This is a genomic window from Bradyrhizobium sp. AUGA SZCCT0160 (genome assembly GCF_018130105.1).
Lineage (GTDB): Bacteria > Pseudomonadota > Alphaproteobacteria > Rhizobiales > Xanthobacteraceae > Bradyrhizobium.
On sequence record NZ_JAFCMD010000011.1, the window covers coordinates 1 to 57,032 of the forward strand.

The 57,032-nt window shown below is 62.7% G+C and carries 50 protein-coding genes (1 of these 50 running past the window's edge); 26 read left to right on the forward strand and 24 right to left on the reverse strand.

Annotated features, from left to right (window positions below; translation table 11 throughout):
- Positions 1–830: 830 nt before the first annotated feature.
- Complete coding sequence (locus JQ558_RS18560) at positions 831–1,364, forward strand: isoprenylcysteine carboxylmethyltransferase family protein (protein ID WP_212294490.1); 534 nt, start codon at positions 831–833, stop codon at positions 1,362–1,364.
- Positions 1,365–1,535: 171 nt separating this feature from the next.
- Complete coding sequence (locus tag JQ558_RS18565) at positions 1,536–1,736, forward strand: hypothetical protein (RefSeq protein WP_212214082.1); 201 nt, start codon at positions 1,536–1,538, stop codon at positions 1,734–1,736.
- Between the two features lie 112 nt (positions 1,737–1,848).
- Here the strand turns inward: JQ558_RS18565 and aroC are convergent, their stop codons facing one another.
- Positions 1,849–2,934: a chorismate synthase gene (gene aroC, locus JQ558_RS18570; RefSeq protein ID WP_212294491.1), complete on the reverse strand. Its 1,086-nt coding sequence runs from the start codon at positions 2,932–2,934 to the stop codon at positions 1,849–1,851.
- Between the two features lie 217 nt (positions 2,935–3,151).
- Positions 3,152–3,751 carry a histidine phosphatase family protein gene (locus tag JQ558_RS18575; RefSeq protein ID WP_212276296.1) on the reverse strand — a complete coding sequence of 200 codons (600 nt, stop codon included), beginning with the start codon at positions 3,749–3,751 and terminating at the stop codon, positions 3,152–3,154.
- Positions 3,752–4,004: 253 nt separating this feature from the next.
- Between JQ558_RS18575 and JQ558_RS18580 the strand changes: the two genes are divergently transcribed.
- Complete coding sequence (locus tag JQ558_RS18580; RefSeq protein WP_209846728.1) at positions 4,005–4,493, forward strand: RNA polymerase sigma factor; 489 nt, start codon at positions 4,005–4,007, stop codon at positions 4,491–4,493.
- Positions 4,494–4,575: 82 nt separating this feature from the next.
- Positions 4,576–5,352: an anti-sigma factor gene (locus JQ558_RS18585; protein ID WP_212214091.1), complete on the forward strand. Its 777-nt coding sequence runs from the start codon at positions 4,576–4,578 to the stop codon at positions 5,350–5,352.
- 372 nt (positions 5,353–5,724) lie between these two features.
- Here the strand turns inward: JQ558_RS18585 and JQ558_RS18590 are convergent, their stop codons facing one another.
- A complete protein-coding gene (locus JQ558_RS18590) occupies positions 5,725–6,675 on the reverse strand; it encodes a DnaJ C-terminal domain-containing protein (protein WP_212294492.1) in 951 nt (316 codons plus the stop codon).
- 148 nt (positions 6,676–6,823) lie between these two features.
- Positions 6,824–7,222: an RT0821/Lpp0805 family surface protein gene (locus JQ558_RS18595; RefSeq protein WP_312014768.1), complete on the reverse strand. Its 399-nt coding sequence runs from the start codon at positions 7,220–7,222 to the stop codon at positions 6,824–6,826.
- A gap of 128 nt (positions 7,223–7,350) precedes the next feature.
- Between JQ558_RS18595 and pdxH the strand changes: the two genes are divergently transcribed.
- Positions 7,351–8,004: a pyridoxamine 5'-phosphate oxidase gene (pdxH, locus tag JQ558_RS18600; protein WP_212214096.1), complete on the forward strand. Its 654-nt coding sequence runs from the start codon at positions 7,351–7,353 to the stop codon at positions 8,002–8,004.
- A gap of 16 nt (positions 8,005–8,020) precedes the next feature.
- On the forward strand, positions 8,021–8,773 hold the full coding sequence (locus tag JQ558_RS18605) for an SDR family NAD(P)-dependent oxidoreductase (RefSeq protein ID WP_212214099.1): 753 nt from the start codon (positions 8,021–8,023) through the stop codon (positions 8,771–8,773).
- A gap of 127 nt (positions 8,774–8,900) precedes the next feature.
- On the opposite strand, the gene JQ558_RS18610 is transcribed toward JQ558_RS18605, so the two are convergent.
- A complete protein-coding gene (locus JQ558_RS18610) occupies positions 8,901–9,131 on the reverse strand; it encodes a hypothetical protein (RefSeq protein WP_249142533.1) in 231 nt (76 codons plus the stop codon).
- A 248-nt stretch (positions 9,132–9,379) separates the two neighbouring features.
- Positions 9,380–10,357 (reverse strand): magnesium transporter CorA family protein, encoded by a 978-nt coding sequence (locus JQ558_RS18615; protein WP_212294493.1) that lies wholly within the window; start codon positions 10,355–10,357, stop codon positions 9,380–9,382.
- Positions 10,358–10,757: 400 nt separating this feature from the next.
- Here JQ558_RS18615 and JQ558_RS18620 point away from each other — a divergent pair, with 400 nt between their 5' ends.
- Entirely contained in the window at positions 10,758–11,441 is a 684-nt protein-coding gene (locus JQ558_RS18620; RefSeq protein WP_212214104.1) for a L,D-transpeptidase, read from the forward strand.
- Positions 11,442–11,723: 282 nt separating this feature from the next.
- Here JQ558_RS18620 and JQ558_RS18625 read toward each other — a convergent pair whose 3' ends face one another.
- The gene (locus JQ558_RS18625; protein WP_409410539.1) at positions 11,724–12,851 is read right to left on the reverse strand and encodes an extensin family protein; all 1,128 of its coding nucleotides are present in this window, start codon (positions 12,849–12,851) and stop codon (positions 11,724–11,726) included.
- A gap of 82 nt (positions 12,852–12,933) precedes the next feature.
- Here JQ558_RS18625 and JQ558_RS18630 point away from each other — a divergent pair, with 82 nt between their 5' ends.
- The 4 genes from JQ558_RS18630 to JQ558_RS18645 all read left to right on the forward strand — a co-directional run bounded on the left by JQ558_RS18630 (position 12,934) and on the right by JQ558_RS18645 (position 17,899).
- The gene (locus JQ558_RS18630) at positions 12,934–14,562 is read left to right on the forward strand and encodes a fatty-acid--CoA ligase (protein ID WP_212294495.1); all 1,629 of its coding nucleotides are present in this window, start codon (positions 12,934–12,936) and stop codon (positions 14,560–14,562) included.
- 340 nt (positions 14,563–14,902) lie between these two features.
- Positions 14,903–15,802: a LysR family transcriptional regulator gene (locus JQ558_RS18635; RefSeq protein ID WP_249142534.1), complete on the forward strand. Its 900-nt coding sequence runs from the start codon at positions 14,903–14,905 to the stop codon at positions 15,800–15,802.
- Between the two features lie 148 nt (positions 15,803–15,950).
- On the forward strand, positions 15,951–16,796 hold the full coding sequence (locus tag JQ558_RS18640; RefSeq protein ID WP_212294496.1) for a DUF1499 domain-containing protein: 846 nt from the start codon (positions 15,951–15,953) through the stop codon (positions 16,794–16,796).
- Positions 16,797–17,017: 221 nt separating this feature from the next.
- Positions 17,018–17,899, forward strand: a complete 882-nt coding sequence (locus JQ558_RS18645) for a L,D-transpeptidase (RefSeq protein WP_212294497.1) — start codon at positions 17,018–17,020, stop codon at positions 17,897–17,899.
- Between the two features lie 84 nt (positions 17,900–17,983).
- Here JQ558_RS18645 and JQ558_RS18650 read toward each other — a convergent pair whose 3' ends face one another.
- The 6 genes from JQ558_RS18650 to JQ558_RS18675 form a co-directional block, all read right to left on the reverse strand.
- Positions 17,984–19,099 carry a murein L,D-transpeptidase family protein gene (locus JQ558_RS18650; protein WP_312015002.1) on the reverse strand — a complete coding sequence of 372 codons (1,116 nt, stop codon included), beginning with the start codon at positions 19,097–19,099 and terminating at the stop codon, positions 17,984–17,986.
- Between the two features lie 35 nt (positions 19,100–19,134).
- Positions 19,135–20,061: an MBL fold metallo-hydrolase gene (locus JQ558_RS18655; RefSeq protein ID WP_212294498.1), complete on the reverse strand. Its 927-nt coding sequence runs from the start codon at positions 20,059–20,061 to the stop codon at positions 19,135–19,137.
- Positions 20,062–20,227: 166 nt separating this feature from the next.
- Positions 20,228–21,442, reverse strand: a complete 1,215-nt coding sequence (locus JQ558_RS18660) for an acyl-CoA dehydrogenase (RefSeq protein ID WP_212214143.1) — start codon at positions 21,440–21,442, stop codon at positions 20,228–20,230.
- Between the two features lie 172 nt (positions 21,443–21,614).
- Positions 21,615–22,691, reverse strand: coding sequence for a 3,4-dihydroxy-2-butanone-4-phosphate synthase (gene ribB, locus JQ558_RS18665; RefSeq protein WP_212214147.1), 1,077 nt, complete (start codon positions 22,689–22,691; stop codon positions 21,615–21,617).
- A gap of 335 nt (positions 22,692–23,026) precedes the next feature.
- Complete coding sequence (locus JQ558_RS18670; protein ID WP_212294499.1) at positions 23,027–23,770, reverse strand: hypothetical protein; 744 nt, start codon at positions 23,768–23,770, stop codon at positions 23,027–23,029.
- Between the two features lie 218 nt (positions 23,771–23,988).
- Positions 23,989–25,710 (reverse strand): cation:proton antiporter, encoded by a 1,722-nt coding sequence (locus JQ558_RS18675; RefSeq protein ID WP_212214169.1) that lies wholly within the window; start codon positions 25,708–25,710, stop codon positions 23,989–23,991.
- Positions 25,711–26,059: 349 nt separating this feature from the next.
- Between JQ558_RS18675 and JQ558_RS18680 the strand changes: the two genes are divergently transcribed.
- Positions 26,060–27,304 (forward strand): PLP-dependent aminotransferase family protein, encoded by a 1,245-nt coding sequence (locus JQ558_RS18680; protein WP_212294500.1) that lies wholly within the window; start codon positions 26,060–26,062, stop codon positions 27,302–27,304.
- Positions 27,305–27,465: 161 nt separating this feature from the next.
- On the opposite strand, the gene JQ558_RS18685 is transcribed toward JQ558_RS18680, so the two are convergent.
- The gene (locus JQ558_RS18685) at positions 27,466–28,746 is read right to left on the reverse strand and encodes an amidohydrolase family protein (protein WP_212294501.1); all 1,281 of its coding nucleotides are present in this window, start codon (positions 28,744–28,746) and stop codon (positions 27,466–27,468) included.
- A 338-nt stretch (positions 28,747–29,084) separates the two neighbouring features.
- On the opposite strand from JQ558_RS18685, the gene JQ558_RS18690 reads away from it, so the two are divergent.
- A complete protein-coding gene (locus tag JQ558_RS18690) occupies positions 29,085–29,315 on the forward strand; it encodes a hypothetical protein (protein WP_212276306.1) in 231 nt (76 codons plus the stop codon).
- A gap of 113 nt (positions 29,316–29,428) precedes the next feature.
- Here the strand turns inward: JQ558_RS18690 and JQ558_RS18695 are convergent, their stop codons facing one another.
- Together JQ558_RS18695 and JQ558_RS18700 are read right to left on the reverse strand one after the other, a co-directional pair.
- Positions 29,429–30,601, reverse strand: a complete 1,173-nt coding sequence (locus tag JQ558_RS18695) for an acetyl-CoA C-acyltransferase (RefSeq protein WP_212294502.1) — start codon at positions 30,599–30,601, stop codon at positions 29,429–29,431.
- 101 nt (positions 30,602–30,702) lie between these two features.
- Positions 30,703–31,521, reverse strand: a complete 819-nt coding sequence (locus JQ558_RS18700; protein ID WP_212294503.1) for an aldo/keto reductase — start codon at positions 31,519–31,521, stop codon at positions 30,703–30,705.
- A gap of 137 nt (positions 31,522–31,658) precedes the next feature.
- Between JQ558_RS18700 and JQ558_RS37890 the strand changes: the two genes are divergently transcribed.
- Positions 31,659–31,787 (forward strand): hypothetical protein, encoded by a 129-nt coding sequence (locus tag JQ558_RS37890; RefSeq protein WP_283813476.1) that lies wholly within the window; start codon positions 31,659–31,661, stop codon positions 31,785–31,787.
- Positions 31,788–31,797: 10 nt separating this feature from the next.
- Here the strand turns inward: JQ558_RS37890 and JQ558_RS18705 are convergent, their stop codons facing one another.
- Together JQ558_RS18705 and JQ558_RS18710 are read right to left on the reverse strand one after the other, a co-directional pair.
- Positions 31,798–32,211, reverse strand: a complete 414-nt coding sequence (locus JQ558_RS18705) for a hypothetical protein (protein ID WP_212294504.1) — start codon at positions 32,209–32,211, stop codon at positions 31,798–31,800.
- A gap of 141 nt (positions 32,212–32,352) precedes the next feature.
- Positions 32,353–35,826, reverse strand: a complete 3,474-nt coding sequence (locus JQ558_RS18710; RefSeq protein WP_212294505.1) for an indolepyruvate ferredoxin oxidoreductase family protein — start codon at positions 35,824–35,826, stop codon at positions 32,353–32,355.
- Between the two features lie 213 nt (positions 35,827–36,039).
- Here JQ558_RS18710 and JQ558_RS18715 point away from each other — a divergent pair, with 213 nt between their 5' ends.
- From JQ558_RS18715 to JQ558_RS18730, 4 genes are all read left to right on the forward strand, one after another.
- Positions 36,040–36,984: a hypothetical protein gene (locus tag JQ558_RS18715; RefSeq protein ID WP_212294506.1), complete on the forward strand. Its 945-nt coding sequence runs from the start codon at positions 36,040–36,042 to the stop codon at positions 36,982–36,984.
- Positions 36,985–37,047: 63 nt separating this feature from the next.
- Positions 37,048–37,602, forward strand: a complete 555-nt coding sequence (locus JQ558_RS18720; RefSeq protein ID WP_212214197.1) for a carboxymuconolactone decarboxylase family protein — start codon at positions 37,048–37,050, stop codon at positions 37,600–37,602.
- A gap of 1 nt (position 37,603) precedes the next feature.
- Complete coding sequence (locus JQ558_RS18725; RefSeq protein WP_212294507.1) at positions 37,604–38,404, forward strand: SDR family NAD(P)-dependent oxidoreductase; 801 nt, start codon at positions 37,604–37,606, stop codon at positions 38,402–38,404.
- Positions 38,405–38,585: 181 nt separating this feature from the next.
- A complete protein-coding gene (locus JQ558_RS18730) occupies positions 38,586–38,810 on the forward strand; it encodes a hypothetical protein (protein WP_212276311.1) in 225 nt (74 codons plus the stop codon).
- Between the two features lie 13 nt (positions 38,811–38,823).
- Here the strand turns inward: JQ558_RS18730 and JQ558_RS18735 are convergent, their stop codons facing one another.
- The 3 genes from JQ558_RS18735 to JQ558_RS18745 are packed head-to-tail and all read right to left on the reverse strand — an operon-like array spanning position 38,824 to position 41,757.
- Positions 38,824–39,207: a cupin domain-containing protein gene (locus tag JQ558_RS18735; protein WP_212294508.1), complete on the reverse strand. Its 384-nt coding sequence runs from the start codon at positions 39,205–39,207 to the stop codon at positions 38,824–38,826.
- Between the two features lie 26 nt (positions 39,208–39,233).
- Positions 39,234–39,938 carry an SDR family oxidoreductase gene (locus JQ558_RS18740; RefSeq protein WP_212294509.1) on the reverse strand — a complete coding sequence of 235 codons (705 nt, stop codon included), beginning with the start codon at positions 39,936–39,938 and terminating at the stop codon, positions 39,234–39,236.
- Between the two features lie 19 nt (positions 39,939–39,957).
- Positions 39,958–41,757, reverse strand: coding sequence for a thiamine pyrophosphate-binding protein (locus JQ558_RS18745; protein WP_212294510.1), 1,800 nt, complete (start codon positions 41,755–41,757; stop codon positions 39,958–39,960).
- Positions 41,758–41,960: 203 nt separating this feature from the next.
- Between JQ558_RS18745 and JQ558_RS18750 the strand changes: the two genes are divergently transcribed.
- The 5 genes from JQ558_RS18750 (at position 41,961) to JQ558_RS18770 (ending at position 48,731) form a co-directional block, all read left to right on the forward strand.
- Positions 41,961–42,854: an IclR family transcriptional regulator gene (locus JQ558_RS18750; protein ID WP_212214214.1), complete on the forward strand. Its 894-nt coding sequence runs from the start codon at positions 41,961–41,963 to the stop codon at positions 42,852–42,854.
- A 166-nt stretch (positions 42,855–43,020) separates the two neighbouring features.
- Entirely contained in the window at positions 43,021–44,265 is a 1,245-nt protein-coding gene (locus JQ558_RS18755) for an ABC transporter substrate-binding protein (RefSeq protein ID WP_212294511.1), read from the forward strand.
- A gap of 78 nt (positions 44,266–44,343) precedes the next feature.
- On the forward strand, positions 44,344–45,219 hold the full coding sequence (locus JQ558_RS18760) for a branched-chain amino acid ABC transporter permease (RefSeq protein ID WP_192735166.1): 876 nt from the start codon (positions 44,344–44,346) through the stop codon (positions 45,217–45,219).
- A complete protein-coding gene (locus JQ558_RS18765; protein WP_212294512.1) occupies positions 45,216–47,753 on the forward strand; it encodes a branched-chain amino acid ABC transporter ATP-binding protein/permease in 2,538 nt (845 codons plus the stop codon). The genes JQ558_RS18760 and JQ558_RS18765 overlap by 4 nt, the downstream gene beginning before the upstream one ends.
- Before the next feature lie 15 nt (positions 47,754–47,768).
- A complete protein-coding gene (locus JQ558_RS18770) occupies positions 47,769–48,731 on the forward strand; it encodes a sugar ABC transporter substrate-binding protein (protein ID WP_212294513.1) in 963 nt (320 codons plus the stop codon).
- A 10-nt stretch (positions 48,732–48,741) separates the two neighbouring features.
- On the opposite strand, the gene hemC is transcribed toward JQ558_RS18770, so the two are convergent.
- A complete protein-coding gene (gene hemC / locus JQ558_RS18775) occupies positions 48,742–49,731 on the reverse strand; it encodes a hydroxymethylbilane synthase (protein WP_212214223.1) in 990 nt (329 codons plus the stop codon).
- Between the two features lie 1,026 nt (positions 49,732–50,757).
- Between hemC and JQ558_RS18780 the strand changes: the two genes are divergently transcribed.
- The 3 genes from JQ558_RS18780 to JQ558_RS18790 all read left to right on the forward strand — a co-directional run bounded on the left by JQ558_RS18780 (position 50,758) and on the right by JQ558_RS18790 (position 55,101).
- Positions 50,758–52,008, forward strand: a complete 1,251-nt coding sequence (locus JQ558_RS18780) for a multidrug effflux MFS transporter (protein WP_312015003.1) — start codon at positions 50,758–50,760, stop codon at positions 52,006–52,008.
- 162 nt (positions 52,009–52,170) lie between these two features.
- Positions 52,171–52,323 (forward strand): hypothetical protein, encoded by a 153-nt coding sequence (locus JQ558_RS18785; RefSeq protein WP_212210899.1) that lies wholly within the window; start codon positions 52,171–52,173, stop codon positions 52,321–52,323.
- 783 nt (positions 52,324–53,106) lie between these two features.
- Positions 53,107–55,101, forward strand: a complete 1,995-nt coding sequence (locus tag JQ558_RS18790) for an AI-2E family transporter (RefSeq protein ID WP_212294514.1) — start codon at positions 53,107–53,109, stop codon at positions 55,099–55,101.
- On the opposite strand, the gene JQ558_RS18795 is transcribed toward JQ558_RS18790, so the two are convergent.
- Positions 55,088–55,960 (reverse strand): alpha/beta fold hydrolase, encoded by an 873-nt coding sequence (locus tag JQ558_RS18795; protein ID WP_212294515.1) that lies wholly within the window; start codon positions 55,958–55,960, stop codon positions 55,088–55,090. The two genes, JQ558_RS18790 and JQ558_RS18795, sit on opposite strands and share 14 nt — an antisense overlap.
- Positions 55,961–56,402: 442 nt before the next feature.
- Positions 56,403–57,032, reverse strand: the 3' portion of a protein-coding gene (locus JQ558_RS18800; RefSeq protein WP_212294516.1) for a ketopantoate reductase family protein. The gene runs 432 nt beyond the window's last position; the window shows 630 of its 1,062 coding nt (coding positions 433–1,062); its start codon lies beyond the right edge, outside the window; the stop codon is at positions 56,403–56,405.

Below are 57,032 nucleotides of genomic sequence, written 5' to 3' on the forward strand. Positions count from 1 at the left end.
TCTCGCGTGCGATTGTGCTAAGAAAGCTGCACACGAGCATACAGGGCAGCGGAGAACATCCGACATTCCCTGCGCAATGGCTTTACGGCTTATGACGTGCTCTCCCCGGTGAGACGGCCTCTATTGCCACCGTCGCCCTCGGAAGCGTTGGCTCCCGAAAGACTTGACGCCGTTACGGGCGCCAGGACCACACGCTTTCACCGTACGCTTCAGCCGCGACCGTCAATCGCAACATCGGCGTCCACCGCGACCCGCCCCTCGTCGTGACGATGGCCAACGCCCTCTGAGTGGGACGGGATGGCGAGAATGTGCCGGTGATTTGGGTGGAAGGAAAGCGAAATAGTTTTGATTTTCGGAAATTTAGGACTTGACATGATTTCGATAAATCAGAAGTGATTTGCCCGTCGGGTTGATTTGTCGCACGCAGTCCTCAAGATTACGCTTGCATGCGAGGGGACGCAGCAACGTCGGTAGGGCGGATTGGAGCCCAACGGGTCCGCGCAAAGCGGACCTGTCGGGCGTAATCCGCCACCTTGGCTACATCGCAAACGGGGTCCGTGTTATCAAACGCTCTATGTCGAATGATCGTCACGCGATCGACCAGCGGAGATTCTAGCGAAGATGATCGCCTGACGATAACCTGGATAGCGGATTACGCCTTCCGCCTTCGCTCTGCGAGCTACGGCGGACAAGTCGGCTCAATCTGCCCTGCGAGCCGTGCCTCGTTGCCGTCGTGGCATTGGCTTTGGTCGTGCGCGGTTTCCGCTTTTGGGATAACTTGGCGAGCGTGTCGGCACCCGGATGACGACGGGAAACCAAGGGAGCTTGGAATGAGCTCGCAGCGAGTGTCGGGAACCGCCGTGCAACGAACCATTGCCGTGCTGGGCTCGGCGGTTTTCTTCGTGGTCGCCCCATGTACGCTGGCGGGGCTCGTTCCATGGTCGATCACGGGTTGGCAACTCCGGCCACCGTTCCTTGGTCTGGAGCTGACGCGCGGCATCGGCGCGATAATGATTCTCGCAGGCGTGCCTGGGCTCGTTGACGCATTTGCGCGTTTCGCGCTGCAGGGTCTCGGCACCCCCGCGCCCATCGCGCCAACCCGGAATCTCGTGGTGACCGGTCTCTACCGTTATGTGCGTAATCCAATATACGTCGCGGTCGTTGCCATCATCCTGGGTCAAGCGGTGCTGATGGGCGATTGGCGCCTCATCGTCTACGGCGCGCTGCTCTGGCTCGCCTTCCACGCCTTCGTCGTGGCCTACGAAGAACCCACGCTCGAGCAGACGTTTGGGAGAGAGTACGAGGCGTTCCGCGCCGCCGTCCCGCGCTGGATACCGCGGATGACCCCATGGCGGTCGAAATGATCGGTGGCCCGCGGTTGTGCGAGCCGCTGCTCGCGACCGGTCTCGGATGCTTCTCGGCCGCTTCACCGGCGCCGCTACCAGTCGCAAAAAATGCCTGAACTGTGTCCTCAATCACATGAACAAGACGAGATCGTCTCTATAAGCCATCGAGGTGTTTGGTGGGGATCCCAGATGGACGATGATTTTTATAAGGAGCGAGCACGACAAATACGTGAACTCGCCACTCAAGCCGATCCATTCATTAAGCAACGCCTATTACGCCTTGCGGGCAATTACGACGCAATGATCACGCGGACCAAGCCAGCTGCTTTGTTCAATGTCCCCGACATATCTGCTGATCAGTGCGCAGACAATAACGGCCGCAAAGACTAAGCCCGTCGACCGTAGGGCGGATTGGAGCGAAGCGTAATCCGCCGCCTTGGCTGATCCAAAAACGGCGGATTACGCTTCGCTCCAATCCGCCCTACAAGACTACAAGACCTGTTCAGCCGACCTGCCCGCGATGGCGCAGCAGGTGATCGGCCAGCACGCAGGCCATCATGGCTTCGCCGACCGGCACTGCGCGGATGCCGACGCAGGGATCGTGACGGCCCTTGGTCATGATGTCGGTATCGGCACCGGTGCGATCCACGGTCTGGCGCGGCGACAGGATCGACGACGTCGGCTTCACTGCAAAGCGCACCACCACCGGCTGGCCGGTGGAGATGCCGCCCAGCACGCCGCCGGCATGGTTTGACAGGAAGCGCGTGCCGTTATTGCCGGTGCGCATCTCGTCGGCGTTTTGCTCGCCCGACAATTCGGCGGCGCCGAAACCTGCCCCGATCTCGACGCCCTTCACCGCGTTGATGCTCATCATCGCCGCCGCCAGTTCGCCGTCGAGCTTGGCGTAGATCGGCGCGCCGAGGCCGGCCGGCACGCCTTCGGCGACGACTTCGATCACTGCACCGATCGAGGAGCCGCTCTTGCGGATGCCGTCGAGATATTGCTCGAAGAACGCGGCCTTGTCCTTGTCCGGACAGAAGAACGGATTGCGCGCGATCTCGTCCCAGTCCCACTTCTCGCGATCGATCTTGTGCGGGCCCATCTGCACCAGCGCGCCGCGCACTTTCACATCGGGCAGGATTTTGCGCGCGATGGCGCCGGCCGCGACCCTTGTGGCGGTCTCGCGCGCCGACGAGCGTCCGCCGCCGCGATAATCGCGCAGGCCGTATTTGGCCTCATAGGTGAAGTCGGCATGGCCGGGACGAAACTTGTCCTTGATCTCGGAATAGTCCTTTGAGCGCTGGTCGGTGTTTTCGATCAGAAGCGCGATCGGCGTTCCCGTCGTGACCTGAACGCCGGTCTCGGGATGGGCCATCACGCCGGACAGGATTTTGACCGCATCCGGTTCCTGGCGCTGGGTGGTGAAGCGCGACTGGCCGGGGCGGCGGCGATCGAGGTCCTGCTGGATGTCCTCGTTTGTCAGCGGGATCAGCGGCGGGCAACCGTCGACCACGCAGCCGATCGCGATCCCGTGGCTCTCGCCGAAGGTCGTGACCCGGAACATGTGGCCGAAGGTGTTGAAGGACATTTTGCGCCCGGTCTCGGAAAAACAGTCAATTCTGACTTGTCGTAACGCGCGTGGCCCAAGGGGTCAAATGCCCTCACGCTCGTCATGGCCGGGCATAGCCGTCTGAAGGACGGCGTCGCTTCCGCTCGCCTATCCCCGGCCATCCACGCCTTACTTGCTGCACATCCAAAGAAAGACGTGGATGCCCGGGACAAGCCCGGGCATGACGATGGCTGGATTAACTATACTTCCGCAGCGCCCCATCCCGGAACACGTAAACCGCCCCCTGCTCGATGGTCAGGTCGGCGGCGCTGAGCGGCGTCTCGATGCCGAGCGCCACCATCAGGGCCCGCGCCGTGCCGCCATGCGCCACCGCGACGGTGTCGGCCGCCACCGACGCGTACCAATCCTGCATCCTCGCCTGCACGTCGACATAGCTCTCGCCCCCCGGCGGCGACACCGTCCATTTCTCGGCCTGGCGTTTGGCATAGAGATCGGGGTCGCGCCGCTGCAACTCTGGCAGCGTCGCGCCTTCCCACTCGCCGTAGCCGATCTCGCGCAGGCGGTCGTCGAGCGCGTAGCCGTCGCGCGGCAGTTCCAGCGAGCCGCGCACCAGCTCCATCGTCGCGCGGGCGCGGATCAGCGGGCTTGCGACAAACGAAAGCGAATTCTTGTCATGGCCGTTGCGCAAAAGGAGATCGGCGAGGACATTGCCGGCATGGGCCGCCTGCCTGCGGCCGAGATCGTTCAGCGGAATGTCCTGCACGCCTTGCAGCCGCCCTTCGGCATTCCACGATGTCTCGCCATGGCGAATGTAATAGATGACAGGCGCAGGCATCGGACTGGCGGCTATTCCTCAGGCGACGAATGGGAGAGCGCGGCATGCGGCTTCCAGTCGCGCTTGGCATTACGGTTGGAGGTACACCAGCGCCCCAGCGTGGTACAGTCCAAATCCGCTTGAGGGTAATCCTTGGATTAACCCTGGGATTGACGCTGTCTTGCCTGAGCCTCAACAGGCGGAATAGACGCGTCGTTTAGGTGTTATGTTGGTTAAGGCGTTCGCGCCGTACCGACCTGAATATCTGGTGACAATGACCGCGTTTCGCCAAAGTGTCGAAGCCATGATTCCGGCGTTGCGCCGCTACGCGCGAGCGCTCGCGCGCGACGCCGACATCGCCGACGATCTGGTGCAGGACACGCTGGTGCGCGCGTTGCGTTCGGAACGGTTGTTTCTCGGCGGCGACGTCAGGAGCTGGCTCTATACGATCCTGACCAACCTCAACAAGAACCGGCGGCGATCGCTGGCGCGGCGGCCGCAGTTCATGCCGCTGCTCGACAACAACCCGGACGCCAGCGGGACCGAAGCGGAAGGCCGCGACATCGCCCGCGCGCTGTCGACGCTGGTGGAAGAGCAGCGCTCGGTGCTGCTGCTCGTGATGCTGGAAGGCTTGAGCTACCGCGAGGTCGCCGACATCCAGGGCGTACCGATCGGGACCGTGATGTCCCGGCTTGCCCGGGCGCGCGCGCACGTCAAAGCCTCGCTCGAGGGCGAGCGCACCGCGCTGAGACGGGTGAAGTGATGCAGGCGATGCAAAGAAGACGCGTGATGGCAGGCGATATGCATAGGCAGATTCCGATCCGGAATAGACAGAGACGACGACGATGACCAACCCCCATATTCCCGTCACCGAAGACGAGCTGCATGCTTACGTCGACAACGAGTTGCCGGCGGAGCGCCGCGGCGATGTCGAAGCGTGGCTCGCGACGCACCCCGACGATGCGGCGCGCGTGCGGTCGTGGCGCACGATGGCGGAAGCGCTGCATGTCCGCTACGACGGCATCGTCGATGAGGCGGTGCCGAGGCGGCTCGAGATCGAGCGGCTGGTGCGCCAGCCGCGCAAATGGTTCTACGCCGCGATTGCCGCAACGCTGGCGGCATTCATTGTCGGCGGCGGTGTCGGCTGGATGGCGCGCGGTGCGTCCGCGGCCGCCCCGTCGGCGATCCAGAATTTCACGCTTCATGCGCTCGAAGCGCACCGGCTCTATGTGGTCGAGGTGCGCCATCCCGTCGAAGTGCCGGGCAGCGAACGCGCGCATCTGCAGGCCTGGCTGACCAAGCGCTGCGGCTGGCTGGTGCGTGCGCCGGAACTGACCGGGGCAGGATTGAAGCTGGTCGGCGGACGGCTGTTGCCCGGCTCCGGCGGACCTGCATCCTTCATGATGTATGAGAGCACATCGGGCGAACGCTTCACGATCTACACGGCAAAGTCGGAAGCCGAGGCGACGCAGATGCGATTTTCGTCGGAGGGCAAGGAGAGCGCCTTGTTCTGGGCCGATCGCGGCGTGGCCTATGTGGTGGTGAGCAGCATCGGCGACCGTGGCCGACTGACGCAGATCGCCCAATCGGTGTATGACCAGATGGAAAAACCCGGGGGTTGAGCGCGCTCACCATCAAGGTTGCACAAGCCTGTTGTTCGATGCGTTTTCCTTGGCGTTTTCCTTGCGCGAGCCGCTGCTCACTCCGCGTCGGGTGCGCGGCACGGCGTCGTTCGAAAACGCCGTAGGTCAAGCCGTTTGTCCCAATTCTGACATCGAAAATCTGGAATCAAGACATCGGCACGTCTCATTATCGCACTGGGTGATCACGCGAAAATGAGCGGCGTTCGATCCGCCGATCGGCGCAAGCGGCCTCGATCGGGGTTTGGTACCGCGCTGGTCCCCCTTTCGAGGCCGCCCTTTTAAAGGGAAGCGCCTGAATTGGTTCGGGAAATGGCCTGCCGCACTCCGCTGTTTTATTAGCCGTGTTTTTGGTCAGCCGAAATCGCTGCGCGGGTTGTAAGGGTGGCCGTCGCGCCACTTTTGCATCAATGCTTCAAGTTCGGCATCGTTCCCGTCGGGAAGGATAATCCTTGTCGTGACGAACAGGTCGCCGGTCCCGCCTGCCTTCGGCAGCCCCTTGCCCTTGAGACGGAAGGTGCGACCGCTGGAGGTGTTCTTCGGGATCGGAAATTCGACCGCGCCGCCCAGCGTCGGCACCCGAATCTTGGCCCCGAGCACCGCCTCATAGAGCGTGATCGGCAGATCGAGCCGCAAGTCGCTGCCGTCGATCTTGAAGAAGGGATGCGGCGCAATGCTGACAGTGATCAGGAGGTCGCCCGGGGGATGGCCCTGCGCGGTCTCGCCCTGGCCCTTCAGCCGGATTTGCTGACCGGCGGCGACGCCTGCCGGAATTTTGACGTTGAGCTCCTTGCCGGTCGGCAAGCGGACGCGCTTCTCGGCACCCTGGACCGACTCCTCCAGCGACACCGTCATGGCGACGCTGAGATCGAGATCGAGGCCGATCCCGCCGGTATCGAATTCAAATGCGCGGCCACTGCCGGGACGTTGCCCGCGGGCCGCGCCGCCGAACATGCTGTTGAGGATGTCCTCGAAGCCGCCGCCGCCGGGGCCGCCGCCGCTGCGGAAAGTATGGCTTTCAAAGCCGCCGGCGGGGCCGGCACGGCCGCGCGGGCCGCCGCCGGGAAAACCCTGAAAGCGCGGCTTGCCCTCGGCGTCGATCTCACCGCGATCGAACTGCTTGCGCTTGTCCTCGTCGCCGATGATCTCGTTGGCCGAGTTGATCTCGGAAAACCGCGCCGCGGATTTCGGATCGTTGGTGTTGTTGTCGGGGTGATGCTTCTTGGCGAGCTTGCGGTAAGCACTCTTGATCGCCGCAGCGCTGGCGCCCCGCGGCACCCCCAAGACCTCATAGGGGTCGCGCATCCGTCACGTCTCCTTCACGGGAAATCGGTTCTAACCAAAGGGCTATTCGCCCGCTTTGCCTTCATCTGGGGAGCCAGTTGCATTTTTGCAACTGCCCATGCTGCTGAAAACTGGCCCCAAAACGGGCCCTCAAGATTCTTGGGGTAGTTTAGCTCCGTTTCCAGGGCCTGAGGGTACGAATTTCCCATCGACCCTGTTCACCCCGGCAGGCGGCACCCTGCAGCCAGCTTTCCGCACGATCCTTGACGTAGCTGGCCAGGAAATCCCGGCAGGTGCGGCCATCGTCCGAGGCATAGGCCTGGGACAGCGGCGTTACCGAACCCCGCGCGCCGGTTTCGGGGTTTTCCCAGGGCTGGCTGGAATCCTTGCCGCCTTTTGTCAGTACATCGGAAGCGGCCGTGCGGGCAAAGGCCAGATCGCTCTCGGTCGGCACCGGAGGGGCGGCCGGTGGTGTCACCGACCCCGTGACGTCTTTTTCTTCCAGCTTGGCGAGGACGTCGGAGCGGGACATGCTGCAACCGCCCGCGCCGAGGCCGATCAAAATCATCGTCATCACCGCACCCGCCGGCCGGATCGCCGATAGGCCAATGCGTCCCCATGTCCTATATAGGGCGAACCTATACTGGGGCTGTAGCGCGCTCTCTGACGCGAACGGACGCAACTGGAACTCCTGGCATGACCGACACAACCTCCATCAAACACCCGACACCGTTAACATCGGGTGATTTTACCGCCGCCGAGGAACCGTTTGCGTTGTTCGGTGCGTGGTTCGCCGAAGCCGTGAAGGCAGAGCCGAACGATCCCAACGCGATGGCGCTCGCAACCGTCGATGCCGACGGCCTTCCCGATGTGCGGATGGTGCTGATGAAAGGCTATGATGCGGATGGTTTCGTGTTCTACAGCCACATCGCCAGCCAGAAGGGCCGCGAACTCGCCGCAAATCCTAAAGCGGCTTTACTATTTCACTGGAAATCGCTGCGCCGTCAGGTGCGCATCCGCGGCAACGTGTCGCCTGTGACGCCGGAAGAAGCCGACGCCTATTTCGCCACCCGCCCGAAGCAGGCGCAGATCGGCGCCTGGGCCTCTAAGCAATCGCAGCCGCTGGAAAGCCGCTTTGCCTTCGAGCAGGCGATCGCGCTGGTCGCCGCCAAGCATGTCATCGGCGAGGTGCCGCGTCCGCCGGGCTGGAGCGGCTGGCGCATCGAGCCGGTCCGTTTCGAATTCTGGCACGACCGTCCGTTCCGCCTCCACGACCGCATCGAATTCCGCCGCGACGCGCCGGTCCAGGGGCAAGTTCAGCCTTGGACCAAAGTGCGGCTCTATCCCTGAAGCCTGAAAGTATTGCATGTCGACTTCCACCAATGCGCCGCGACGCACGCTGCTCCTGACCGGAGCCAGCCGCGGCATCGGCCATGCCACCGTGATCCGCTTTTCCTCCGCCGGCTGGCGCGTCATCACCTGCTCGCGGCATCCTTTCCCCGAAGACTGCCCGTGGGACGCCGGGCCTGAGGATCACATCCAGGTCGATCTTGCCGACCATGCCGATACCACGCGGGCGATTTCGGAAATCCGCCAACGGCTGGAAGGCGGCGCGCTGCATGCGCTGGTCAACAATGCCGCGATTTCGCCGAAGACCGCAGCGGGCACGCGGATGGGCACCATGGATACCGACATCGAGACCTGGAGCCATGTTTTCCGGGTGAACTTCTTCGCACCCATCATGATGGCGCGCGGGCTGATCGAGGAATTGAAGGCCACCAAGGGTTCGGTAGTGAACGTCACCTCGATTGCGGGCTCGCGCGTGCATCCGTTCGCGGGCGTGGCCTATGCGACGTCGAAGGCGGCACTTGCTTCACTCACACGTGAAATGGCCTCCGATTTCGGCCGCGTCGGCGTCCGCGTCAATTCGATCGCACCGGGCGAGATCGACACCTCGATCCTGTCGCCGGGCACCGAGAAGATCGTCGACCAGCAGATCCCGATGCACCGCCTCGGCACACCGGACGAGGTGGCCAAGATCATCTACGTGCTGTGCACTGAAACCAGCAGCTACGTGAACGGCGCCGAGATCCACATCAACGGCGGCCAGCACGTCTAGAGCGCGATCTGATTTGAATCAGAACCGAAGCTCTGGATTCTCTTTCTGACGCGTTTTCTTTGCGCGAACCGGCATGCTCCCCCGGATCAAGTCCGAGGGCATGCTTCGCGCGAAACGCTGGCGCGCTTCAATCCGCGTAAAACTTGCTTCGCGTTTTCCTTGGCGCGGTTCGCAGATCACGCGTCTCGACATTGAAGGCGCTCGAGCATTCGGCTTCGTTCTCGCCATCGGCAAGCGCCGCACCGCAATGCCGGCAGAGCCGCGCCGCGATCGCCTGCGCCTTGCCAACGATGCGGTCCTGTTGGTAGCGCGCAAAATCGATGACGTTGCGGGGTGACGTTATGAATTTTTCAACCATTGCTGTCCTCGCGGCTTGTGACAGCGTTATCGCAGAAAGCCGTCGCGCAAAGGTTCATCGCGACGCTCAAATTTTACTCGTACAAATGGGGCAGCTTCCTGTTTTTTTTGCTGGCGCATGAATGCCCCCGAGATCATGCGCGCGCCTTAACATCTCGGTTACTACGGCCACCTCGGTGACAACAGTCACCTCAGTGACGACAGTCACCTTGGTGACGACAGTCACCGCCGCGAACAATCAGGTTGCGACTACAGCCACTTCTTCCATCTGAAAAGAAAGTAAGGCAGCACGGCTGCCATGAGCATCATCACCAGCGCCATCGGATAGCCGTGCGCCCATTCAAGCTCCGGCATCGCCTTGAAATTCATGCCGTAGATCGAGGCGATCAGCGTCGGCGGCATCAGGACCACGGCCATCACCGAGAACAGCTTGATGATGTTGTTCTGTTCGAGATTGACGACGCCGAGCATGGCGTCGAGCACGAAGGTGATCTTGTTGGAGAGGTAGGACGCGTGATCGGTCAGCGAGGCGACGTCACGCTGCATGGTCTTGAGCTGCTCGCGCATGTCCTTGGACCATTTGACGCCTTCCATGACCGCCGAGAGGAAAGTGACGACGCGGCCGACCGAGACCAGGCTCTCGCGAACCTTCGAGGTCAAATCCCCCTTGCGCCCGATCGCGATCAGGATCTGCGAATATCGCTTGGCCTGGCCGTGACGCTCGCTTTCGGGTTCGAAGATGTCATGGGAAACCTGATCGACGTCGGCGCCGACCTTCTCCAGAATGTCGGCGCAACGGTCGATCACCGCGTCGACAAGTTCCATCAGCACCATTTCGCCGGTTATGCCCGGCATGCACGAGCGCGCCAGCTTGTTCTCCACCAGGGCAAACGGCTTCGGCATGTCGTAGCGCACGGTTACCAACCGGTGACCGGCCATGATGAAGGTGACGGCCGTCGTCCGCGGCATGTCGGTGTCGGAATGGCACATCAGCGTCGCGGTCATGTAGCGCGCGCCGTTCTCGATATAGAGCCGGCTGGAAATCTCGATCTCCTGCATGTCCTCCCGGGTCGGCACCGCGATCCCGGTCAGCCGCTCCACCGCGCGGTCTTCCTCGCCCGTCGGTTTCACCATGTCGATCCAGACTGCGCTTTCCGGCAACGTCGCCGGTTCAGCCACCTCGACTTTCTTCAGGGTGGATTCAGAGGGGACGTACACTGACAACATAACAAACTCCGGAACAGGGCAGCGGTCGTTGGTTCTGACGTGTCTTCTTCACGCGAAACCCGTACCCGCTCCGCACGAAAACGCCACAGGCACCGAGCGGACTAAACGCGATTCTGGCAAGCGCTTGATGACTGGCGTATTAACCCGCCATCCACATTTATGGCGGTGGGGTGGCGGTAGCGTGGCCACGATTCGGCAAGGACGCCAGCGTTGCCTATAAATCAACCGGAAATCGAAAAACTTGCGGCAAAAAAGCCACAGCCAGGCTCCCGCAGCGCCGAACAAGCGTCTAAGCACTGGAATAATTACCGGTTTTTGCCAATAATGGGATTATTGGAATCGTGGCGTTTGCGACGCAAATTGGCGCGTAACCGCGATATTGTTCGATTGGAAGTGCGCAATGACGTCGCTGAAGGCAAAGTTGGGAATTCTGGCTGCAGGCCTGATGTTGTCGGGCTGCATGCAGACCACGAGCTATCAGGCCGCGCCGGAGGCCACGCTCAAGCCGAATGACAAGGTCCAGCTGGCAAAGGCGCGTTACGCCAAGGTCGCCGTGGCCGAACCGTTCCGCCGCGCCATCGTCGACTATCACCGCCGCGAACTACCCGGCACGATCGTGGTCGATTCCGACAACCACTATCTTTACCTGGTGCAGGACGGCGGCAAGGCGATCCGTTACGGCATTACCGTCGGCGAAGAAGCGCTGGCCTTCTCCGGCATTGCCAAGGTCGGCAACATGGCGGAATGGCCGAAATGGACGCCGACCGCCGACATCCATAAGCGCATCGAAGGCCTGCCGGCGTCGGTGCCCGGCGGCGTCGACAATCCGCTCGGCGCCCGCGCGCTCTATCTTTACCAGGGCGGCCGCGACACCCTGTTCCGGATTCACGGCACCAACCAGCCGGAATATATCGGCGCATCGATTTCCTCGGGCTGCATTCGCATGACCAATGAGGACGTCATCGACCTCTACAGCAAGGTCAAGCAAGGCACGATCGTGGTGGTGCTGGACCCCAAGCAGGGCGACTCGCCGTACAATTCGAAGATGGCGCTCCAGGGCGGCAGCGGCAACGTGATGCAATAGCGGATCGATCGCACCATCCGCAACGAGATCAGAACGCCGGCTTTGCCGGCGTTTTTTATTTGGCCGCACAATATCGCGCTGAACACGTGCAATCGGCAGGATTGAAAACCAGGACGTGAGGAACGTGGCCAAAATATCGACCGGAACCCACGGGGGTGCGGTAATGCGGCCAGAAAGACACACTTATCGTTCAGCGAAGAGCCCAAAGGGCACGTAAACGCTGGAGTTACGCCAATGAATCGTCACGTATTGGGCGCGACTGGCGACGCCGCAAAAGGACGATCACGAGCGCCGGTTTTGCCGGCGCTTTTTTGTTGTGGGCTTGGGTTCGGGTTTGGACGTTGCCGCATCGGATTTCTCATCCGCCGGAGCGGCGCTGGATTTCCCCACAGCGGATTTGGCCGCGTCGGGTTTGGCCGCGTCGGGTTTGGCGGCAACCTCGCGCGGCGGCGCTTCTTCCGGCCGCTCGGCCGGCAGCAGCGGCGCGGTCTGCGGCAGCGGGTCCCACACGTCCCATTGGCAGATCCGGTAGTTATTCCGCCGTTCCATGAGGTCGAGATGGATGTGGTCCTCGTGGTACCAGTCCGACCCCGGACCCAGCACCGTCGAGAATCGCGCGCACGCCGTATGCAGCACGGCTTCGCGCACCTCGCGCGGCACGGAGCGATCGGTGAGCGAGATCGAGCGGCCATTGGACAGCTTGAGGGCGCGGACGTCGAGCGCATTGGCGCGGCCGTGTTCGGAGAGTCTTGCGCCGACGATGCGGTTACGGCCGCGGCATTCGAACGAGTCGAAATTGTCGAGATCACTGATCGTGCTGCCGAGACGCACCGCCAGCGGCGCGATGTCAGTCCGGATCCAGTCCGCCAATGCGGAGGCCATCGCGCAGCGCAGGATCGCCGCCGGCTTCACCGAGACCTGCCGCTTGTCCGGCAGCACGATCGCCTCGAGTCGCACCAGGTCCTCGCCCCCGCAGCCGCCGGCGCCACGGATATCGGGAATGCTGGGAGCAATGGCGATGGCCTCCGTCAGCGCCAGCCGGCAGGCCGAGGGCGGAGGTGGCTGGGGCGTGGCCTGTTCGGTGGGCTTGCCTTCCTTCGTGGTCTCCTTGGCAGCTTTGGCAGTTTCTTGGGCAGCTTCTTTGGCAAGCTCCTCAGCGGAGGGGGCATCGGCCGGGCGCGGCCGCGGGAGCGGCACCGCCGCCCGGTGGACCTTTGCCCGCGGCTTCGGCGGGTGGATCCCGAACAGGTCGCCCCAGGGCGTCGATCGGGAGGCTTTGGCCGCCAGGGCCGGTTCGCAGTACACGCCGGGCAGAAGCAGGCCCACCGCAACGGTAACCATTGCCGCCGCCGTGCGGCCAAAGGCGCCATAAGCCCATTTTCGGCTTGCTTTCTCCGCGCTACAGTTCATGTCAATTCCATGATCGCGCGCCAAAACACCAGCACTTTGGCGGATCATGCGCGAGGAAATAACCTTTGGGAGGGACGTGCGTATGCTCGGATTGATGCAAGACTGGCCTTTGCTTTGCCACCGGATTATCGAACACGCGGCGCAGTATCACGGTACGCAAGAGGTCGTCACGCGGTCGGTCGAAGGGCCCATTCATCGCACCAATTACGCCGAAATTCGCGATCGCGCGCTGAAAGTCTCGCAGCGGCTCGATCGCGACGGCATCAAGCTCGGCGACCGCGTCGCCACCATCGCATGGAACACCTGGCGCCACCTCGAAGCCTGGTACGGCATCATGGGCATCGGCGCGATCTGCCATACCGTCAACCCGCGGCTGTTCCCCGACCAGATCGCCTGGATCATCAACCATGCGCAAGACCGCGTGGTGATGACCGATCTCACCTTCATTCCGATCCTGGAAAAGATCGCGGGCAGCCTGCCCAGCGTCGAACGCTACATCGTGTTCACCGACAAGGCCCACATGCCGCAGACCACGCTGAAGAACGCGGTCGCCTATGAGGACTGGATCGCGGAAGCCGACGGCAAGCTCGAGTGGAAGACCTTCGACGAGAATACCGCAGCCGCGATGTGCTACACCTCGGGTACCACGGGCGATCCAAAAGGCGTGTTGTATTCGCACCGCTCCAACGTACTGCACGGGTTGATGGCCAACAATGTCGACGCGCTCGGCACCAGCGCCGCCGAGACAATGCTGCCGGTGGTGCCGTTGTTCCACGCCAACAGCTGGGGCATCGCGTTCTCCGCGCCCTCGATGGGCACCAAGCTCGTGATGCCGGGCGCCAAGCTCGACGGCGCTTCGGTCTACGAGCTTCTCGACACCGAGAAGGTCACGCACACCGCCGGCGTGCCGACGGTGTGGCTGATGCTGCTCAATCACATGGCCGCCGGAAACCTGAAGCTGCCCCACCTGAAGAGCGTGGTGTGCGGCGGCTCGGCGATGCCGCGCTCGATGATCAAGTCGTTCGTCGACATGGGCGTTCGCGTGCGCCACGCCTGGGGCATGACCGAGATGAGCCCGATCGGCACCGTGGCGGCGCTGAAGCCGCCGTTTGCCGAACTCTCCGGCGAGGAGCGGCTCGATATCCTGCAGACGCAGGGTTATCCGCCGTTCGGTGTGCAGATGAAGATCACCGACGATGCCGGCAAGGAATTGCCGTGGGACGGCAAGACCTTTGGCCGGCTCAAGGTCGCAGGACCTGCCGTCGCGAAGGCCTACTTCAAGGTCGACAGCGAGATTCTCGACGAACACGGCTATTTCGACACCGGCGACGTCGCGACCATCGACCAGCACGGCTATATGCGGATCACCGACCGCTCCAAGGACGTCATCAAGTCGGGCGGCGAATGGATTTCGTCGATCGATCTGGAAAACCTCGCGGTCGGCCATCCGGCGGTCGCGGAAGCCGCCGTGATCGGCATCCATCATCCTAAATGGGACGAGCGTCCGCTCTTGATCGTGCAGCTCAAGGCCGGCCAGCAAGCGACGCGCGAGGACATCCTGAAATACATGGATGGCAAGATCGCGAAATGGTGGATGCCCGACGACGTCGCCTTCGTCGAGGGCATTCCGCACACCGCGACCGGCAAGATCCTGAAAACCGCGCTACGCGACCAGTTCAAGAGCTACAGTTTTCCGAACGCGGCGGCTTAACCCCGGAGGGGCGCGTTCGACCGGATGCGCCCCGACCGGCCCGAGGACCCACCCAAGACACGCCAGATCGCCGACCACATTGCGCGCAGGCTGCGGGCTGTGTCCTGCACGGCGGCAAGGACGGCTGCGTCCCGCTCGCGGTGAGCGATCCTGCCGTAAGCGGCGATATCGGGGCTGCCGTCCGGATGGCGCAGCGCGCCTTCAACACCCCTTACGTGACCGTGCAGCTTCTTTTCCCAAGACATAGTGGACGCTCCTTCATTGTTCTGCGACCACCTTTTATTACGTTTCTAACGTGATATAATTGGCGAGTATTCATATTCACTCGTGAAATAAATTCATGAATATCAACGCGGCCTCGGCCGAAATGAACGGGTTCGTGCGGGTGGTCGAACGCGGCAGCTTTGCCGCCGCGGCAGACGACCTCGGCGTGACCGCCTCTGCTTTGTCCAAGCTGGTCACCCGCATCGAAGACCGGCTGGGGGTGCGCCTGTTGACCAGGACCACGCGCAGGCTCGCTTTGACCGCCGAGGGCGATCTGTTCCTGGCCCGGAGCCGGGACATCCTCGCTTCGATCGAAGCCGCTGAAGCCGAGGTAACGGCGGCAAGCCGGCTGCCACGCGGCCATTTGCGGATCAGCGTCGGAACAGCCCTCGCCAAACAGATACTCGGGCCCGCCCTTCCAGATTTCCTCGCCAAATATCCAGACATCAGCGTCGAGCTTCATGTTTCGGACCACCAGGTCGACCTGGTTGCCGAACAGGTCGACGTCGCCATCCGCTCCGGCGCACTCGGCGACTCAACCCTCGTGGCACGCAAGCTCGGTGACGCGACACGGGTCATTTGCGCCAGTCCGCTCTATTTGAAGCAACACGGATCGCCGCGCGTGCCGGCCGATCTGCTGCAGCATAATTGCCTGACGCTACCCGGGCCGGCGTGGTCGCAATGGCCCTTCCACACCCATGAAGGCATCAATCGCCTCGCCGTGTCAGGCACCTTTACCAGCGACAATGCCGACCTGCTGCTCGATATGGCGGTAGCCGGGCTCGGCATCGCCCGACTGGCGGATTTCATGGTCGCGCGGGCAATCCAGCAAGGCACCCTCGTTCCGCTGCTCGGGGATAGCCACATCCCCGAGACGTTTGCGATCCATGCGCTGACTGTCCCGGGCCGCCACCGCGCTCCGCGCATCAAGGCCTTTATCGACTTTGTGGTGGCGCAGTTCAGCCATCCGGCATGAGGCGCCATGACGCTCCTTGCACCACCATTTGGACTGATTTTCCGTCGCAAGCTGCTTTCCACAGGCGCGGAAAATGCGCTAGTTCAAGGCGCCGGGTCTCCAGCATTGCGACCGGAACGGCAACTGAATTCATGATGGAAGTCTAGGGATGGCCCGCAGGTTTTCCGCTCCCTACCAGACGGAGCCCGTGTCCAGCCTCGCCACGTGGGCGCGCAACCTCGCGATATTCTCCCTGGTTGCGGTGGTGGTGTCGATCATGATCGTCCGCTTCGGCTTCCTTGAAATGAAGCCGGCGCTGGCGACGTTCTTCGGCGCCCTGGCCCTGGCCGGCCTCTCCATCCTGGTCGGCCTCGCCGCGTTTGCCGCGATCTGGCAAAACGGTTCGCGCGGCATGGGCCGCATCCTGCTGGCGCTGTTGCTCGACGCCGTCATCCTCGCCTACCCTGCCTATCTCGCCCTGCAATACCGCAACCTGCCGCGGATCTACGACATCACCACCGATTCGATCGATCCGCCACGCTTCCAGGCGCTGGCGCCGCTGCGCGCCGGCGATGGCACCAATCCCGCCGTCTATGCCGGGCTCTATTCAGCCGAGCAGCAGGCGATCGCCTACCCTGATGTCGAGACCGTCGAACTCGAAGTCCCGCCGCAGCGCGCCTATGAGATCACGCTCGCGCTCGTCAACAAGCGCAAATGGCGCGTCGTCGACGAGCGCCCGCCGCAGGCGCGCCGCGAAGGACGCATCGAGGCGATCGCGCAAACGATGATCATGGGATTTCGCGAAGACGTCTCGATCCGAATCAAGGCCGATGGCGAGGATTCCCGCGTCGATATCCGCTCCGCATCGCGCTATTTCGACAGCGATCTCGGCAGCAACGCCTCACGCATCACCAAGCTGATCGCGGACATCAACACCGTGGCCGACACCAAGCCGGCCGCCAAGAAACCGGCGGCGCCCGCGAAGGCACCGGCCAAGACGGTGAAGAAGCAGTAGCGCGCTGGCTGCGGCTCAATCCTCCTTTGCGAACTTGGCGCTTCCTGGGCCCATAGACGCGATTGACCCAGCGGAGCGTGTCTGCTCCGCCCAGTTTTTATGTTGCCGAATGAGAGTTCGGCGTTAACCACCGCTAACGGTTCCAGTGCGAGCGCAATCGCTTCGAAGTTTCTTAAATTTTGCTGGGTACTTCTTCTGGGCATGGTGACCTGGGGAAAGATATGAGCAAGCGGGCCAAACGTGGAAAGGCAAAGGCGACGCTCGCACTACCAATGGTCGCGAGAGTTGCAGTTGGCGCCGTGGCGCTCGCCGCATTGGGGTACAGTTTGCTGTGGCGCCCGACGAGCGTGCAACCGACCCGAAAGCCGTCCGCGCACCAGGCTCTGGCGTCGTCAACTCCGGTTTACGTGGCAACTCCAGTTCATGCATCAGCGACAGTTCCGGCTCTGGCTCCAGCTCCAGCTCCGATTTTGCCTCCCGCGCCTCCGGTCGAACCGCCAAAAGCCGCTGACGCTCCCGGAGCATTTGTTCGGCAGGTGATTGACTACGCCAGCCACCAAACGCCGGGCACCGTGATCATCGATACCAAAAACACATTCCTTTATTTCGTTCTGAACGACAGGCAAGCAATGCGCTACGGCATCGGCGTTGGCCGCGAAGGTTTCACCTGGTCCGGTGAACAGACGGTGGCCCGCAAGACAGAATGGCCGGATTGGCGTCCGCCTGCAGATATGCTGGTGCGTCAGCCTTATCTGCCGCGGTTCATGGCAGGCGGCCCCGGCAACCCGCTCGGCGCCCGGGCGATGTATCTGGGCGAGACCGAATATAGAATTCACGGCACCAACAAGCCCGATACGATCGGGAAGCAGGTTTCGTCCGGCTGTATCCGGCTGACCAATGAGGACATCGTGGACCTTTATGAGCGGGTGAAAGTCGGAGCGAAAGTGATCGTGCTTCCTGTAACCGCTGCCCGTCGACCATCCCAGGGAGCGCCGCCCGGCGCCGCTTTCCGATTGCCGGACCCGGCATTGCCGTCGAACCGGCCCCCGACAAACAACGCGCAGATGCCGTCATCTGGACCGAAGATCGCCGAGGTCCAGTAACTCAGTCCTCCGTCCTTCGTCTGCAACATTCGGGTCGCCGCTTTTAAGTCAGCGTCTGGCCCATGGCGGACGTTGGACAAGAGTTCAGCACCGGCCCGATGGGAAGCTGGCACGAGCCGGATCGCACACAATCGGCTTGGAGAACGAGACGCCAAACCATTTGCTCGTCAACGAGCCATCGTTGTCGATCCAGGGGATCGGTGGCAATTGCGGCAGGTAAGATGCATACGGCATCACTTTCGCAAGCGTCACTCTGCCCGGAAACCGCGCCAGAAAAGCCTTGTTCATTCCGCCGTCCAAACCGCTGTAGATCGGGGCGACCGGCAAATTGTCTTCAACCAATCGGGAGTATTCGAGCTCGTCGATGCGATTTTTTTCCCGCGCCCGCCGCGCGATTTCCGGATTGACGACAAAGGAGGGGCATTTTTCGGATGCATTGAACACAAGAGGATGCGGCGAATTTGGGGGAGGTTGCGCATCGAATACATAGCGGCGATTGCACACATCCACCTTGGGTTCGAGTTGCGTCGTCTCGAAATGATCGTTGCCGATCTTGAGCATTTTCCAGAAGGCCAGGTTCGGATTATTTCGATGCCGTGCCAGATTCGCCGGCGTCAAGCGGAACGGATAGGCCTGGACCTGAAACGACGGCCGCCCGCTGAGGAATGAGTCGCGTGCCAGCGAATAAATCTCGCTGATCTGTTCGTCGGTCATGGCATAGCAACCGCTCGACCAGCAGTCGCCGTGGATCATGAGGAAGCTGCCGTCGCGGTTGTTGGCCTTGTCGAATCTGTTGGGGTAGCCAAGGTTGATCGAAAGATAGAAGCTGGAGTTGGGATTCATCAACTCAGGTGTAACTGTATAGAATCCCTCTGGAGCCTGACGGTCGCCCTCGTGCAGCTTCGGTCCAAGATCGCCCGACCACCGGCAGATCGGATAGGTCTTGAGGATCTGGAAACGGCCAGTGGTGTCCTGTTTCCAGACTTCGAGCTCCGCCTCTTCCTTGAAAAGGCGCACCACGATAGGTGAATATTTGGGCATCTTCTTCTGTTGGAGCAGCGAGAGCAGTTCAGGAGGAAGTTCCTTTGTTGCCTTGGTCGGTAACCGATTGTTGCCCTCGCCAAGGCACGTGACCGGCGTCAGCCCTGCGACAAATGCCGCGATCAGTACAAGCGCACGTCGGACCATGGCGCGGATCACTGCTGTACCTCGAACGTGACGAAAGATGGTTCGTTCTAGGAAGCCATCCGATAGGTCCCGCCGATCACGGGATCGCCGTCGGTCGCCACGATGCCGCGTGACACGAGGTCTTCCAGATGCGCCAGCACGGAATAGCCGGCGGCACCGGTCAGCCGCGGATCGAGGCCGATATAGATCGCGCGCACCATGTTCGGGATGTCGGTCTCGCCCTTGGCAAGACGATGCAGGATCGAGGCTTCGCGGGCGCGGCGGTGCCGGGTCAGGAAACGCACAAAGCGCGGGCCTTCCGGAATTTCCGGCCCATGGCCTGAGAAATACAGATCCTCCGGGCGCTTCTCCAGCCGCGCCAGCGAATCCATGTAGTCGATCATCGAGCCATCAGGCGGGGCCACGATGGAGGTCGACCAGCCCATCACGTGGTCGCCGACGAAACTGATCTTCCGCTCGGGCCAGGCGAACGCCAGATGGTTAGCGGTGTGGCCGGGGGTTGCCACCGCTTCCAGCGCCCAGCCGGAGCCCTCGATGGTGTCGCCGTTCTTGACCTCGATGTCCGGCCGGAAATTGCGATCGGCCCCCGATTCCGGATTGTGCTTCTCGCTCTCGAAGCGCGGCCGCGAGGCGCGGTGCGGCCCCTCGGCGTAGACGGGCGCGCCGGTCGCGGCCTTGATCCGCGCGGTGTTCGGCGAATGGTCGTTGTGGGTATGGGTGACCAGGATATGCGTCACGGTTTCGCCGCGGACGGCGTCCAGCAGCGCTTTCGCATGCGCCTCATTGTTCGGGCCGGGATCGATGATCGCAACCTTGCCCTTGCCCACGATGTAGCTGACCGTGCCGGTGAAGGTGAAGGGGCTCGGATTGTCGCAGAGCACCCGCCGTACGCCAGGGCGGGCTTCGTCGACGACGCCCGGTTTGAACGGGAAGTCGCGGTTGAACGGGATGGTTTCGTCTTCGGTTTCGGCCATGCAGGAATGCTCGCAGCGTGGGGTTCTTGCTCCGTCATGCCCGGGCTTGTCCCGGGCATCCACGTCTTTCTTCTCGCGGCGTCCAAGACGTGGATGGCCGGGACATCTAGCGCGAAGACGCGCTTCGCGCTTCTGCCCGGCCATGACGATTGGATAGAGTTTGCCTTTACGAAAACGCCTGGATGCCCGTGATCGCGCGGCCCAAAATCAGGGCGTGGACGTCGTGGGCGCCTTCATAGGTGTTGACGGTTTCCAGGTTCGAGGAGTGGCGCATCACGTGATATTCGATCTGGATGCCGTTGCCGCCGTGCATGTCGCGGGCGACGCGGGCGATGTCGAGTGCCTTGCCGCAATTGTTGCGCTTGACGATCGAGATCATCTCCGGCGCGACCTTGCCCTCGTCCATCAGGCGGCCGACGCGCAATGAGGCCTGCAGGCCCAGCGAGATCTCGGTCTGCATGTCGGCGAGCTTCTTCTGCACCAGTTGGGTTGCGGCCAGCGGCCGGCCAAACTGCTTGCGCTCGAGCGTGTATTGGCGCGCGCGCGCCATGCAATCCTCGGCGGCGCCCATCACGCCCCAGGAGATGCCGTAGCGGGCGCGGTTGAGGCAGCCGAACGGTCCCTTCAGGCCGGACACGTTGGGCAACAGCGCGCTCTCGGGCACCACCACGCCGTCCATCACGATCTCGCCGGTGATCGAGGCGCGCAGCGAAAGCTTGCCGCCGATCTTCGGCGCCGACAGGCCCTTCATGCCTTTTTCCAGGATGAAGCCGCGGATCTGATTGTCATGCGCGGCGGACTTGGCCCAGACCACGAACACGTCGGCGATCGGCGCGTTGGAAATCCACATCTTGCTGCCGGTCAGCTTGTAGCCGTCGGAGACCTTCTCGGCGCGGGTCTTCATGCCGCCGGGATCGGAGCCGGCATCCGGCTCGGTCAGCCCGAAGCAGCCGACCCATTCGCCGGTCGCAAGCTTGGGCAGATATTTCTTGCGCTGGCTGTCGTCGCCATAGGCGTAGATCGGATGCATCACCAGCGAGGACTGCACGGAGTTCATCGAACGATAGCCGGAATCGACGCGCTCGATCTCGCGCGCCACCAGGCCATAGGCGACATAGCTTGCACTGGCGCAGCCATATTCTTCCGGCAGCGTGATGCCGATCAGGCCGAGTTCGCCCATCTCGTTGAAGATCTCGCGATCGGTCTTTTCCTCGAGATAGGCCTTGGTGACACGCGGCAGCAGCTTGTCCTGCGCATAGGCACGCGCGGTGTCGCGGATCATGCGTTCGTCTTCGGTAAGCTGCTCATCGAGCAGGAACGGATCGTCCCACTGGAAACCCGCCGATGTCGGTTTGTCCTTGGACTGAGGGCGCACGCTCATAAAAATCCCTTTCGCATCACTGTCCTGATTGGAATTGGCGGCCAAATTAGTGCGCTATCGTCCGAAGCGCAATTGAATTGGGCCTCGCCGTCATTCCGGGGCGAATCGAAGATGCGAACCCGGAATCTCGAGATTTTGGGCTCGATGCTTGGCATCGCCCCGGAATGACGAGCTACCCTTCGAGCCGTTCGTTGGAGACGATCTCGATCCCGAAACCGGACAGTCCCTTGTAGTCGTGTACCGACGACGTCAGGTGCCGGATCGACGTGATACCGAGGTCGCGCAATATTTGCGCGCCGACGCCGACTTCACGCCATTGTCGGTTGCGATCGGCCTCGGCGGATTTCTGTTCGCCGACCGGCTCGACCGGAACGCCGGCGGCGCCGTCGCGCAAATACACCAGCACGCCGCGGCCGGCCTGCTTGAAATGGTTCAGCACGATCTGCATGCGCGCCTGGCCGGTGAACAGGTCCTTGACGATGTTGGGCTTGTGCAGCCGCGTCAGCACGTTCTTGCCGTCGCCGATGCCGTTATAGACGAAGGCGGCATGCGCAATCTCATCGAACGGCGAACGGTAGGCGTAGCCCTGCAGCGGCCCGATCGGGCTATCCGTCGTAAACGTTGCGACCCGCTCGATCAGCTTCTCGCGCGCCTGGCGGTAGGCGATCATGTCAGCGATCGTGACGTGCTTGAGCTTGTGGGTGGCGGCGAATTTTGCCACCTGCATGCCCTTCATCACGGTGCCGTCGTCGTTCATCAACTCGGAAATGACGCCGACCGGCGGCAGGCCGGAGAGCTTGCAAAGATCGACCGCGGCCTCGGTATGACCGGAACGCAGCAGCACGCCGCCGTCGCGGGCGATCAGCGGAAAGATATGACCGGGCCGGGCAAAATCACTGGCGCCGGCATTCGGGTTGGCCAGCGCCCGGCAGCAGGAGGCGCGCTCGTCAGCCGAAATACCTGTGCCGCCATCGGGCTTGTAGTCGATCGAGACGGTGAAGGCGGTGGTGTGGTTGGAATCATTATGCGCGACCATCGGATCGAGCCGGAACCGGCGCGCGTCTTCCTGCGTGATCGGCGCGCAGACGATGCCCGAGGTATGGCGGATGATGAACGCCATTTTCTCGGCGGTGCAGAGCGAGGCGGCGACGATCAGATCGCCCTCACCCTCCCGGTCGTCATCATCGGTGACGACGACGAGTTCGCCCTTGGCAAAGGCTTGCAGAACTTCCTGGATCGTATCGGCCATTTTCTCAAATTCTCGCTTTGGACAGGGAGTGCATTAGCCGGACTCATGGGCCCGCGCCAGCATCAATACGCGGGGCAGAACGTCGCCGAAGCGTTTCGCTGTACGAAATCGGCAGGCACTCGGGGAAGAGACATATGCATTTTCGGTTGAATTTCCAGCTGACGGCATGGGCGGGGTTCGCCCTGATGGCAGGGGCCGCAGGCCAGTCCCACCGCTTCCGCCACCATCGGCACGGGGGCCGTCATCCACGCCCAGCCGGACGGCTACACGATCGGGCTCGGCACGACCTCAGCGCTGGCGCACCAGCGCAGGAAAGCAGCCTGTAGCGCGAGAACTCACCGCCCGCGCTGCTCGCGCCATTTGGAGAAGCCTGCAGCAAGGATGATGCAGACCGCCCATGCCAGCAAGGGCACGGCTGCCATCCGCGCAATGGCCCGGTATTGCTCTGCGAGGACACCCGCAACCGAAGGGGCGCGGGTCACGATGAGCGGCTCATCCAGGGTCTTGAGGCCGAATTTTATGGCCGCATCGCGCGCGATGATCTGCGCACCGGATACGGCCACGCCGACGAACCGGACATATTCGCCGCCGGATTCGTTCCAGAATTGCGGATGCGAGGCGAGAATGCGTCCGGAATCCCTGATTTCGCCCGCGACCCAGACCTCGACGGGAAGCTCCGGTCTCCAGCCCTCGCCGACCAGCGGCGCAAGACGGCGGGTGCCATAACTCTTGCTGCCACGACCGCCGCTCAAGCGCGCCTCGCTTGCGAACTCGCCTGCAACGCGCCAGCGCGGCGTGGTGTAGCCGGCAACGCCGACACCTTCAGGAATATCGTCGACCAGACGCAGATTGACGGTGCGGCCCCACAAGGGGGCATCCACGACAAAGACCGGCGACACGCCCGTCAACGTCATGATCGCGACCGCAGGCATGAACAGGCCGGGCCGAGATCGCGTGACGCCGAAGGCCAGCGGCAGACCGAGCAGGAACACGCCGATGATCCACGGCACGACCGGCGTGTACGCAACGACCAGCGTGCCGAGCGTCAGCTGGAACAGGATCGCGGCCGTTCCCGCCATCAGGCAACCGAACAGCGTGGACGACGGGGACGCCAGGCCCGATGCACGAGCGCTGTTTGATGACGATAATGATAACCGCATACCGAATGAAATTTCTTTGCCGCCAAGGAATGGCGCGCCATACGGTACTCAGTGTCGGCTGCATTAAATCCGGTTCAAGCGGATGCGTGCGGGACGTCACACGTCCACATCCCGCTCCCATCTGCGAGCAGAAGGCCTTACGGCAGCACTTCCTTGCGCTCGGCGAGCAGCGTGTCCATTTCGGCGCGCTTCTCGCCCAGCAATCCCGCCTGCGCTGCCTCGATCACGGTATAGAGTTCGTGGGCGTCGCTGACCCTCGTTACGGTCACGTAATCGGCGCCGGCTGCGTAGAGATCATTGACGTCGCGAAGCATATCCGCGGTCGCCACGATTTTGGCTGATGGGTTGAGAGTGCGGACGTGCCGCACCAGCTTTTCGTTGTTGGCGCCCTTCAGCAGCGAGTCCGGCACGCTCAGGATGATCAGCTCCGACTTGCCGATACCGGCATGCAGCAGCGTATCGACATTGCTGATATCGCCATAGATCACGTGCAGGCCGCGATCGGCCAGCGTCCGGAACACGTTGGGATTGAAATCGATCACGGTGATCTGTTCGAGCACGAGCGGATTCTGCCGCTCGATTTCGGCCAGCAGCGCGCTCGCAGCGCGGAAGAAGCCGAGAATGACAATGCGGCGGGCTTCGTGGCCGCCCTCATGTACGGCCTCGCCCTGGCCGTGATCGAGATCGCGCAGGCCGATCTTCTTCATCGGATTGATCAGAGCTCGCGTGATCTCATCGCTCTTGCCCATCACGAAGGTGCTGATCACGGCCAAAATGACGAAGGCGAACGACGCCGCACTCGAAGTTTCGGTGCCGATATGGTTCGCGACCACACCGGTCTGGATCACAACCAGCGAAAACTCCGAGATCTGCGCCAGATTGATCGCCGGCAACAGGCTGGCGCGCAGACCCTGTTTCATCAGGTAGAGCGGCACAAACGTCGTCACGATGCGGCTCACGACGGTGAAGGCGGCAATCAGCAGCGCCAGCCAAATCACCGACGCGCCGGGAATGGGAATGGTCATGCCCAAGGCGACGAAGAACAGCGTGATGAAGAAGTCCCGCAGCGTCGTCACCTTGGCGGTGACGTCCAGCGCATAGGGGAATGTCGAGAGCGAGACGCCGGCAACCAGCGAACCCATCTCGCGCGACAGATGCAAGCGCTCGGCGATCTCGCCGATCAGGAAGCACCAGGCCAGGGCGCCGAGCAGGATCAACTCCGGCCGCCGCGCGATCTGGTGAAAAAGTCTTGGCAGCAAATACCGGCTCAGCACCAAGGCGGTCGCGACCAGCACGCCGACCCGGCCGATCGAGATCAGGATCACGCTCACCTGGAGATTGTCGAGGCTCGGCTGCACCGCCAGGAACAGGATCGCGAAGATGTCCTGCAGCACCAGGACGCCGAGCGTGATGCGGCCGGGCAGCGTATCGAGTTCACGCTTCTCGTACAGCACCTTGACGATGATGACGGTCGAGGAGAGCGCGCAGGCGACGCAGAGATACAGCGCGTCGAAACGGCCCGCCCCCATCGACAGCCCGATACCCCAGAAGAACAGGATCCCGAGCAGGCAGCCGCCGACCAATTGCCCGCCCGCGGCAAATAAGATGACCTTGCCGGCGCGCACGATCTTTTTCAGGTCGATTTCCAGCCCGATCATGAACAGCATGAAGATCAGGCCGAGTTCGGAGATGACGTGAATCGAGTCCTTGGAATGGACCCATTTCATGCCGAATGGACCGATAACAAACCCGGCGATAAGGTAGGCGAGGATCAGCGGCTGCCGGGTAAAATGGGCCAGCAAGCCAAGCACCCAGGCAAACAGGATGCATAAAGTGATATCGCCGATAAGCTCGTGCATATTTCCTGACTTTTCCTCATTGCAACCTAGAGGCCGGGGCGCAATGGTCAAACGAGCAATGTGTCATATCCGCCTGACAGGTCTCTTTCTAGCGATTCTTGCCTGCCTGTCGATCCTTTCCGCACCGGACGCTCAGGCGCACGTGGCCGGCAGCATCCGGCAATTTTAGAAGGTTCCTGACGGCGAACCCCGCACGCACCCCCCGTCATATCGGGCAGCATCGATAGCTGACATTCCGCTTTCATCCCCCGGCGGCGACCGACTAAGATCACCGGCAAGAACTAACCAAATACCGGAGGGCCGCGCCAGCGGCCGTCTCAACGAAAAACAAAACGGGAGTGAATGTCCAATGTCTACCGCATCAATTTTCGATTTCGCACCATTGCTGCCGGCCGGATTGCCGGCGCCGGCGGCGCGGTGGACGGGTCTGGCCAAATACAGTTTCGTCGGCGGCAACAATGATCCCGACCAGGTGCCGGTCGATGGCCTGATCGAGGCGATGACTGCCGTGCTCCAGCGCGAGGGCAAGACGCTCGCGACCTACGGCCTCGCCAGCGGCCCGCAGGGCTACCGCCCCCTGCGCGAATTCCTCACCAGGAAACTCAAGCGCGATGCCGGCATCGGCTGCACCGCCGACGACGTCATGATCGTCTCCGGTTCGCTGCAGGCGCTCGACCTCGTCAACGCGACGCTCCTGGCGCGCGGCGATACCGTGCTGATCGAACAGGAGACCTATCAGGGCTCGCTGAGCCGGCTGACCCGGCTCGGCGTCAAGACGGTCGGCATTCCCCTCGACGACGAGGGCATGCGGATGGATGCGCTGGCGGCGGCGCTGGCCGACCACAAGCGCCGCGGCATCATGCCGAAATACATCTACACCATCCCGACCGTGCAGAACCCGACCGGTTCGATCCTGCCGGAGGAGCGGCGCGCCGAAATGATAAAACTGTCGCAGGAATACGGCGTGCCGATCTTCGAGGACGATTGCTACGCCGACCTGATCTGGAACGGCCAGCGCCCGCCCGCGATCTATGCGATGAGCAAGCAAGGCGGCGTCATCCATATCGGCTCGTTTTCCAAATCGATTGCGCCGGCGCTGCGGGTCGGATTCATCGTCGCGCCCTGGGAGATGATGTCGCGAATGCTGGCGCTGAAGACCGATGCCGGCTCCGGCGCGCTGGAGCAGATGGTGCTGGCGGAATTCTGCGCGCCGCATTTCGAAACCCACGTGCCGAAGCTGACGCGCGGCCTGCGCGCCAAGCTCGACACGCTGATGGAGGCGCTCAACGAGCAGTTCGGCACATCAGCCGAGTTCGAGGATCCCAAGGGTGGCATCTTCCTGTGGGTCAAACTCCCCGACAATGTCGATACGCTGAAACTGTATCAGGCTGCATTGGCCGCCGGCGTCGCCATCAACCCGGGGCCGGAATGGTCGACCGACAAGTCCTATGCCGGCAGCCGCTTGCGGCTGTGCTTTGCCAGCCCCTCCCATGAGCAGATCCGCCAAGGCGTCGCCGTGCTGGCGGACGTCTGCCGCAAGGAGTTCGGCGTGCCCGAGCGAAGCGCCAATGTGGAGAAGCGGGCGCGCACTTGAGAGTCTGACTCAAAAAGAGATCAATGAAATAGCGCCTTGCACCGAACGTCGTCATGCCCGGCCTTGTGCCGGGCATCCACGTCTTGGCTTCCACCAAGCAAGAAAGACGTGGATGGCCGGGACAAGCCCGGCCATGACGAAAAAGCGACTGACAGCGCCCCTCACCGCACCGCGAACGGCGCCTGATAGGGCCGGCCGAACGGCACGCCGTTGATCACGGTCTGCACCGGTTTCAGCAGCAGCTTGCCCTCACGCTTGTTGTTGCGGGTGTCGACGAACGAGACCTGCGCCTCCACCAGCTCCATGATCGCGACGTCACCGGGCGCGCCGATCTGCAGCGTGCCGATTTTCGGGGCGCGGTTGATGATCTTTGCCGGCGCCGAGGTTGCCATCGCCACCACCTGCTCCACGGTAAATCCGAGCGGGATGAACTTGCTCATCACGTTCGGCAGATACGGCATGCCGGGCGAGTTGCCGGAGAAGACGTGGATATCGGACGAGATCGTGTCGGGCGGGCAGCCGCCCGCGATCGCGGGCTCAGCCACCGTGAAATCGAAGCTGCCGCCGCCATGCCCGACGTCGAACATCACGCCGCGCTGCTTGGCGGCAAGCGCTGCCGGCAGCAGCTTGCCATCCTGCACGATGTTGGTGAAGACGCCGCCGATGTTCGGTGCGCCGGAATAGGCATGAGTCAGCACGTCGCCCGGCCGCAGCAGATCGAGAATCTGCGACATCAACTCCCTGGTCTCGACGCCACCGATATGCACCATCATCTTGGCCGGCCAGCCGCACATCTCGCAGGCCTTGATGGCTCGCTTCAGTGGTTCGAGACCGTGCCTGGCGATGACATTCTCCGACATCCGGACTTTGACGCCGAGCAGGAAGTCCGGATTCTCGGCCAGCGCCATCGCGCAGGCGTCGAGCTGCGCGTGGTCGATGTTGTAGAGTTCGGCCACCGGGAAGCCCGACAGACCGTGATTGGCGATATGGACGAAGGCGTAAATCCGCGCGCGCGATTGCGCCACGATGTAACGGCGGAGCGCGGCGAGATTGTTGACGCCGGCATCCCCTGCCGACACCACTGTCGTCGTTGCCTGGGCCTGCACCAATTCGTCGGCCGGAATGCCGATCCCCGAGCCATAGGGATAGACGTGGGAGTGCAGGTCGATCAATCCCGGCGTCACCAGTTTGCCGGTGGCGTCGATGGTCTTGGAGGCTCGTGCCGCCGGAATATCGGCCTCAACCGCCTCGATCATCCCCCAGCGAATGCCGATATCACGTTTTCCTCGCAGCGACTGGCTGGGATCGAGCACATCGCCACCCTTGATCACAAGGTCGAACTTGTCGTTCGGTCCCATCGCGGCATTGGCCGGTGCGGACATCGCGGCAACGGCGGCTGAGCCGGTCAGGCTCAGAAAATCACGGCGTGAAAACCCGCTCATGGCATCGCTCCCCCATATGATTTTATGGCGCGATGATGCGCCGGGACCGGGCTTTCCGCAAGCCGGCGCATGCCCACGATCAACCCACACGGGTATCAAATGACCATGCGGCTGGACGGTCCGTGGGATCGCGGTTGTCCGGAACGGCCACGTGTAGACGCAATGTGTCGAGCGTGATTCATTGGACTAAAGAAACGTTCTCGTGCCTGGAACCAACGCACGCATTGCATCCACAGATCCTTGCTTAATAGACATTCAGAATTCTCTTCGAGTTCCCTCGGGAACGTTCGTGTCACCGCAATGTTACATCTCCGCTCAATTGAAAGAGGATGAGAACTATGAGGAAGTTTGGATATGTGCTTGCGGCCGTTGCCGCGATCATCGTTGCGGCGCCGTCGATTGCAAGCGCTCAGACTGTTGTGATCAAGCGAGGCAGCGGTTACCACGGCCATCATCACCATGGTCATGGTGCGCGGGCCGAATACCGCCGTCATCACGACCGCGGCTACCATCGCGGACACCGTCATCATCGCAACACGGTCGTGATCAAGAAGCGTTATCGTTACTGAGGCTTGCGCCTCAACGAAACTTGCGCCTCAACGGAAAATGGCTCCTCGCGGAGCCATTTTTTTTGTTCGTATGATCGTCAAGCTTGTTCAGCGAAGCGGCTTGTAACGGCCAATCAGCTGTAGATTTCGAACAGGCCTGCGCCGCCCTGGCCGCCACCGATGCACATGGTGACGACGCCCCACTTCGCCTTGCGGCGACGGCCTTCCTGCAATATGTGGCCGGTGAGCCGCGCGCCGGTCATGCCGAAGGGATGGCCGATCGCGATCGAGCCGCCGTTGACATTGTACTTCTCGGGGTCGATGCCGAGCTTGTCGCGGGAATACAGACACTGGCTGGCGAAGGCTTCGTTCAATTCCCAGATGTCGATGTCGTCGATCTTGAGGCCATGGCGCTTCAACAGCTTCGGCACGGCGAAGATCGGGCCGATGCCCATCTCATCCGGCTCGCAGCCCGCCGCCGCCCAGGCAACGAAACGGCCGAGCGGCTGCAGGCCGCGCTTTTCGGCATCCTTGGCTTCCATCAGCACGACAGCCGCCGCACCGTCCGAAAGCTGGCTGGCATTGCCGGCAGTGACGTATTTGCCCGGGCCCTTGACCGGCTCGAGCTTGGCGAGGCCTTCCATGGTGGTCTCGGGACGGTTGCACTCGTCGCGATCGACCGTGTAGTCGACGATGCTTTCCGCCTTGGTCGCCTTGTCGACCACCTTCATCCTGGTCTTCATCGGGACGATTTCGTCCTTGAACTTGTTGGCCTGCTGCGCCGCGGCCATGCGGCGCTGCGATTCCAGCGAGTACTCGTCCTGGTATTCGCGGCTGAGCTTGTAGCGCTCGGCGACGATGTCGGCGGTATCGATCATCGCCATGAAGATGTCGGGCGCGGTCTTGAGCAGATCCGGATCGATCGATTCCTTGGGCGAGCCGCCGCCGGGAATCGAGATGCTTTCAACGCCACCGGCCACGATGCAGTCGGCGCCGTCCGAACGGATCGAGTTGGCGGCCATCGCGATGGTCTGCAGCCCCGAGGAGCAGAAGCGGTTGACCGAAACGCCGGCCGTCGACTTTGGCATGCCAGCCAGCAGCGCCGCCTGGCGGCCGATATTGGGCGCGCCGTGCGCGCAATTGCCGAGATAGCAGTCCTCGACGTAATCCTTGTCGACGCCGGCGCGCTCGACCGCGTGCTTGATGGCGTGGGCCGCCATGGACATCGGAGGGGTGATATTGAACCCGCCGCGGCCGGACTTCGCCAGCCCCGTTCGTGCATAGGAAACGATAACAGCTTCACGCATTTTCTAGACCTCCCTTTGATGCCACCCAGTATGGACTGGACCTCAGCCCGTGTGTAGCGAAAAACCTTGAATTCCGGCGGACGGAAAAGGAGGAATCGCCTTCAATCCCACGCCGGCCCGAAGGCGGGATTTACACAACGTTTGTCCTTCGGCAAGGCCGCGATTGCCTTTCGATCGTCGTCATCAAGCCGCAGCTTCAGCGCGTCGAGATTGGCCTGTTGGCTTTCGGCGCGCGAGGCCTTCGGGATCGCGGCGACGCCGTCCTGATCGAGCAACCATTTCAGGGCCACCTGTGCGGCGCTGGCATTATGCTTGCGACCGATCGCGGTCAGCGTCTCGTCCGACGCCACGCGGCCCTGCGCCAGCGGGCAATAGGCAACCAGCGGAATCGATTTGGCGCTGAGATATTTGCGCAGCTTTGTCTGATCCAGCATCACGTGGTATTCGACCTGGTTGCAGGCAATCGGAGCCTTGATCTCCTCGACCACGGTTTTCAAGAGCGCGATGTTGAAATTGGCGACCCCGATGGCGCGGGTGCGGCCCTCCTGCTTCAGCTTCATCAAGGTCTCGAACATCGCCGGCAGGTTCATGTTCCGCGACGGCCAGTGCACCAGATAGAGATCGACCTGATCGAGCCGCAGTTTCTTCAGGGAAGCATCGAACGCCCGGCGGATCGCGTCCGGCGCCAGGTTTTCGTTCCAGACCTTGGTGGTGACATGCAGGTCCGTTCGCGCGACGCGCGAAGCCGCGATTGCAGCACCGATCGCCTCCTCATTGCCGTACATTTCAGCCGTGTCGATATGGCGGTAACCCTGCGCAATCGCGCTTTCAACCGCAGCGCGGCAGGCATCGCCCTGCAGGCGAAAGCTACCAAGCCCAAGCCTCGGCAGGGCAATGCCCTGCGTTTGCAGATTTTCCATTGAATGCTCCCAAAGGCGTAAGGTGTCGCGGGGGAAGACGAAAGCCGCATGGACGGCATTGGATTGCGTGGGATAGACCGCTATAAATAGACTGCCCGCAAGGCGCTGGGCAAATCAAGATCGGGTCAGGAAGAGCGATGGGCAACGCGTTGCAACGATGGCTGGATTCGCATCAACTGCCGGCGATCGCCGCCGCCGTGCTCGGCGTGATCACGACGCTCTCGGTGCTGATCGTGGCTGTCTTCTTTCTGATCGGAAAGCCCTGATCGACCGCTTCTATCGCTGCCAGTTGCAGATGCCGCCGGACCTGCACGGCCAGGTTTGAATCCGGGTATCGCGCGCCTGCGCATCGAGCGGATTGTGGCGCGGCTTCGCCAGCTTGGCACGCGCTGCGGCGCGCGGCGCCTCAGTGCCGGACTTCTCGGCCTGAGATTTGGCGGCATGCGCCTTGCGTGGCGGCAGCTTGGGCCAGATGGTCGAATCCAGATCCGCCTCCGTGTCCTCCGACCTTGCCTCGATCCGAACCGGCCCGAACCGCGCCTCCGGCCCGATTCGCTTGGGCGAAAATACGGCGCTCGGAAGATCAAGGCTGAGCAACTCACCCGGACGATACTCGGCCGCCGTCGCGGAGCCGGCCAATGCCAAAAACCCCGTGCAAACCGCTGCAGCTAAAGCGCTCTTCAGGACCATTATGGGCCTCCTGAAATGACTAAAAATAACGATAACCGGGAACATGTAGGAAGCCGGCAGGCCTTTTCCAGCCGAAATTTTCGGCAAGGTTACCTGCTAACTACGGCGGCCGCGAAAAATCCGCGGCCCGTTCCCCGGAACCTATTCCGCGGCTTGCGCAACCGGCTGCCCGATCGTGCCCTGCAGCCGCATGCATTCCTGGCGGTAGCGCGCGACATTGGCCTCCTTGATGTGGCCGTAGCCGCGCACCAGGTCAGCCGTCTTCGCCAGCGCCACCAGCCGCGGCCAATCCTGCGGTTTGGCCGTGTCGAGGTGGCGGAGGATCATGTCGGAATATTCGCCCGGCAGTGCCCGCTCCATCCGGCGCTCGGAGGTATAGCCGAACGGATCGAACGCGGTGCCGCGCAGGAATTTGAAGCGCGTCAGGACATCGAACGCCTTGAGGATCCAGCCACCGAATTCGCGCTTGCGCAAATGCCCGGTCACCTTGTCGCGACGCGCCAGCAACGGCGGTGCGAGGCTGACCTTGACGCCCGGATCGCCGTCGAACTGCTCCTTCAACGCTTTTGCAAACTCGCCGTCGGAATAAAGTCGGGCCACCTCATACTCGTCCTTGTAGGCCATCAGCTTGAACAGGCCCTTTGCAAAGGCTTCGGTAAGGTCCTGCGCCGCGGGCGACGCCTTGGCTTCGGCGGCACGCACCCGCGCGACCTCGGCGAGGTAGCGCTTCGAATAGGCCTCGTTCTGGTAGTCGGTCAGGAAGTCCGCACGGTGAGCGATGGTCTCATCCAGCGTCCGCTTGACCGGTGCGGCACCCTGCGCCTTGAAGCGCGCGGCGCTGACCACGCGTTGCAGGTCGTGCGCGGCCAACCGGCCCCAGGAGAACGCCAGCTTGTTCATCTCGATCGCCGCGCCATTGAGGTCGATCGCCTTCATGATCGCCTCCAGCGACAGCGGGATTGCGCCGCGCTGAAACGCAAAGCCGAGCATGAAGGAATTGGTCGCGATGCTGTCGCCCATCAGGGCTGAGGCAAGACCGGTCGCGTCGAGGATATCGAGATCGGTTGCGCTCACCGCCTCGTTGAGCGAGTCGCGCATCGCGCCGGCCTGGAAATCGATATCGGGATCAATGACAAAACTTGCGGTCGGCAACAGGTCGGCGTTGACGATCGCGCGCGTCAGGCCGCGCTCGGCGCGGCTCAGCGCCGGGATGCTGGTGGCGACGACGATATCGCAGCCGAGAATGAGATTGGCACTGCCGGGGCCGATCCGGACATTGGCGAGATCGTCCGCCGAGGGCGCAATGCGGACGTGGCTCATGACCGCGCCGTTCTTCTGCGACAATCCCGTGAAGTCGAGCGTCGAGCAGGCCCTGCCGTCGACATGCGCGGCCATGCCGAGCAACGCGCCGATGGTGATGACGCCGGTGCCGCCGATGCCGGTGACGAGGATGTTGAAGGCGCCGTCCAGCGCAGGCAGTGTCGGCAGAGGCAGATCGGCGAACAACGCCGACGGATCAGCCGCAGCACGATCGGCCTTCCGCAACTTGCCGCCATGCACGGTAACAAAACTCGGACAAAAGCCCTCGATGCAGGAGAAATCCTTGTTGCAGTTCGACTGGTCGATCCGGCGCTTGCGGCCGAGTTCCGTTTCCAGCGGCTGCACCGAGACGCAGTTGGAGGCCGCCGAGCAGTCGCCGCAGCCTTCGCAGACGCGCTCATTGATGAAGACACGCTTCGGCGGGTCCGGATAAAGCCCGCGCTTGCGGCGACGGCGCTTTTCGGCGGCGCAGGTCTGGTCGTAGATCAGGACCGAGAGGCCCTTGACGTCACGCAGTTCCTTCTGCACGGCGTCGAGTTCGCGGCGGTGATGAACAGTGGCGCCCGCGGGGAAATAATTGCTGGGGTATTTCTCGGGATCATCGGAGACGATCGCAAGGCGCTTGGCACCTTCGGCGGAAACCTGATGCGCGATCTGCGACACGGTCAGGCCGCCTTCGGCGGGCTGGCCGCCGGTCATCGCGACAGCGTCGTTGTAGAGGATCTTGTAGGTGATGTTGACGCCGGCGGCGGAAGCCGCGCGCAGCGCCAGCAAGCCCGAATGCGTGTAGGTGCCGTCGCCGAGATTCTGGAACACGTGCTGTTCGCTGGTGAACGGCGCCTGCCCGATCCAGGTAACACCTTCGGCGCCCATATGCGAGATCGTAGCTGTCCGGCGGTTCGGCACCGAGAGCGCCATGCCGTGACAGCCAATGCCGGCCATCGCGCGGCTGCCCTCAGGCACTTTGGTGGAGGTGTTGTGCGGGCAGCCCGAGCAGAAATACGGCGTCCGCTGCAGCTTTGCGGCACCAATGCCCTCCGCGGGCCGGTCGAACGCCTCGAGTTTTGCCAGGCGCTGTTCCAGCGCCGGGCTGCGATGGCCGAGCCGGCGGAGCCGCGCCACGACAGCGGCGGCGACCATGGTGGGCGTGAGTTCGCCTTCGCTTGGCAGCAGCATCGCGCCGGTCTCGTCGCGCTTGCCGACCACCGAGGGGCGCCTCATAGCATCGACATTGTAGAGGATGCGCAGCAGTTGATCCTCGATGAAGCCGCGCTTCTCCTCGACCACAAGCACGTCCTGCAGGCCCTCGGCGAACGCACGTGCGCCGTGCTCCTCCAGCGGCCAGGTCAGCGCGACCTTGTAGATGCGCAGTCCCAGCGCCTGCGCTTCGGCGTCGGTGATACCGAGATCGGCCAGCGCCTGGCGCAGGTCGAGATAGGCCTTGCCGGTCGCCATGATGCCAAGCCGCGCCGGTTTCGAATCCAGCACGATCCGGTCGAAGCGATTGACGCGCGTGAAGGCGGCGACCGCCTGCATCTTCGGGCCGTGAAGCCTGCGCTCCTGCTCCAGCGGCGCATCCGGCCAGCGGATCGACAAACCACCCGGAGGCATCTCGAAATCACTGGGGGTGATGATCTTGATGCGGTCGGGATCGCTGACGATCGAGGCCGAACTCTCAACCGTTTCCGAGATTGCCTTGAACCCGACCCAGCAACTGGAATAGCGCGACAGCGCAAATCCCAAAATGCCGAGGTCGAGATAGTCCTGCAGCGTCGCAGGGTTGACCACCGGCATCAATGCCGCCGCGAATACCTGTTCGCTCTGATGCGCCAGCGTCGAGGACTGGCAGCCGTGATCGTCACCGGCCAGCGCGATCACGCCACCATTGGGCGAAGTGCCGGCCGAGTTGGCATGCTTGAGCGCGTCCATCGAGCGATCGACGCCGGGACCCTTGCCGTACCAGATGCCGAACACGCCATCGACCTTGGCGCCCGGGAACATTCCGACCTGCTGGCTGCCCCACACCGCCGTTGCCGCCAGATCCTCGTTGAGGCCGGGCGCGAACTCGATGTTGTGTTCCCTCAGGAAGGATTTCGCACGCCACAGCGCGTGATCGTACATGCCGAGCGGTGAACCGCGATAACCCGAGATGAACCCCGCGGTGTTGAGCCCCTGCGCGCGGTCGCGTTCGCGCTGCAACATCGGCAGCCGGACCAGCGCCTGCGTACCGGAAAGAAAGATGCGCTTCGCATCCAGCCGGTACTTGTCGTCCAGCCCAACGTCCATCAACGCCATTTTTCGCTCCCCGTCGCGTCTATCGCTCTGCCGGCTATTTTGAACCGGTCTAATTGGGGGTCAGAATGCACCGGTTTTGCTATGCGTGCCCAGCCTGAATGCATGGCGGCAGGACATATCTCGGCTGCGATGTGGATTTCGCCCTCACCCTTGCCGAACCCCCTCTTCTTTGAAACGCTGGCGGCAAACGGGAGAGCCAAGGAAAGCTTAGAGATGACAGAAGCGGCATTCACGACCGAGGTACTGGAGAGCGGCGATGTGCTGGTCGGTCCGTGGCGGCGCCCAAAGCAGATGCTGCAGGCGCAGGTCTACGATTCGCACGCCTCGATCCACGACGATGCGACCGCGCAAAAGCTCGGCTTTCAGGGCGGCACCATCGAAGGCCCGACCCATTTCAGCCAGTTCGCGCCGTTGTGCGAACGGATCTGGGGCCAGGCCTGGTTCGAGACCGGCTGTCTCTCGGCGCATTATCGCAATCCCGCCTTCGAAGGCGAGGAAGTCCAGGCCAATATCGAGAAGCCGAAGCCGGGCCAGACGATTTGCGCCATCGGAATGACAAAGCGCGACGGCACCGAGATCTTGCGCGGCACCGCGTCGGTCGGCGGTGACGGGACGGAAACGGCACTGCACCGGCGGCTCGGCGAACTGAAGCCGCTCACCGACCCCGTGATCCTCGCCGACCTCAAGGTCGGCATGAAGACCGGCCGGATACCTGTGAAAATGGATTTCGACCAGAACATGGGCGATCTCTATCCGTTTTCGCTGGCCGAGAAGCTGAAGGTCATCACCGAACCTTCGGCGTATTATTCTGGGGAATTCAATCCCTGGGGCCGGGCCATTATCCCCATGGAGATGCTGAGCGTGTTGTTTCAATACCGCGCCCGCGAGGATCAGTTGCCGGTACGAGGCCCCGCGGTCGGACTGTTCGCGGATCAGGAAATCCGCCTGTTGCGCGGGCCGTTATTCGCCGGCGAGAACTACGTCACCGAACGCGAGGTCGTGGCGCTGAGCGGCAGCCGCCGGACCGAGAGCATGTGGGTGCGCACCACGGTATTCGGCGCCGACGACACGTCCGTCGCCACCATGCTGCTCAATCTCGCGAGCATCAAGGATTCCTACGCCAATTACGCGAGCGAGCATAAAGCCCTCTACGGCTGAGCCGACCTAACGCGGCCGCGTCCGACGCGGCCGGACGAACTTGCCAATAAGGAAAACAATAAAATGGCCCGCCTGCCCTATCTCGAGGCCGACCAGGTCGCCCCTGAATATCGCGACATGCTCAAGCGCAACACCAATTTGCACAAGCTGCTGGTCAACTCGCCTGACATGGCGCGCGCCTTCTCCGGCCTCGGCGGTTACATCCGACACAAGAGCAAGCTCGACCCGCGCCTGCGCGAACTTGCGATCCTGCAGGTCGGCTGGATGGAGAAGTCGGAATACGAATTCACCCATCACGTCAAGATCGGCAAGGAGTTCGGCGTCACTGATGACGACATCAAGGCGATGATGGCCGAGACCGACGGAAAACCCTCGAACCTCGAACCATCAGCCAAAGCGATCCTGCGCGGCGCCCGCGAGATGGTGCGCGAGCTTGCGATGTCGGATGCGACCTTCGCCGAGATCAAGCAAGACCTCTCCGACGAACACATGACCGATCTCGTGGTCACCATCGCGTTCTACTGCGCCGTGGTCCGCGTGCTGGCCACGATGAAGATGGACAACGAGCCCTATTACAAAGAGGTACTGCAACAGTACCCGATCCCGGGAGTGGAATGAAATGCGTCTGAAAGATCGTGTCGCCATCGTCGTCGGTGCCGGCCAGAGCCCCGGCGAGGGTATCGGCAACGGCCGCGCCACCGCGCTCACCTTCGCACGCGAGGGCGCCAGGGTGCTGTGCGTCGATCACCATCTCGAATCGGCGCAGGAGACCGTCGACTTGATCGCGGCCAAACAGGGCACGGCGATCGCCTTCAAGACCGACGTCACCAGGAATGCAGACATCAAGGCGATGGTGGCGGATGCGCATCGACGGTGGGGACGTGTCGATATCCTGCACAACAATGTCGGCGTCAGCCTGTCCGGCGGCGACGCCGAACTGCTCGATATCACCGAGGAGGCGTTCGACCGTTGCGTCGCGATCAATCTGAAGAGCTGCATCCTCGCCGCCAAGCATGTGATCCCGATCATGCGCCAGCAACAGAGCGGCAGCATCATCAACATCTCCTCGATGGCCGCGATCACCACTTATCCGTATGTGGCCTACAAGGCGACCAAGTCGGCGATGATCGCCTTTACCGAACAGCTCGCCTACCAGAACGCGCAATACGGCATTCGCGCCAACGTGATCTTGCCCGGGCTGATGAACACGCCGATGGCGGTGGATACCCGCGCGCGCGAATTCAAGAAGACCCGCGCCGAGGTCGAAGCCGAGCGCGACAGCAAGGTTCCGCTGCGCCAGAAGATGGGCACCGGCTGGGACGTCGCCAATGCCGCGCTGTTCCTTGCCTCCGATGAAGCAAGTTTCATCACCGGCGTGACGTTACCGGTCGACGGCGGCGCCAGCGTGCGGCGCGGTTAAGGATTATGGCGCATTGACGCAATGCAGCATGTCACGATTCGCGACAGTTGAAGGTTTCCAATGACACGATGATGTGACGGCGCATCATCGCACGTCCAAATCCTGACTCGTTATGGTCGCACGAATTTCATGAGCGGCGGCTATCACGCGCCTTGAGAATGCGAGGAGTCTTTAGGACGCCATGAACGACGAAGTCGACTACGATCTGACGCCCGACCAGTGGGAAGTGTTGAAGAACTTGCGCAACTCCACATCCCGGCCACAGCGGATGAATCGATTCACAATTCAAGGCCTGATTGCGCTTGGACTCGTTGCGATCAACGGCGATGTGCCGGTCCTCACGTCAAACGGACGCAAGGTGCTGATTAGAGGCTCATCGTGCCTGCTGCTCGATCTTGCGGCGTAATGTCGCCGTCGTGTCACACCGGCTTCTCGTCATCCGTCACCGGTGATGTGATGACGAGGAACACCAGATCGACCAGGCCGGAATTCGAGATGGCGTGGTCCACTCCGGGCGGCAGGAAGATGAAGTCGTGCTTGCGCACGATGTGGTTCTTGCCGGCGATTTCCATCAACCCCTCGCCCTCGAGCACGTGATAGATCTGTTCCTGGATCTTGTGCTTGTGCCGCGCGACATGGGCCATCGGCTGGTACATCGAAATCCGGTAGTCAATGTGACGCGAGCCCGCCGTCTCCGGCATCACCAGCGGTTTCGACAGTGCGCCGCCAAAATGATTGGGGAACTCGCGCCAGGGCACTTCGGCGATATTGCGGATGAAAGCGCCGTGATCCTCTGAAGCCATATGGTGCTCCTCAGTTACCGCGACGATCAGATCACCAGCGCGCCGCCGTCGATATAGACGATCGATCCCGTCGCAAAGCCGTTCGCCATGAACGACAGGATTTGCCGCGCGATATCGTCGCCGATCCCGACCCGGCCGACCGGCAACGCCGCGGCGGTCTTGGCGAGCATATCACGGCGCGCCTCCTCCGGCATCGCGGCGCGGATCGGTGTATCGATCACGCCGGGCGAGACGGCGTTGACGCGCACCGGCGCCAGTTCGAGCGCCAGCGCTTTTGCCAACGATTCGAGCGCGCCATTGGCCGCACTGACGATGGCCGAATTCGGCCGTGGGCGAACGCTGAGGAAACCTGAGACCAATGTCAGCGATCCGCCGGGGCGAATCTCTGCCGATCGCGCCACCCGCCATGCGCCCCAGAACTTGCTTTCCATCGTGGACCGCACGTCGTCCATCGCGACCGTTTTGAACGGACCGGTGCGAAGCTGAGCTGCCGTGACCACGACATGATCGACCGGACCGCAGGCGCGAAACAGCTTAGCGATGCTTTCGTCGCTGGTGACGTCGGCCGGGATCGCGATCGCGTTCAGCTTTTCCGCCACCTTGTCGAGGCGCTCGACATTCCGGGACGAAACAATCACGTCGGCGCCCTCGCGCTTGGCCATTTCCGCGGTCGAAAGACCGATGCCGGAGGAACCACCGACGACGACGATTTTCTTGCCTGCAAGCAACATGTGCTCTCCTCAGTTCAAATCAGACGGGCTGATAGCGGGTGCCGATACCCGCCTTGCTTTGGCCAAGGCCGGGCAATTCCCAGACGCCGGCGCCCGTGGGATTGATATCGGCGGCGATATCGACGTCGATCAGATAGGGCTTGTTGGCGGCGATGCCCTTGCGGATGGCCTCGCCGATATCGCCGGCGCGATCGACCCGCACGCCCTCGACGCCGCAGGAGCGCGCCATCGCGGCAAAATCCGGATTATAGCGCTGGCCGGTCACGGGATCGTGGAAGTCGGTCGCCAGTTCGCGGCCACCGAGATAACCGCGCTGCAACCCGCGGATCGAGGCATAGGCGTAATTGTTCCAGACCACCCAGACCACGGGCAGATTATATTCGACCGCCGTTCCCAGCACGTTGGCGTGCATGAAGAAGGCGCCATCGCCGCACACGGATACGCAGGGCCGGTCGGGGGCTGCGAATTTCGCCCCCATCACGCCGGCGACACCAAAGCCCATCGGGCCAAAACCCATCGAGCCGATCAGCGAGTCCGGCCGCTTCGGCTTGCAAAAACTCAGCAGCCAGTTGTGGTGCACGCCGATGTCGCTGACCAGGATCGCATTCTCCGGCAGCGCCTTGTCGATCTCGAGCGCCGCACGCTGCGGGTTGATCGGCATGGTGTCGTCGGAAAATCCGGGTGCGACGAACTTATCCCATTCCTGGCGATAGGTATCGATCTGCGCCAGCCATTTTTTGCGGCTGTCGGCCTTCCTGGTCAGATCGGCGCGGCGGTCGAGTTCGGCATGAACCTGCCGCAGGAACGTCCGCACGTCGGCCATCAGCCCGAGCGCGACCGGATAGTTGCGGCCGATCTCCTCGGGGTCGATGTCGACATGGATCAGCCGCGTCGGCGGAATGGTGAAGGAGTAACCGGGAATCCAGGAACTCGAGGTGCGATCGTCGAACCGCATCCCCATCGCCAGCAGCACGTCGGCCTGGCGCGTCGCGTGGTTGGCCTGGTAATGACCGGCACGTGCGACGAGGCCCAGCGCCAGCGGATGGTTGCAATCGATCGCGCCAAGGCCGCTGGCCGATGCCGCCACCGGAATCTGAAGACGCTCGGCGAGCTTGAGCAATTCCTCGGCCGCGCCGCCATAGCGGACGCCCTGCCCGACGATCATCACCGGCCGCTCGGCACCGAGCAGCATATCGACCGCCTTCACCACGCCCTCGGGATCGGCGCCGCAGCGGCTGGAGATGTTGGCGTTCCAGGCCTGCGCGTTCGGCGCCTCTTCGGCGGCCGACTCCATGAACACGTCGAAGGGAACATCCAGCACGACAGGCCCCGGACGTCCCGACATCATCGTCTTCCAGGCTTGCCGAACCGCGAGCGGCACCATCTCACCCCGCGTCGGCTGGAACACCTTCTTGCAGTAGGAGCGCACCGTGGAGGGAAAGTCGGCCTGATAGTGCCGATACAATTCCTGAAACGCGCCGCGGTTGAACTGGCTGGTCGGCACATTGCCGGTCACCGCCATGAACGGCACCGAATCCAGGAACGCATTGCCGAGCGAGATCGGCAGATTGGCCGAGCCCGGCCCGCAGGAGGTGAAGGTCGCGGTCGGCCGTCCTGACACCCGGTAATAAACGTCGGCCATGAACCCGGCGACGCTCTCATGGTGGACCGAGATGGTCTTGATGTCGTCGGAACGCTCGTACAGCGCATCGATGAACTGGATATTTCCGTGGCCGCACAGGCCGAACACCTGCGGCACCTTCTCCTGGATCAAATATTCGACGATGACCTGGGCCCCGTTGAGCATATTGCGCGCCATCGGATCACTCTCTCCCTGCTCAACAAACCTGGACGCCGCGTCTTGGTCTGCGCGGCCGACAGGGGCGGACCCTATTTCTCATAATACTGTACGTCAATTGCTATTGTGGTATATAGATGGAGAGGCCCGCAGCGGAGCATCGTGCTATTCATTGACGAGGGCAGCCTGATAGAATTCGGCCATGCCCTCCTGGAGACCCATCCGTGAAATCGCGAACCAAGCCGAAGACGAGCGAGAAGCCCGCCACGCCACGCAAGACGGCGGTCGCCCGGCTGGTGCAATCGAACGCGCCCAACATCGACGACGACGCCGAGGAGCGTCAGCGCGGCGGCGTGCAATCGCTCGGGCGTGCGTTTTCGATCCTGGAGGAAGTCGCGCGCCACCGCGAGGGCATCAGCCTCGCTGAACTGAGCAAGCTTGTCGGCCTGCATAATTCCACCACGTTCCATCTTGCCAAGACCCTGGTGACGCTGGGCTACATGCGGCAGGAGCGGGATTCCAAGCGCTACCGCGTTGGCCGGCCGTTGTTCGCGCTCGCCGCCAGCGCGCTCGATGAAATCGAGATGGTCAATCTCGCGACACCCGTGCTGGAAGATCTCTCGCGGGAAACCGGCGAGAGCGGGCATTTTGCGGTCCGCATGGGCGATTCCGTCGTGGTTATTGCCCGTACCAGCGGCTCCGGCGCGTTCCAGCTCACCGACCGGGTCGGGGTGGTGCGGCCGGCGCATTGCACCGCGCTCGGCAAGATCATTCTGGCCTCGCTGCGCCCCGACCAGTTGAAGCGGTTCCTCGAACGTGTCGAATTGAAGCCTTCGACCGGCAAGTCGATCACCGATCCTGCCGTGCTGCTGCGCGAAATTGCGGAAATCCGGCGCAGCGCAATCGCGATCGACGACGGCGAGTACAACGCGGAAGTGCGCTGCATCGCGGTGCCGGTCTACAATTTTACCGGCGACGTGATCGGGGCGCTCGGCATTTCCGGCCCGATCTGGCGGATGTCCGACCAGGTGCTGAAAAGCCGCGCCAAACTGGTGCAAACCGCCGCCGCCCGGTTGTCCGCCGAGTTCGGCGCCCGCGACACCGCGAAGTCCTCCTAGCGCCTCTCCCAAAATCGCCTGAAGCGAATCTGCGACGCATTTGGCGTTGACAGGCGCGGCTGTGTCCGGAATTATCATCCAATAATAAAAGAACGTCTCTCACATCCTCGCATAGCGAGAATCGGAGGCAGGACGTCGTGACGCGCCCCCAGGGAGGAGACCCGCCATGTTCAGCTACAGCCGACGTACTTTGTTGAAGACAGGCGCCGCGTTTGCCGGCGCTTCCGCTCTGGGATTTCCGGCGATCGTTCGCGCCCAGGCAACCCGGATCAAGATCGGCCATCTCGTGCCGCTGACCGGTTTTCTCGGCGCCATCGGCAGCTACGCCCAGCTCGGCGTCAAGCTCGCCGCGGAAGAGATCAATCAGTCCGGCGGCATCATGGGCAAGCAGATCGACCTGATTTCGGAAGACTCGGTCAATCCGGCCACCGCCTCGACCAAGGCCCAGCGCATGATCGAGCAGGATGGCGCCGTGGTGCTGCTCGGCGAAATCTCCTCGGCCTCCTCGCTCACCATCATGCAGGTCGCCGAGCGCAACAAGAAGGTGTTCTTCTCGACCGGCGCGCGCTCCGACGCGCTGCGCGGCAAGAACTGCAACCGCTACTCATTCCACTGCGACATTCCGAACACCGTGATGGTCAATGCCGTCGGCACCGCGCTCAATCAAAAGGGCATGGTGAAAGGCAAGAAATTCTTCACGCTGACCGCGGACTACATTTTCGGCCACGATCTGCTGAAAGCCGCAAAAACCTTCTTCGACGCCAACGGCGCCACGCTGGCCGGCGACGAACTGATCGCGACCGACGTCACCGATTTCAGCCCCTATCTGCTGAAGGTGCGGCAAGCCAAGCCGGACGTGGTGTGCTGCAACCTCGCGGGCAACCAGGTTACCAACCTCGTGAAGCAGTATGCCGAGTTCGGCTTCCCCTACCCGCTGGTCGGCTTCAACCTCAACACCGGCGACGCCTGGGCCGCCGGCGAAGGCAATCTCAGCGGCACCTGGCCGACCGTCTGGTATCACACGCTCGACAACTCGGCCTCCAAGGCCTTTGTCGCCGCCTTCACCCAAAAATACGGCAAGCCGCCGGAGAACCACGCCTGGATCGAATACGTCACGCTCAAGCTGCTGGCGCAGGCGATCAACGAGATCAAATCGACCGAGAGCGACGCGCTGATCGCGCATTTCGAAAAGCAGACCGAGTTCGACATCATGAAGGCGCGCAAGGGCTATTTCCGCTCCTGGGACCATCAGCTGGTGCAGGAGGCCTATCCGTTCACCGTCAAGCCGAAAGCCGAGATGAAGGACAAGTGGGACATGCTCGCGCTTGGTGACGCCGTGCCGGTGGCGGCAGAGCCGCTGGAGAAAATCTATCCGACCAAGACGCAGAATCCCTGCGAGATGAAGGCCTGACGCTTCACGCGTTAGCTTCGTTGGCGTCAGCGGCGCCGGCACTGAAAAGCCGGCGCCGTTTTTGTCTAGGGCACACACATGCAATTCGCGTTCTTGCTGGAACAGGTGGTGAATGGCCTCGTGCTCGGGGGCTATTATCTTCTGATCGCGCTCGGGCTGTCGCTGATCTTCAGCGTCGGCGGCGTCGTCAATCTGGCGCATGGCGCGTTCTTCGCGCTGGGCGCTTACGTGTCCGTCGAGATCACCAAATATCTCGGCTTCGGCTCCGCCGTCGTGCTGTCGCCGATTGCGGTGGCCATGCTGGGCATCCTGTTCGAGCGTTACATCCTCCGCCGCTTCTACACCGCTGATCCGATCCTGAGCCTGCTGGTGACGTTCGGGCTCGCGATGGTGGCTGAACAGGCGATCCGCATCATTTGGGGGGCGCCGCCTATTTCGGCGGCGATCCCGCCCGCGCTGCGCGGCTCGGTGTTCCTCGGCGACTTCCTGTTTTCGCGATACCGCCTCCTCATTCTCGCCGTCGTGATCGGGGTGCTGGTCGCCGTCTGGCTGCTGCTGCACAAGACTTCCTTTGGCCGCGTGGTGCGGGCCGGTATCCAGCGGCCGGACATGGTCGCCGCACTCGGCATCCGGCTGCAGCCGTACATGACCGCGATCGTGATGCTCGGCGTCGGCATGGCGGCGCTTGCCGGCGCGTTCTTCGCGCCGATCACGATCGTGCAGCCGGCGATGGGCGCCGACATCATCACGGTCGCCTTCGTCGTCGTGGTGATCGGCGGCCTCGGCAGTTTCTGGGGCGTGGTGATCGCGGCTCTTTTGGTCGGCGTGGTGCGCGGCATCACCATCCATTTCGAGCCCGCCGCCGGCGAGGCGTCAATGTATGTCCTGATGTTCGTGGTGCTGCTGGTGCGGCCGCGCGGACTGTTGGGCGAGCGTATCGAGAAATTCGAATGAAGCTGTCGCCTGCCTCGAAATACCGGCCGCTGCTGCTGGCGGGTCTTGCACTGATCGCGCTGCCGTTCGGCATGCAGGCGCTCGGCCTGTCGCACAACACCGGCACCATGGTGGTGGCGCTGGCGATCGCGACCATGGGGCTCAACCTGTGCGTCGGCTACACCGGCCTGGTTTCGTTCGGCCACGGCACCTGGTTCGGCATCGGCGCCTATGCGGCGGGCCTGATCCAGCTCAACTGGTTCCCCGGCTCCATCTGGCTGCCACTGCTGCTGTCGCTGGTCGTGGTGGCGGTCGCCTCCGCGGTCGTCGGTATCGTCATCCTGCGGCGGCGCGGCGTCTACTTCTCGCTGCTGACGCTGGCGCTGGCGGCGCTCGCCTACACCACCGCCTTCCGCTGGACCAAGGTCACCGGCGGCGAAGATGGCCTCGGCGGCCTGAAGCGCGGCAGCATCGGCGCCTTCGATCTCGACAACGCGCTCAATTATTACATCGTGGTCGCCGTGCTCAGCCTCGGCGTGCTCTACCTGCTGCTGCGGCTGGTGCGCTCGCCGTTCGGCCATGTGCTGGTGGCGATCCGCGAGAACCAGTTGCGCGCCACCTTCCAGGGCTATCCGGTCGAGCGCTACAAGCTCGGCGTCTTCGTGATCTCCGCGGTGGTGACAGGCTTTGCCGGCGGGCTGATCGGATTCCAGAACTACCTTGTCTCGGCAGAGGCGGTGTCGGTGCCGTTCTCCGGCGAACTGCTCGCGATCGTCGTGATCGGCGGCATGCGCAGCATGCTGGGACCGGCGCTCGGCGCATTGTTCTTTATTCTGTTCCGCGAATTGTTTTCGATCTGGACATCCGACTGGCTGCTGTGGTTCGGGCTGATCTTCGTCGCCTTCGTGCTGTTCTCGCCGGACGGGCTGGTCGGCATCTGGGCGCGCCTCAGCAAACGCTGGTGGCCCGCGCCGGAGGAATCCGCGGCGATGAGCCGGCGCAAGATCTATGACGGCCTGCCGTTGCCGGCCTTCCTGATGCCGAAGGGGCTCACCGGCACCGTGTTGGAAGTGAATGGCGTTTCCAGGAGCTTCGGCGGCATCCGCGCCGTTCACAATGCGAGTCTGACGGTCGGCGCCGGTGAAATCCATGCGCTGATCGGCCCGAACGGCGCCGGCAAGACCACGCTGTTCAATCTGGTCTCGGGGCTGTTTCCGACCGACAAGGGTACCATCAAGCTCAATGGCCGCGAGATCCAGGGCGTGCCGTCCGACCTGATCTGCCATCAGGGCCTGGCGCGCTCGTTTCAGATCACCAATCTGTTCAAGGGCCTGTCGATCTACGAGAATCTGCGGCTGTCGCTGCAGGCGCAAAGCGACATGCGCTTCAATTTCTGGCGCGACATCGACAGCTATGAGAGCATCCACGCCGAGACCGCTGAGCTGATCAAGTTCCTCGGCCTCGAGGGCATCGAGACCATCGAAGGCGGCGAACTGTCCTATGGCGGGCAGCGGCTGGTCGATCTCGGCATCGCGCTCGGCTCGAAGCCGCAGGTGCTGCTGCTCGACGAGCCGCTGGCCGGCCTTGCCGCCGCCGAACGCGAGCGCGTTTCGAATCTGGTCAAGAACGTCGCCGCCAATATCCCCGTGCTGATCGTCGAGCACGATATCGACCGCGTGCTCGGCTTCTCGCACTCCGTCACCGTGATGAACCAGGGCGAAGTGCTGATGACCGGTCCGCCCAGTGCGGTGCGTGCCGACCGCCGGGTGCAGGAAATCTATACCGGCACCGGTGTTCCCGAAGTGGAGCACAGCCGCACCGACGAAGCCAGGGAGAGCGCGGCGCAGGTTCTGCGTTTCGAAGGCGTCAACACCTTCTACGGCAAGAGTCACATCCTGCACGACGCCTCGCTCGACGTGCGCGAGGGCGAGATCGTCGCCCTGCTCGGCCGCAACGGCGCCGGCAAGTCGACGCTGCTCAAGACGCTCGCCGGATTGGTGCCGCTGTCGTCGGGCACGATCGAATATGCCGGCACCGATATCGCCCGTTTGCCGGCTCCCGATATTGCCCGCATGGGCATCGGTTATGTGCCGCAGGGCCGCGGCCTGTTCGCGGGCATGACCGTGCGCGAAAATCTCTCGCTCGGACGCCTGGCACGCAAGACCGACGGCAGCAACGGCGTGGTGTGGGACGAAGCGCAGATCCTGCAGTATTTCCCGCGGTTGGCCGAACGCATGGACGTTGCGGCGGACTATCTCTCCGGCGGCGAGCAGCAGATGGTGGCGGTGGCGCGCGCGATGTCGGGTAACGTCAAACTGCTGCTGCTCGACGAGCCCTTCGAAGGACTGGCGCCGACCGTGATCCTCGAACTGTTCAGGGTGTTCGACCAGTTGCGGCGCCACACCTCGATTGTGATCGTCGAGCACAATCTCGATCTCGTGCTGGCGCTGGCCGACCGCGTCTTCGCGCTGGAGCGCGGCGCGGTATTCCATCAGGGCCCGGCCGCGCCGCTGCTGACTGATCTTGAGTACCGGAAGAAGATTTTGTGGCTGTAACCGACGGAGGCAATGATGCGACGTTTGATGACGACGGCGATAGCCGGCGCAGCGGCCCTGTTCGCGCACCATGCAAGCGCGGCCGACAACCAGATGACGATCGCCGTGTTCACCAAGAATTCGACCAACCCGGCCTATGAGGCCTTCCGCATTGCCGCCGACCAGATCGCGCGGAGCACCGGCGCAAGGGTCGTGCACTTCGTGCCGAAGCAGCCTGACAATGTCGACGAGCAGAAGGCGATGGTGGAGCAGGTCATCAAGGACAAGCCTGACGCGATCATCTTCATTCCGGTCGACGACGTCGCGATGATTCCTTCGGTGAAGCAGTTGAACGAGGCCAAGATTCCGGTGGTGCTGGTCTCCAATCCGCTGCCGGGCAGTTTTGTGACCTATGTCGGCGCCGACGATTTCGAGATCGGCTATCGCGAGGCGCGCTATCTGTTCGAGCATCTCGGCGGCAAGGGCAAGATCGTCGTCATCGAGGGCACGCCGGCCGCCCCCACCAACCGCGAGCGGCTGCGCGGTTACCAGCGCGCCTTCGGCGAATTCCCCGGCATCGAGGTGCTGGGCTCGGCGGTCGGCAATTACCAGACGCCCGACGCCAGGCGCGGAATGGAGAAGCTGCTGGCCGAGCACAAGCAGATCGACGCGGTGCTGTCGGCCAATGACAGCATGGCGCTCGGCGTGCTCGATGCGCTCAAGAGCGCCAGCCGGACCGCTGTTGTGATCGGCATCAACGGCATTCTGCCGGCCGTGAAGCAGATCGAATCCGGCGGGATGCTCGCAAGCGTCGACTTCAACATGTTCAAGATCGGCTGCACCGCAACGCGGGCGGCGGTGCGTCATCTCAAGCGCGAACCGCTGCCGGAGAAGGTGATGCTGCCGGCCGAAGTGATCGACAAGACCAACTACAAGGCGTGGCTGGTGCCGGTCGATCAGCGCACCTGCCCGGAATGGAGCGACGTCGCGCGCCAATAGCCGGTCGTTTCTAATGCTCGTCCGGCCGGTTGCGCGCGATGATTTCGGCGGCACCCTTGTCGAGCAATTCCAGGCCAACGGCGCGGCCGAGTTCGCGGGGGCGGTCCGCCGCCGCCGTCCGCGACGCCTCGATGAAGCGCGAACCGGTTTCGTCCAGCACCGCGGCCGTGAGCGTCATGTCGTTGCCTGAAATGGTCGCGTGACCTGCGATCGGCGAGTTGCAATGGCCGTTCAGCACCCACAACACCTCGCGCTCGGCCTCGGCGCAAAGCCGCGAGGACAGGTCCTCGATGCCGGCCAGATACCCGCGCGTGACCCAGTCTTTCTCGACGCATTCGACGGCGACGATGCCCTGGCCGACCGACGGCAGCATTTCGTGAACCGAAAAATCATGGGCAATGCGCGATGTCATGCCGATGCGTTCGAGGCCTGACCGCGCCATCACGAGCGCATCCGCCGGCCCGACCTCGCCGCCGTCGGGAAGCCGCTGCATGTCGCCGCGATCGAGTTTTGCAATCCTTGTGTCGGCGGCACCGCGGTAATGGATCACGGTGACTTCGGGAAACAGCCGGCGCAGATAGGCGGCGCGGCGCACCGCGTTGGTGCCGATCTTGAAGCCCTTGCCGCGCGAGGCCCTGAAAGTTTCCAGCGACAGGCCCGGACGCAGCACCAGCGAATCATTGGCGGCATCGCGCGGCAGTGTCGCTGCGATGACGAGGCCGGGCGTCTCCTCGTTGCCGGGAACGTCCTTCAGCGAATGCATCGCGGCCTGCAATTCGCCGGCGCGCATGGCCTGACGGATTTCGGCGACGAACGCGCCGCCCTTGCCACCGTGGCGCAGCAGCTTGCTGGTCTGGTCCTGATCGCCGCGGGTTTCGAATTTGATGATCTCGACGTTCAGCCCCGGATTGGCCGCGCGCAGCAGCCGCGCGACCTCATCCGTCTGCGCCAGCGCCATCACGCTCTTGCGCGTGCCGATGCGTAGGGGGTGGTCTGACACGAGGTCTCCGTTTCGAGGCGATCAATGGGGTGGGGGATTAAAGCAAAGGGGCGGGTAAGACAATCCGCCTTCGCCCGTTGGGCTACGGCGGGACAGGCGGATTCTGCACCGCGGCGGCGCGCCTCCACACCGCTGTGATACCCCGCGCAGGCGGGGTATCCAGTACGCTGCGGCTTCTCGGTTCTATCATCAGCGTCTCTGGGATACTGGGTCACCCGCATGCGCGGGTGACGACAATTGAATGTGTGGCCGCGTTCTCGCGACGCATTGCGCCCGAGGTTTGCCAAAAACTTCCCGCCCTCTCATTGAGAGGGCGCAGGGAAGACCGGGTGCGCGCTGCACCCGCGGTCCCGTGTGCGGTTTGCACTAAGTAGGCTGCACACGAGCATACAGGGCAGCGGAGAACACCCGGCCTTCCCTGCGCAATGGCTTTACGGCTTATGCCGTGCTCTCCCCGGAGACGAGTTCTTGATTGACTCCGTCGCTGTCGTTTCCGCTCGCGCTTCTCCGACAGCTTGACGCCGGCAACGGGCGCCAGGACCACACGGTTTTGCCGTACGCTTGAGTCCACGCCATCGTCAGGCGTGAACCAGCGTCCACCGCATCCCGCCGCGCGTTCGTGACGTGCGCACGCCCCTCTTGCCGGGCGGGACAGCGAGAAACATGCACCTGAATCGACCTTCTTGAAAAGCGAAATATTTTTTGTTTCGGGGCTTGACATGATTTCCGTAAATCGGAAGTGATTTGCCCGTCGGGCCAGTTTGTCGCAGGCGGCAGCAATCCGCCCTGTCGTCATTCCGGGGCTCGCGCAGCGAGGGAATCCATTAAGCGACAGCGCATGCGGCCTGATGGATTCCGGGCTCGCGCTTCGCGCGCCCCCGGAATGACGAGTCGGCCCAGTTCAGGGGAACGACGACCCCAACCCTACCCCGCAACCTCATCTCTCCCGGACGGGCTGCCATCCCGGAATAGGAGTTGTGCAACGCAGCATTACCGGTAGAATCCCGGTCTGAAATGAGGTCGTAAGTGTCTGAAATCAATGCCAATGCCTGGGTTTCCTCAGGCCACCGCCCGATGGGCTTCCCCGAATTCGTCGTCATCATCGCCTCCATCATGGCGCTGAACCCGCTGGCGATGGACATGATGCTGCCGGCGCTGCCGAACATCCGCTCCGCATTCCACCTCGCCGACGCCAACCGTCCGCAGATGGTGCTGTCGATCTTCATCGTCGGGTTCGGCGTCGGCCAGTTCGTGATGGGACCGCTGTCCGATCGCTTCGGCCGCCGGCCGGTGCTGCTGGGCGGCATGACCGTCTATTTCATCGCCAGCCTGCTGGCGATCGCCGCCCCCTCGTTCGAGACCCTGCTGCTGGCGCGCGCGCTGCAAGGGCTCGGCACCTCCGCGACCCGCGTCATCGCCACCTCGATCGTGCGCGACTGCTATGCCGGCCGCCGCATGGCGAGCGTGATGTCGCTGGCGATGATGGTGTTCATCGCGGTGCCCGTGATCGCGCCGTCGTTCGGCCAGGCGGTGCTGCTGCTGACGCAATGGCGCGGCATCTTCATCGTGCTGATGGCCTATGGCGTGGTGACGCTGATCTGGAGCGCCTGGCGCATGCCGGAGACGCTGCCGCCTCAGCTGCGCCGCTCGCTCGCCGTCCGCGAAATATTCGACGCCTTCCGCCAGACCGTCACCAACCGCCAGACGCTGGGTTACGCGCTCGTCTCCGGCGGCGTGCTCGGTTCGCTGTTCGCTTTCGTGTTCACCTCGCAGCAGGTGTTCACCGAGATCTACCAGCTCGGGCATTATTTCCCGATTGCCTTCGCAGGCATCGCGATCGGCACGGCGATCGCCGGCTTCGTCAACTCCCGCTTCGTCAACCGCCTCGGCATGCGCGTGATTTCACACGGCGCATTGCTCGGCTACGTCGCCATATCGGGTATCATGCTGGCGGCGGTGAAATGGCAGATGCTGCCCTTGCCGCTGTTCATGGTGCTGTCGGCGTCGATGATGTTCGCATTCGGGCTGATGATCGCCAACTTCACCGCGCTGGCGATGGAGCCCCAGGGCCACATCGCCGGTACCGCCTCGTCGCTGTACGGATCGATCACCACCCTGCTCGGCATCGGCATCGGCACCACGATCGGCCAGGATTATGACGGCACGCTGCTGCCGTTCGCGACCGGCTTCTTCCTGTGCACGCTGGCATCGCTCGGCGTCGTGCTGGTGGTGGAAAAGGGCCGGCTGTTCAGGCCGCATCAGGTGGCGGGGTATTAGGCGGCGTGGGTCCGTAGGGTGGATGAGCCAACGGGTCGCTTATTGGCCGGAACCATCGTGACCCAGGCGGCTTGGTCTCCAGCAAGGGATAGCCAACACCGGTGTTCGACCAACCCGACCTCGATCCGGGGCTTTGGCATATAGTCCCAGCGAAGGAACCGTATGGCCATCAAAAAACACGGCGTCATTATCGAAACGCCAACGGAAGCTCGCCAGGCCGAGCCTGGACCGTCGATACTGTTTTTGCTCATCATTAGCCTGGGTATTGCCGTTGTCACTCTGGCAATTGTCTATTTCGTGTTTTTCCGAACCTGACGCTTACGATTGCATCAGCATAATTCCGGAACGATACGGAGGAGCGGGCTTTACCTCCTCAGATCGAACTCAACCGATGAGATGGCCCAATGCAAACGCTACCCGTGGATCGCGCGCTGAGCATATACGGCGCCCTTGCGGACCGTTCCGAGACGAAGGGCGCCCGCGAGCGTCTTTCAAGGCATCTGATGAAATTATACCTTGACGGTGAAACGAACGATCACCGCTTGACCGTGCATGGGCTGTCATACCTTCAACAGTTGGATCGTGAAAACGATTTCAGGAACTGAGGTTTTTCCGGTGTCATGCCTTTTGCGCCAGCCGCTGCTTTCGCAGTGAATTGCGCCGCATGATCTTTGCCTTCGCGGCGCGGACGGCATCGGCTCTGGTCGGTTTGGTTTTCGGCACTGATGCTCTCAAATGATCCGCTTCGTCCGAGCCGGGCATTGCAGGAAGCAACGGTGCCGGCCTCGTCGAACTGTGATCGACGGGCTGCATGTTCATTGGGCCGGCGCAGCGTGGTTTGCCTTTTTGCATGCAGGAATAACCCGTTGTTGGCGGATTAGTTCGATGTCGCGGACCGCACCGGCTGGCAACCTGCTCGCCAAAATCCTTTGACGAAGGCTGGTTCGCAGTTCGCAAAATGGTTCCGTGGTCTGCGGTGAATACACCGCCCTGACCGGTGCAACCTATGCGCCGGTCGCGTCTTGGTTCACGACTGGATATTCAGACCATTTTTTGTGCCGGCGGGCTTCTACTGCCGCACCGTCTCAGAAAGCTTCAATGAGTTTGATCACCCGAAAAGTCAGCACCGGACGCACGATGGACGAGTTGCTGGCTTTGCTGAGTGCCGTCGCCTGCTCGATCCTCGCCGCATTGTTCATTGCGGCGCTGTATTTCGGCCGAGAAATATTCGTACCCATCGCGCTCGCTATTCTTCTCAGCTTTGTGCTCGGACCGCCGGTCGGACTGCTGCAGCGCGCCCGCGTTCCCCGCAGCCTGGCGGTCGTGGGCATCGTCTTTCTGGCATTCTCGGTGATCTTCGGCCTTGGCACCCTGATCGCCAATCAATTGACCCAACTAGCCGGAGACTTGCCGGTTTATCAATCTACGATGCGTGAAAAGATCAAGTCGGTGCGCGGCGCCACGGCGAGCAGCGGCACCCTCGAACGTGCGGCGGATATGCTCCAGGAGTTGAGCCGGGAGCTCGACAGGCCAAAGGAGGACAAGTCGGCTCGGGGAGCAATCCCACGTCTCGGCGCGCCGAACGCTGCCGGAACGACCCTGCCTATTCCCGTTGAAGTGCGTCAGCCCGACCCAGGAGCTCTGGAGAATCTGCGAACCTTGATCGCACCATTGCTCAATCCGCTGGCGACCACCGGCATCATCATCATTTTCGTCATCTTCATCCTGATCCAGCGCGAGGATCTGCGAAACCGCCTGATTCGATTGGCGGGCTCGCATGATTTGCAACGCACGACAGCGGCGCTGGACGATGCGGCGAAGCGCCTTAGCCGGCTGTTTTTGGCTCAGTTGATGATCAACGCCACTTTCGGCGTGCTCATCGGGGCGGGACTATCGTTCATAGGTATTCCCAGCGCGATCCTCTGGGGCATTCTGGCGGCCGTGCTGCGGTTCGTCCCCTACATCGGCACAGCCATCTCCGCGGCTTTTCCGCTGGCGTTGGCGGCCGCCGTCGATCCCGGCTGGTCGATGCTGGCATGGACGATCGTGCTTTTTCTGGGCATTGGACCGATCATCAGCCAGGTGGTGGAGCCTCTCGCCTACGGCCAGAGCACCGGCCTTTCTCCCGTCGCTATCGTCGCTTCAGCGACGTTCTGGACCGCATTGTGGGGACCCATCGGGCTCGTCCTTGCAACGCCTTTGACGGTTTGCCTCGTCGTCCTCGGACGTCATGTCGAGCGGCTTGAATTTCTCGACGTGATTTTTGGCGACCGGCCTGCATTGTCACCGCCGGAAATGTTCTACCAGCGAATGCTTGCCGGCGATCCGATCGAGGCGGCAGGAAAGGCCGAAGAATTCCTGAAGGAGAAATCGCTGTCTTCGTACTTCGACGAGGTCGCCCTACGAGGCCTGCAACTCGCGCAGGCAGATGCAAAGCGCGATGCCCTGGACCAGGCGCGCATGACCAAGATTCGCGACGCCGTTACCGAGTTTGCCAGTGACCTTTCCACCCAGGACGATTCGATCCCCGAGGGGACCTCGCCGACCATGGACGCCGAGGCGGCGGCCGCGGTCGAAACCGTCCCGGATGCAGCGATTTCCAGCAATTTGCCGGTCGTGCAAAAAGCCGATCTTCCGCTTCACTGGCAGGGAGAGGCGCCGGTGTTCTGCCTGGCCGGACGCACCCCGCTCGACGAAGCCGCAGCGGTGCTGTTTGCACAGCTTTCCAACGCGCACGGCCTCGGCGCACGGGTCGAGCCTGCGGACGCGCTTTCGTCAAGCAAGATCGTGCAGCTGGATTTCACCGGCGTCGCGATCGTCTGCCTGTCCTACCTCGACGCCGGCAGTCCCGCACACATGCGCTACTCGGTTCGGCGGCTGCGTCGCCAATTGCCAAAGCCCACGATCGTCATGCTCGGTTGCTGGGCCGAGAACCTCGACAAGGAAGCGTTGGAAGAACTGCGGGAGGCGGCCAAAGCCGACATCGCCGCGGCGACCTTGCGCGAAGCGATGATGATGTGCCGGATGGCTGCCGGTGTGGAGGAAATCGATGAACCGCCGGGCCGTGCTACGCCAGCCCTCAAGATTGCGTAAGAAACCGCTGGATCAACCCCAGAACCTCATCCGGTCTGTCGTGCTGCAGCCAGTGGCCGGCGCCGGCGATCTTGGCGAGTTCGGCGTGCCTGAAATGCGACATCACGCCGGCCTTCTCGGGATCGGGCAGAAAACTTTCGCTGGCCGCGACCAGCAGCGTCGGGCATGCGATGCGCGACCACAATCCGATATTGTCTTCGAGTGACAGCCGATAGGGCGCACGCGCCCGCAAATAGGGATCGTATTTCCAGCTGAAGCTGCCGTCGTCGTTGCGCTTCATGCCGTGGGTGGCCAGATGCAGCGCCTGCTCGCGCGTCAGCCGCGGGTTGCGGCCAATGATCCGATCAGCGCCGTCGGCCACGGCCGGATAGCGGTGGATTTTCCGCTGCGCCAGCTTGTCGAGATCGCCGGCCCAATCCGTGATCCTGACGTCGGCAGGCTTTGGGCGGCGCGCCGGAAAATTGGTGACGCCGTCGAGCACGACCAGCTTTGAAACGCGCTCCGGAAAAGCCCCGGCATAGGTCAGGCTGACCATGCCGCCCATCGAATGACCGACGATGGCGACCTTCTCAAAACCTTCCGCTTTCGCGAGGCCGGTCAGATCGTAGACGTGGTCGGCAAGGCTGTAGCTGGAGCCGAAAGCCCAGCCGGAATCGCCGTGGCCGCGCAAATCGGGCGCCACAACGTGATAATCCGCAGCCAGCGCCCGCGCCAGATAATCCCAGCTGCGGGAGTGATCGAGGCCGCCATGCACCAGCAGCAATGGCGGTGCCTGCGCGTTACCCCAATCCGTGAAATGAAGCTTGAGCCCCTGCGACTGAAAATAGCGCGACTGCGGCGCGTCCGATGCAATGTCCATCGGGATTACTTAATGGCTGGCGTGGCGGAGGTCCAGCGCGGCGACGTACAGAAACAATGCGTCAGAAACTTGCCGCCTAGACGGGATAACGCCACTTGAGCGCGCGTCGTATGACAAGCAAAGCCACGATGATCGCAAAAACAGTGAACCAAACGAACGACGGAGTCGGCGATGCCCGTGGCTGCGGGCGATGTAAAGCACGAGCGCTAACAGAACGAGAACGAGCGCATTTGACACCCAGTAAAGCGGCGAGCGCAACAGTCCGGTTGGCGCAAGTTCTGTCGCCCGCTCGCTCGCCCGTCTAGCGACCCACCAACAAAAGACGAAAAATGCGAGGGCGATGATCCAGGACATACCTGAGCTTTTCTCATGCAATCTTCCCGATAGCCTTGTTGAGAATATTCAAATTGAAGCAATCGGCTTAACGTAACCGGTTCACGACTCAGTTCAACCGCAATTCGGTGATGTGCCGCGGATCCGGCTTCAGCTCGCCCCGTTCGACGCGCATCACGATATCAGTCAGCGCCGCATTGGCGCGGCAAGCGATGCCGATCTTCTCGCCCTCATCGACCACGAAGCCGTTGATGAATTCGATCTCGGTGCGCCGGCCCTTCTGCATGTCCTGGCCCATCGAGGGGCGTTGCCCTGATGCCGTGCGCTTGCCGTCCGCAAAGCGCTGCTCGTCGCAGGTGCGCATCGCCGCCTCGTCGCCCTCGCCGGCCCGCGCGATGGTCTCCGGCGGCAGATGCAGGATCTCCTCGAGCTGATAGCCATGCGCCTGGCCGACACGAATGGCTTCGCTGCCGAGCCGGGTGGAGAAGCGGCGGATCGGCTCGCTCTCCAGCATCTGGCCGCCTGTCATGCCGGTGCAGGCGGAGAGCCCGTTGCCCATGACGTTGGCGACGAGCTTGGACCAGCGTTCGCCCCACAGGTTGCTGGTGACCTTGGCGCTGTCGGTGTATCCGACCAGGCGGCAGATTTCCTCCGCCCGTGGCGTGATGCGGCCGTGCACTTCGCCGGCGCGAAACACCGTATGCGCGGTCCCGTGCTTGCCGGCGCCGCGATGGATGTG

Excerpts from the sequence above, each read along its gene's own strand:
- JQ558_RS18640 (WP_212294496.1), top strand. The coding sequence starts at position 15,951 with ATGGCCCGCAGGTTTTCCGCTCCCTACCAGACGGAGCCCGTGTCCAGC.
- JQ558_RS18625 (WP_409410539.1), bottom strand. The coding sequence starts at position 12,851 with ATGAACTGTAGCGCGGAGAAAGCAAGCCGAAAATGGGCTTATGGCGCC.
- JQ558_RS18700 (WP_212294503.1), bottom strand. The coding sequence starts at position 31,521 with ATGGAAAATCTGCAAACGCAGGGCATTGCCCTGCCGAGGCTTGGGCTT.
- JQ558_RS18745 (WP_212294510.1), bottom strand. The coding sequence starts at position 41,757 with ATGGCGCGCAATATGCTCAACGGGGCCCAGGTCATCGTCGAATATTTG.
- JQ558_RS18730 (WP_212276311.1), top strand. The coding sequence starts at position 38,586 with ATGAACGACGAAGTCGACTACGATCTGACGCCCGACCAGTGGGAAGTG.
- JQ558_RS18630 (WP_212294495.1), top strand. The coding sequence starts at position 12,934 with ATGCTCGGATTGATGCAAGACTGGCCTTTGCTTTGCCACCGGATTATC.
- JQ558_RS37890 (WP_283813476.1), top strand. The coding sequence starts at position 31,659 with ATGGGCAACGCGTTGCAACGATGGCTGGATTCGCATCAACTGCCGGCG.
- aroC (WP_212294491.1), bottom strand. The coding sequence starts at position 2,934 with ATGTCCTTCAACACCTTCGGCCACATGTTCCGGGTCACGACCTTCGGC.
- JQ558_RS18770 (WP_212294513.1), top strand. The coding sequence starts at position 47,769 with ATGCGACGTTTGATGACGACGGCGATAGCCGGCGCAGCGGCCCTGTTC.
- JQ558_RS18560 (WP_212294490.1), top strand. The coding sequence starts at position 831 with ATGAGCTCGCAGCGAGTGTCGGGAACCGCCGTGCAACGAACCATTGCC.
- JQ558_RS18660 (WP_212214143.1), bottom strand. The coding sequence starts at position 21,442 with ATGAGCGTGCGCCCTCAGTCCAAGGACAAACCGACATCGGCGGGTTTC.
- JQ558_RS18725 (WP_212294507.1), top strand. The coding sequence starts at position 37,604 with ATGCGTCTGAAAGATCGTGTCGCCATCGTCGTCGGTGCCGGCCAGAGC.
- JQ558_RS18765 (WP_212294512.1), top strand. The coding sequence starts at position 45,216 with ATGAAGCTGTCGCCTGCCTCGAAATACCGGCCGCTGCTGCTGGCGGGT.
- JQ558_RS18785 (WP_212210899.1), top strand. The coding sequence starts at position 52,171 with ATGGCCATCAAAAAACACGGCGTCATTATCGAAACGCCAACGGAAGCT.
- JQ558_RS18575 (WP_212276296.1), bottom strand. The coding sequence starts at position 3,751 with ATGCCTGCGCCTGTCATCTATTACATTCGCCATGGCGAGACATCGTGG.
- JQ558_RS18655 (WP_212294498.1), bottom strand. The coding sequence starts at position 20,061 with ATGGCCGAAACCGAAGACGAAACCATCCCGTTCAACCGCGACTTCCCG.
- JQ558_RS18705 (WP_212294504.1), bottom strand. The coding sequence starts at position 32,211 with ATGGTCCTGAAGAGCGCTTTAGCTGCAGCGGTTTGCACGGGGTTTTTG.
- JQ558_RS18595 (WP_312014768.1), bottom strand. The coding sequence starts at position 7,222 with ATGATTTTGATCGGCCTCGGCGCGGGCGGTTGCAGCATGTCCCGCTCC.
- JQ558_RS18795 (WP_212294515.1), bottom strand. The coding sequence starts at position 55,960 with ATGGACATTGCATCGGACGCGCCGCAGTCGCGCTATTTTCAGTCGCAG.
- JQ558_RS18670 (WP_212294499.1), bottom strand. The coding sequence starts at position 23,770 with ATGGCGGGAACGGCCGCGATCCTGTTCCAGCTGACGCTCGGCACGCTG.
- JQ558_RS18565 (WP_212214082.1), top strand. The coding sequence starts at position 1,536 with ATGGACGATGATTTTTATAAGGAGCGAGCACGACAAATACGTGAACTC.
- JQ558_RS18740 (WP_212294509.1), bottom strand. The coding sequence starts at position 39,938 with ATGTTGCTTGCAGGCAAGAAAATCGTCGTCGTCGGTGGTTCCTCCGGC.
- JQ558_RS18690 (WP_212276306.1), top strand. The coding sequence starts at position 29,085 with ATGAGGAAGTTTGGATATGTGCTTGCGGCCGTTGCCGCGATCATCGTT.
- JQ558_RS18620 (WP_212214104.1), top strand. The coding sequence starts at position 10,758 with ATGACGTCGCTGAAGGCAAAGTTGGGAATTCTGGCTGCAGGCCTGATG.
- JQ558_RS18760 (WP_192735166.1), top strand. The coding sequence starts at position 44,344 with ATGCAATTCGCGTTCTTGCTGGAACAGGTGGTGAATGGCCTCGTGCTC.
- JQ558_RS18605 (WP_212214099.1), top strand. The coding sequence starts at position 8,021 with ATGTCGACTTCCACCAATGCGCCGCGACGCACGCTGCTCCTGACCGGA.
- ribB (WP_212214147.1), bottom strand. The coding sequence starts at position 22,691 with ATGGCCGATACGATCCAGGAAGTTCTGCAAGCCTTTGCCAAGGGCGAA.
- JQ558_RS18580 (WP_209846728.1), top strand. The coding sequence starts at position 4,005 with ATGACCGCGTTTCGCCAAAGTGTCGAAGCCATGATTCCGGCGTTGCGC.
- JQ558_RS18685 (WP_212294501.1), bottom strand. The coding sequence starts at position 28,746 with ATGAGCGGGTTTTCACGCCGTGATTTTCTGAGCCTGACCGGCTCAGCC.
- JQ558_RS18585 (WP_212214091.1), top strand. The coding sequence starts at position 4,576 with ATGACCAACCCCCATATTCCCGTCACCGAAGACGAGCTGCATGCTTAC.
- JQ558_RS18680 (WP_212294500.1), top strand. The coding sequence starts at position 26,060 with ATGTCTACCGCATCAATTTTCGATTTCGCACCATTGCTGCCGGCCGGA.
- JQ558_RS18710 (WP_212294505.1), bottom strand. The coding sequence starts at position 35,826 with ATGGCGTTGATGGACGTTGGGCTGGACGACAAGTACCGGCTGGATGCG.
- JQ558_RS18755 (WP_212294511.1), top strand. The coding sequence starts at position 43,021 with ATGTTCAGCTACAGCCGACGTACTTTGTTGAAGACAGGCGCCGCGTTT.
- JQ558_RS18645 (WP_212294497.1), top strand. The coding sequence starts at position 17,018 with ATGAGCAAGCGGGCCAAACGTGGAAAGGCAAAGGCGACGCTCGCACTA.
- JQ558_RS18720 (WP_212214197.1), top strand. The coding sequence starts at position 37,048 with ATGGCCCGCCTGCCCTATCTCGAGGCCGACCAGGTCGCCCCTGAATAT.
- JQ558_RS18675 (WP_212214169.1), bottom strand. The coding sequence starts at position 25,710 with ATGCACGAGCTTATCGGCGATATCACTTTATGCATCCTGTTTGCCTGG.
- JQ558_RS18790 (WP_212294514.1), top strand. The coding sequence starts at position 53,107 with ATGAGTTTGATCACCCGAAAAGTCAGCACCGGACGCACGATGGACGAG.
- JQ558_RS18695 (WP_212294502.1), bottom strand. The coding sequence starts at position 30,601 with ATGCGTGAAGCTGTTATCGTTTCCTATGCACGAACGGGGCTGGCGAAG.
- pdxH (WP_212214096.1), top strand. The coding sequence starts at position 7,351 with ATGACCGACACAACCTCCATCAAACACCCGACACCGTTAACATCGGGT.
- JQ558_RS18615 (WP_212294493.1), bottom strand. The coding sequence starts at position 10,357 with ATGTTGTCAGTGTACGTCCCCTCTGAATCCACCCTGAAGAAAGTCGAG.
- JQ558_RS18610 (WP_249142533.1), bottom strand. The coding sequence starts at position 9,131 with ATGGTTGAAAAATTCATAACGTCACCCCGCAACGTCATCGATTTTGCG.
- JQ558_RS18590 (WP_212294492.1), bottom strand. The coding sequence starts at position 6,675 with ATGCGCGACCCCTATGAGGTCTTGGGGGTGCCGCGGGGCGCCAGCGCT.
- JQ558_RS18635 (WP_249142534.1), top strand. The coding sequence starts at position 14,903 with ATGAATATCAACGCGGCCTCGGCCGAAATGAACGGGTTCGTGCGGGTG.
- JQ558_RS18715 (WP_212294506.1), top strand. The coding sequence starts at position 36,040 with ATGACAGAAGCGGCATTCACGACCGAGGTACTGGAGAGCGGCGATGTG.
- JQ558_RS18735 (WP_212294508.1), bottom strand. The coding sequence starts at position 39,207 with ATGGCTTCAGAGGATCACGGCGCTTTCATCCGCAATATCGCCGAAGTG.